This window comes from Hydrogenophaga sp. (assembly GCF_018780385.1).
In the GTDB taxonomy this organism is placed as follows: Bacteria; Pseudomonadota; Gammaproteobacteria; order Burkholderiales; family Burkholderiaceae_C; genus Hydrogenophaga.
Genome location: NZ_JADMJO010000051.1, coordinates 1 through 41,641, shown reverse-complemented (window position 1 = coordinate 41,641; position 41,641 = coordinate 1). Strand labels below are relative to the sequence as shown.

At 66.6% G+C, this 41,641-nt stretch carries 37 protein-coding genes, 1 tRNA gene and 2 pseudogenes; 22 read left to right on the top strand and 18 right to left on the bottom strand.

The window, feature by feature from the left end:
* Positions 1-327, top strand: a pseudogene (gene ispH / locus IV113_RS16930) (4-hydroxy-3-methylbut-2-enyl diphosphate reductase); the annotation flags it as partial.
* Between the two features lie 48 nt (positions 328-375).
* Positions 376-1,689, top strand: a complete 1,314-nt coding sequence (serS, locus tag IV113_RS16925) for a serine--tRNA ligase (RefSeq protein ID WP_291087246.1) — start codon at positions 376-378, stop codon at positions 1,687-1,689.
* Between the two features lie 66 nt (positions 1,690-1,755).
* Here the strand turns inward: serS and IV113_RS16920 are convergent.
* Positions 1,756-1,843: transfer RNA gene (locus IV113_RS16920), tRNA-Ser, on the bottom strand.
* Positions 1,844-1,959: 116 nt separating this feature from the next.
* Between IV113_RS16920 and IV113_RS16915 the strand changes: the two genes are divergently transcribed.
* Positions 1,960-3,390, top strand: a complete 1,431-nt coding sequence (locus tag IV113_RS16915) for a HAMP domain-containing sensor histidine kinase (RefSeq protein ID WP_291087245.1) — start codon at positions 1,960-1,962, stop codon at positions 3,388-3,390.
* 27 nt (positions 3,391-3,417) lie between these two features.
* Here IV113_RS16915 and IV113_RS16910 read toward each other — a convergent pair whose 3' ends face one another.
* The 7 genes from IV113_RS16910 to ppc form a co-directional block, all read right to left on the bottom strand.
* Positions 3,418-4,011: a response regulator transcription factor gene (locus IV113_RS16910; RefSeq protein WP_291087243.1), complete on the bottom strand. Its 594-nt coding sequence runs from the start codon at positions 4,009-4,011 to the stop codon at positions 3,418-3,420.
* 246 nt (positions 4,012-4,257) lie between these two features.
* Positions 4,258-5,550, bottom strand: a complete 1,293-nt coding sequence (locus tag IV113_RS16905) for a tryptophan--tRNA ligase (protein ID WP_291087241.1) — start codon at positions 5,548-5,550, stop codon at positions 4,258-4,260.
* A gap of 18 nt (positions 5,551-5,568) precedes the next feature.
* Entirely contained in the window at positions 5,569-6,237 is a 669-nt protein-coding gene (locus IV113_RS16900) for a site-2 protease family protein (RefSeq protein WP_291087239.1), read from the bottom strand.
* Positions 6,238-6,300: 63 nt separating this feature from the next.
* Entirely contained in the window at positions 6,301-6,936 is a 636-nt protein-coding gene (locus tag IV113_RS16895) for an L-threonylcarbamoyladenylate synthase (protein ID WP_291087237.1), read from the bottom strand.
* 19 nt (positions 6,937-6,955) lie between these two features.
* A complete protein-coding gene (locus tag IV113_RS16890; RefSeq protein ID WP_291087236.1) occupies positions 6,956-7,864 on the bottom strand; it encodes a DMT family transporter in 909 nt (302 codons plus the stop codon).
* Complete coding sequence (locus IV113_RS16885; RefSeq protein WP_291087235.1) at positions 7,864-8,721, bottom strand: 3',5'-nucleoside bisphosphate phosphatase; 858 nt, start codon at positions 8,719-8,721, stop codon at positions 7,864-7,866. The genes IV113_RS16890 and IV113_RS16885 overlap by 1 nt, the downstream gene beginning before the upstream one ends.
* Positions 8,722-8,745: 24 nt before the next feature.
* A complete protein-coding gene (gene ppc / locus IV113_RS16880; RefSeq protein WP_291087234.1) occupies positions 8,746-11,580 on the bottom strand; it encodes a phosphoenolpyruvate carboxylase in 2,835 nt (944 codons plus the stop codon).
* 154 nt (positions 11,581-11,734) lie between these two features.
* On the opposite strand from ppc, the gene hemC reads away from it, so the two are divergent.
* The 4 genes from hemC to IV113_RS16860 are packed head-to-tail and all read left to right on the top strand — an operon-like array spanning position 11,735 to position 16,086.
* On the top strand, positions 11,735-12,688 hold the full coding sequence (gene hemC / locus IV113_RS16875) for a hydroxymethylbilane synthase (RefSeq protein WP_291087233.1): 954 nt from the start codon (positions 11,735-11,737) through the stop codon (positions 12,686-12,688).
* Positions 12,689-12,692: 4 nt separating this feature from the next.
* A complete protein-coding gene (locus IV113_RS16870) occupies positions 12,693-13,556 on the top strand; it encodes a uroporphyrinogen-III synthase (RefSeq protein WP_291087231.1) in 864 nt (287 codons plus the stop codon).
* Positions 13,553-14,776, top strand: coding sequence for a uroporphyrinogen-III C-methyltransferase (locus tag IV113_RS16865; protein WP_291087229.1), 1,224 nt, complete (start codon positions 13,553-13,555; stop codon positions 14,774-14,776). Before IV113_RS16870 ends, IV113_RS16865 begins: the two co-directional genes overlap by 4 nt.
* Positions 14,776-16,086 (top strand): heme biosynthesis HemY N-terminal domain-containing protein, encoded by a 1,311-nt coding sequence (locus IV113_RS16860; RefSeq protein WP_363318635.1) that lies wholly within the window; start codon positions 14,776-14,778, stop codon positions 16,084-16,086. Before IV113_RS16865 ends, IV113_RS16860 begins: the two co-directional genes overlap by 1 nt.
* Positions 16,087-16,178: 92 nt before the next feature.
* Here IV113_RS16860 and IV113_RS16855 read toward each other — a convergent pair whose 3' ends face one another.
* Positions 16,179-19,388 (bottom strand): Rne/Rng family ribonuclease, encoded by a 3,210-nt coding sequence (locus IV113_RS16855; RefSeq protein ID WP_291087227.1) that lies wholly within the window; start codon positions 19,386-19,388, stop codon positions 16,179-16,181.
* Positions 19,389-19,993: 605 nt separating this feature from the next.
* Between IV113_RS16855 and IV113_RS16850 the strand changes: the two genes are divergently transcribed.
* From IV113_RS16850 to IV113_RS16840, 3 genes are all read left to right on the top strand, one after another.
* Entirely contained in the window at positions 19,994-20,998 is a 1,005-nt protein-coding gene (locus IV113_RS16850) for an RluA family pseudouridine synthase (protein ID WP_291087225.1), read from the top strand.
* A 68-nt stretch (positions 20,999-21,066) separates the two neighbouring features.
* Positions 21,067-21,372, top strand: coding sequence for an H-NS histone family protein (locus IV113_RS16845; protein ID WP_291087223.1), 306 nt, complete (start codon positions 21,067-21,069; stop codon positions 21,370-21,372).
* A gap of 58 nt (positions 21,373-21,430) precedes the next feature.
* Positions 21,431-21,937 carry a low molecular weight protein-tyrosine-phosphatase gene (locus IV113_RS16840; RefSeq protein ID WP_363318634.1) on the top strand — a complete coding sequence of 169 codons (507 nt, stop codon included), beginning with the start codon at positions 21,431-21,433 and terminating at the stop codon, positions 21,935-21,937.
* Here the strand turns inward: IV113_RS16840 and IV113_RS16835 are convergent.
* Together IV113_RS16835 and IV113_RS16830 are read right to left on the bottom strand one after the other, a co-directional pair.
* On the bottom strand, positions 21,915-23,609 hold the full coding sequence (locus IV113_RS16835; RefSeq protein WP_291087219.1) for an AMP-binding protein: 1,695 nt from the start codon (positions 23,607-23,609) through the stop codon (positions 21,915-21,917). The two genes, IV113_RS16840 and IV113_RS16835, sit on opposite strands and share 23 nt — an antisense overlap.
* Positions 23,610-23,700: 91 nt before the next feature.
* Positions 23,701-24,489, bottom strand: a complete 789-nt coding sequence (locus IV113_RS16830) for a fumarylacetoacetate hydrolase family protein (protein WP_291087217.1) — start codon at positions 24,487-24,489, stop codon at positions 23,701-23,703.
* Between the two features lie 61 nt (positions 24,490-24,550).
* Here IV113_RS16830 and IV113_RS16825 point away from each other — a divergent pair, with 61 nt between their 5' ends.
* Together IV113_RS16825 and IV113_RS16820 are read left to right on the top strand one after the other, a co-directional pair.
* Positions 24,551-25,240 (top strand): prolyl oligopeptidase family serine peptidase, encoded by a 690-nt coding sequence (locus IV113_RS16825; protein ID WP_291087215.1) that lies wholly within the window; start codon positions 24,551-24,553, stop codon positions 25,238-25,240.
* Complete coding sequence (locus IV113_RS16820) at positions 25,241-25,528, top strand: hypothetical protein (protein ID WP_291087213.1); 288 nt, start codon at positions 25,241-25,243, stop codon at positions 25,526-25,528. It abuts the gene before it with no gap.
* Here the strand turns inward: IV113_RS16820 and IV113_RS16815 are convergent.
* Complete coding sequence (locus IV113_RS16815) at positions 25,480-26,460, bottom strand: EamA family transporter (protein ID WP_291087211.1); 981 nt, start codon at positions 26,458-26,460, stop codon at positions 25,480-25,482. The genes IV113_RS16820 and IV113_RS16815 overlap by 49 nt on opposite strands.
* A gap of 70 nt (positions 26,461-26,530) precedes the next feature.
* Here IV113_RS16815 and IV113_RS16810 point away from each other — a divergent pair, with 70 nt between their 5' ends.
* The 3 genes from IV113_RS16810 (at position 26,531) to IV113_RS16800 (ending at position 29,279) form a co-directional block, all read left to right on the top strand.
* Entirely contained in the window at positions 26,531-27,010 is a 480-nt protein-coding gene (locus IV113_RS16810; protein WP_291087209.1) for an Lrp/AsnC family transcriptional regulator, read from the top strand.
* 177 nt (positions 27,011-27,187) lie between these two features.
* A complete protein-coding gene (locus IV113_RS16805; protein WP_291087207.1) occupies positions 27,188-27,676 on the top strand; it encodes a Cache 3/Cache 2 fusion domain-containing protein in 489 nt (162 codons plus the stop codon).
* A gap of 13 nt (positions 27,677-27,689) precedes the next feature.
* The gene (locus IV113_RS16800; RefSeq protein ID WP_291087205.1) at positions 27,690-29,279 is read left to right on the top strand and encodes a methyl-accepting chemotaxis protein; all 1,590 of its coding nucleotides are present in this window, start codon (positions 27,690-27,692) and stop codon (positions 29,277-29,279) included.
* 45 nt (positions 29,280-29,324) lie between these two features.
* On the opposite strand, the gene IV113_RS16795 is transcribed toward IV113_RS16800, so the two are convergent.
* Positions 29,325-30,773 carry an 8-oxoguanine deaminase gene (locus tag IV113_RS16795; RefSeq protein WP_291087203.1) on the bottom strand — a complete coding sequence of 483 codons (1,449 nt, stop codon included), beginning with the start codon at positions 30,771-30,773 and terminating at the stop codon, positions 29,325-29,327.
* 36 nt (positions 30,774-30,809) lie between these two features.
* On the opposite strand from IV113_RS16795, the gene IV113_RS16790 reads away from it, so the two are divergent.
* The 6 genes from IV113_RS16790 to IV113_RS16765 all read left to right on the top strand — a co-directional run bounded on the left by IV113_RS16790 (position 30,810) and on the right by IV113_RS16765 (position 36,977).
* Positions 30,810-31,622 (top strand): hydroxypyruvate isomerase family protein, encoded by an 813-nt coding sequence (locus tag IV113_RS16790; RefSeq protein ID WP_291087201.1) that lies wholly within the window; start codon positions 30,810-30,812, stop codon positions 31,620-31,622.
* The gene (locus tag IV113_RS16785; RefSeq protein ID WP_291087199.1) at positions 31,622-32,932 is read left to right on the top strand and encodes a glycerate kinase; all 1,311 of its coding nucleotides are present in this window, start codon (positions 31,622-31,624) and stop codon (positions 32,930-32,932) included. The genes IV113_RS16790 and IV113_RS16785 overlap by 1 nt, the downstream gene beginning before the upstream one ends.
* A gap of 167 nt (positions 32,933-33,099) precedes the next feature.
* A complete protein-coding gene (locus tag IV113_RS16780; RefSeq protein WP_291087197.1) occupies positions 33,100-33,777 on the top strand; it encodes a DUF3348 family protein in 678 nt (225 codons plus the stop codon).
* Positions 33,774-35,804: a DUF802 domain-containing protein gene (locus IV113_RS16775; RefSeq protein WP_291087195.1), complete on the top strand. Its 2,031-nt coding sequence runs from the start codon at positions 33,774-33,776 to the stop codon at positions 35,802-35,804. The genes IV113_RS16780 and IV113_RS16775 overlap by 4 nt, the downstream gene beginning before the upstream one ends.
* Positions 35,801-36,463, top strand: a complete 663-nt coding sequence (locus IV113_RS16770) for an OmpA family protein (RefSeq protein ID WP_291087193.1) — start codon at positions 35,801-35,803, stop codon at positions 36,461-36,463. Before IV113_RS16775 ends, IV113_RS16770 begins: the two co-directional genes overlap by 4 nt.
* Positions 36,456-36,977: a DUF2894 domain-containing protein gene (locus IV113_RS16765; protein WP_291087191.1), complete on the top strand. Its 522-nt coding sequence runs from the start codon at positions 36,456-36,458 to the stop codon at positions 36,975-36,977. The genes IV113_RS16770 and IV113_RS16765 overlap by 8 nt, the downstream gene beginning before the upstream one ends.
* 46 nt (positions 36,978-37,023) lie before the next feature.
* On the opposite strand, the gene dctP is transcribed toward IV113_RS16765, so the two are convergent.
* From dctP to IV113_RS16750, 3 genes are all read right to left on the bottom strand, one after another.
* Positions 37,024-38,106, bottom strand: coding sequence for a TRAP transporter substrate-binding protein DctP (dctP, locus tag IV113_RS16760; protein ID WP_291087189.1), 1,083 nt, complete (start codon positions 38,104-38,106; stop codon positions 37,024-37,026).
* Between the two features lie 137 nt (positions 38,107-38,243).
* Positions 38,244-39,005, bottom strand: a complete 762-nt coding sequence (locus IV113_RS16755; protein ID WP_291087250.1) for an ABC transporter permease — start codon at positions 39,003-39,005, stop codon at positions 38,244-38,246.
* Between the two features lie 97 nt (positions 39,006-39,102).
* Positions 39,103-40,068: an ABC transporter ATP-binding protein gene (locus IV113_RS16750; RefSeq protein WP_291087187.1), complete on the bottom strand. Its 966-nt coding sequence runs from the start codon at positions 40,066-40,068 to the stop codon at positions 39,103-39,105.
* A 70-nt stretch (positions 40,069-40,138) separates the two neighbouring features.
* On the opposite strand from IV113_RS16750, the gene IV113_RS16745 reads away from it, so the two are divergent.
* A complete protein-coding gene (locus IV113_RS16745; RefSeq protein ID WP_291087185.1) occupies positions 40,139-41,233 on the top strand; it encodes a PA0069 family radical SAM protein in 1,095 nt (364 codons plus the stop codon).
* On the opposite strand, the gene IV113_RS16740 is transcribed toward IV113_RS16745, so the two are convergent.
* Together IV113_RS16740 and IV113_RS26270 are read right to left on the bottom strand one after the other, a co-directional pair.
* Positions 41,193-41,366, bottom strand: coding sequence for an oxidoreductase-like domain-containing protein (locus IV113_RS16740; RefSeq protein WP_291087248.1), 174 nt, complete (start codon positions 41,364-41,366; stop codon positions 41,193-41,195). The two genes, IV113_RS16745 and IV113_RS16740, sit on opposite strands and share 41 nt — an antisense overlap.
* A gap of 126 nt (positions 41,367-41,492) precedes the next feature.
* A pseudogene (locus IV113_RS26270) lies at positions 41,493-41,641 on the bottom strand (DUF1653 domain-containing protein); the annotation flags it as partial.

Below are 41,641 nucleotides of genomic sequence, written 5' to 3'. Positions count from 1 at the left end.
GACATCGTGATCGTGGTGGGCAGCCCCACCAGCTCCAACAGCAACCGCCTGCGCGAAGTCGCGCTCAAGCTCGGCACGGTCAGCCACATGGTCGACAACGCCGATGAGCTGCGCGCCGAGTGGTTCGAAGGCAAGAGCCGCGTGGGTCTCACCGCCGGCGCATCTGCGCCCGAGATTCTGGTACGCCAGGTGATCGAGCGCATCAAGGCACTGGGCGCCCTCTCCGTGCGCACCATGGACGGCCTGACCGAGACCATCAAGTTCCCGCTGCCCAAAGGCCTGAAGATGGACGGCGAAGACGCCGCGCCGCTGCAGCACCTGCGCTGAGCCGCCGGGGCACCCAGGGTGCCTTCTGCCCAAACCTACAATCGCCGCATGCTAGACATCGTTCAACTGAGAAAAGACCTCCCCGGGGTCGTGGCGCGGCTTGAAACGCGCAAGAGCCCACAGCCGTTTCTGGATGTGGCCGCCTACCAGGCCCTGGAGACGGAGCGCAAGACGCTGCAGACCCGCACCGAAGAGCTGCAAAGCCAGCGCAACACGCTCTCCAAACAGATCGGCCAGCTCAAGGCCAAGGGCGAAAGCGCCGACGCCGTGATGGCGCAGGTGGGCGCACTCAAGACCGAACTGGATGCCTCCGCCACGCGACTTGAGGTGATTCAAACCGAACTGCATAACCTGCTGCAGGCCGTGCCCAACTTGCCCCATGAAAGTGTGCCGGTGGGCAGCGACGAGCACGGCAACGTGGAGCTGCGCCGCTGGGGAACGCCGCGAGTGTTCGACTTCCCGGTGCGCGACCACGTGGATGTGGGCGAAAGGCTCGGACTCGATTTTGAAACCGGCACCAAGCTCGCCGGCTCGCGCTTCACCTTCATGCGCGGCCCGCTCGCGCGCCTGCACCGCGCACTCAGCGCCTTCATGCTCGACGTGCAGACTCAGGAGCACGGCTACACCGAGTGCTACACGCCCTACATCGTGAATGCCGACACCCTGCGCGGCACCGGTCAGCTACCCAAGTTCGAAGCCGACCTGTTCGCGGTGAAAAAGGGCGGCCAGGAAGGCGAGGCCGCGCCCGACACGCAGGCGCTCTACCTGATTCCCACCAGCGAAGTAACGCTGACCAACACCGTGCGCGACACCGTGGTGGCCGAGACCGAACTGCCGATCAAGCTGACGGCGCACACACCGTGCTTCCGGTCGGAGGCCGGCAGCGCCGGGCGTGACACGCGCGGCATGATCCGTCAGCACCAGTTCGACAAGGTGGAGATGGTGCAGATCGTGCACCCCGACAAAAGCTACGAAGCCCTGGAGGCCATGACCGGCCACGCCGAAGCCGTGCTGCAGAAGCTGGGCCTGCCGTATCGCGTGCTCGCGCTGTGCACCGGCGACATGGGCTTTGGCGCCACCCGCACGCACGACCTGGAAGTGTGGGTGCCCGCGCAGGGCACCTACCGCGAGATCAGCTCGGTCTCCAACTGCGAGGCCTTCCAGGCGCGGCGCCTGCAGGCTCGCTTCAAGAATGCGCAGGGCAAGAACGAACTCGTGCACACCCTCAACGGCTCGGGCCTGGCGGTGGGCCGTGCGCTGGTGGCGGTGCTGGAGAATTTCCAGAACGCCGATGGCAGCGTGACCGTACCCGAGGTGCTGCGCCCGTACATGGGCGGGCTGGAGCGTTTGAATCCGTCGTGAAGCCGGCTTGAACAAGGCAGGTTTCGCCCACAAAAAAGCCACCGGGTCCGGTGGCTTTTTCACGTCTGGCGGAGAGGGTGGGATTCGAACCCACGGTACCTTGCGGTACGCCTGATTTCGAGTCAGGTACATTCGACCACTCTGCCACCTCTCCGGTGTCGGTCTTCATCGCGAACCGGCGAGTATAGCAGGCGCAAAACGACGGGATGTCTGCGCGCCAGTTGCCCGAGGTGGGTGAGACAATGCGCCACTGCCGCATTCCACCCACCCATGCTCGTCGACACCCAACCCGCGACTTACCAACACGTGCCGGCATCGCCGGAAGTGCGTGACCATTGGGTGAATTCGCAACTCATCGGCGTGTTGATGGACAACATGGGCCCATCGTTGCTGGCAGCCACGCTCTCGCTGCCGCTGCTCGTCTACATGATGGCGGGAGACGTCAACACCGTCGGCCTTCTGATCTGGACCGCGCTGATGCTGGCGATGCTGGTCTACCGCTACCGCCTGATCGGCATCTACCGTTTGCGCCACGACAGCTTGGAAGGACCGCAGCGCATCACCTTCATCAACCGCTACCACTGGAGTTGGGCCGCTGTGGCCCTGCTGTGGGGCGGGCCGGTGCTGCTGAGTTACCAACAGGCACCCATCGCCACCCAGTTCGTTTGCGCGCTGGTGGTGCTGGGTCAGGGGCTTCTCACGCTCACGTCCTTCAGCGCCTACCTGCCGGTCTACCGCACTTATGCCAACGCACTCATGCTCTCGGTGCTCTTGAGTCTGGTCGTCGTCATGGTGCTGTTGCCCCAGCCGGCCGGGGCAATGCAGACCGGACTGGTCCTCATGGCTCTCCTGGTGGCGTTCTGGGGTTTGCTGTTCATGACGGGAACACGCATGCACGAGGTGCACCGGGCCAGTTTTGAGTTGCAGTTCTCCAACCAGGAGCTGATCGACTCGCTCACACTGCAGACACGCGCCTCGTTGCGTGCGGTGGCCACCAAAAACCGCTTTCTGGCTTCGGCTGCCCACGACTTGCGGCAGCCGGTGCACGCACTCAGCCTTTATGCCGACTGGCTGGCCACCGAGCCCGAAATGGCACGCGACATCGCGCCGCGCATTCTTCAGTCCACCCGCGCCATCAACGAGTTGTTTGATTCGCTGTTCGACCTGACACGCATCGATGCAGGCAACTACAAGGTGCGGTTGCAGCACGTGGACGTGGAGAAACTGTTCGCTGATCTGTCGTTGCAGTTCGAGCCGGTGGCGGTGGGCAAGTCTCTGCGGCTGCGTTCCCACACGCGGCCCACCACGCTGTGGTCGGATCCCGTGGTGCTGCGTCGCATTCTGGGCAATCTGGTGTCCAACGCGCTGCGGCACACCCACCAAGGTGGCGTGTTGCTGGCGTTGCGTCAGCGCGAGGACATGCTGGTGTTCGAAGTCTGGGACACAGGCGTGGGCATTGCCCGCGAGCACCAGCAAGCGATCTTTCAGGAGTTCTTTCGTGTGTCCCAGCACCAAGGCACCGAGGACAGTCTGGGCCTGGGTTTGACGATCGTGTCCAAGCTCGCGTCGCTGATGGGCTACCAGCTGGCCCTGACGTCGGAGGCAAACCGGGGCAGTGTCTTCAGGGTGATGCTGCCGGCCTTTACCCAGCAGGAAGCCACCGGGATGCCTGAACCCACGGTGGTGCGCAGCGCGGCCTGATCACGGGCGCGCTGCGCCGCCGCTGGATCAGAGGTCCAGCAAACCAGCGGTGCGAGCGAGGTGGCTGGCCTGCGAGCGGCTCTTGACGTTGAGGCGGCGGAACAGGCGCCACAGGTGCACCTTGACGGTGTGCTCACTGATCTGCAGTTGTTCGGCAATGTCGCGGTTGCTCAGGCCACGGTCCAGCATGACCAGCAGCTGTTTCTGGCGTTTGGAGAGCTTGTCCGGAATGGTGGGGGCGTTTTCGTCTTCCACTTCTTCGGTCAGGAATTCGCGCAGCACCTTCGCGATCTGTGCGGCTCCGGCCGACTTTTCCACATAGGCGTCGGCGCCGGCTTCGCGGGCCAGGTCTTCGTAGTCGGATGAGGGTGATGCCGACAGCACAATCAGCGATGTATCGGGCAACATCTGGCGGACTTCGCGCACACCGGACACGCCGTTGGTGTCGGGCAGTTTGAGGTCGAGGCAAACCAGCTCTGGCTCACCATGTTCGGCGATGGCCTTGCTCACGGACGCCAGCCGCTCGAGTTCAATCACCTGGGTCGAGGCCCGAAGGCGGCGAAGCAGCATGACGACGGCTTCACGCATGAGCGGGTGGTCGTCAATAACAAAAATACTCATATCGGGCTGTGCTGGTAGTAATGGTTTCAACCGAAGAGCATATCGGCAACTTTAACCTTTGGCGATAGACGCCTCCGGCGAAATCAGTCCTGAGATGGGACTTGTTGCACGATATGCGTCGCGCGGCGTGGGCTTCCATCGAATACCCCACATGGTACGCGCATGGGAGGCGGGATGTTACCCAAAAGAAAACACCCTTCGCTGAGGCTTTCTGCGGGGGCATGGCTGTGTCGGGGTCACGCGGGTTCAGTCGGTCTGCTCGCCGAAGGACTGCAGGGCAGCCGACACGGACGCAGGGTCGCCACGGGACGCCAGCTGGCCCGACAGGGCTTCCAGCGCCACGTTGCCTTCGCGCTGCAGGCGCAGCATGGCTTGAGCCGCATCGCGGGGAGCGGCGAAACCGGTGCTTTGCAGCAGAAGCGCGCCCTGGGCGTCGAGCAGCTTGAAATAGAACAGGCCGTCCTGTTCCCGGTATTGCTTGAAACTGGGGGTGGCACTCTTGCTGCCCTTGCTGACCACGGGAGCCGCCGCCACCTGAAGCGGACGCAAGCCGACGGCATGGCGCAGTTTTGATGTGAATGGGGTGGCGATGGCGCGTGCTTTTTCAGCGCCTGCTTTCAAGGTCTTTTCAATCCGCACGGGCTCGTGGATCAATTCGTCGTAGACCAAGCGGAGCGGTGCAATTTCCTGGTCCAGGCGTTCGAACAGGACCTGCTTGGCCTCGCCCCAGGCAATGCCGTCTGCGTAGGCCTTCGCCAGTGCTGCGGTTTCATCGGCCGAGGCAAAGGCCTGGTACAGCTGGAACAGCGCCGAGCCATCGGTGGACTTGGGCTCGCCGGGTGAGCGCGAGTCGGTCACGATGCCCATGATGAGTTTCTTCAACTGCTCGCGCGGCGCAAATAGCGGGATGGTGTTGTCGTAGCTCTTGCTCATCTTGCGGCCGTCAAGCCCGGGCAGGGTGGCCACGTTTTCTTCGATGGCGGCCTCGGGCAGCGTGAAGTGCTCGCCGTAGAGGTGGTTGAAGCTGGCCGCGATGTCGCGCGCCATCTCGATGTGCTGGATCTGGTCACGCCCCACCGGCACCTGGTGCGCGTTGAACATGAGGATGTCGGCCGCCATCAGCACCGGGTACATGAAGAGACCGGCGGTGACGCCAGCGTCCGGGTCCACGTTGGCCGCGGTGTTCTTGTCGACCGAGGCCTTGTAGGCGTGCGCGCGATTGAGCACGCCCTTGCCGGTCACACAGGTCAGGAACCAGGTGAGCTCGGGAATCTCGGGGATGTCGGACTGGCGGTAGAAGGTGACCTTGTCGGGATCGAGCCCGCAGGCCAGCCAGGTGGCGGCAATTTCCAGCGTGGAGCGCTGCACGCGCGCGGGCTCGCCCACCTTGATGAGCGCGTGGTAGTCGGCCAGGAAGTAGAAGCTCTCGACCTCGGCCAGGCGGCTGGCGCGCACCGTGGGGCGGATGGCGCCCACGTAGTTGCCCAGATGGGGCGTGCCCGAGGTGGTGATGCCGGTGAGGACGCGTTGGGTTTTCATGGGCGGAGCAAGTCGCGTTTACAGGATCAGCATGCGAAGGGGTGTGAGCAGCACCTCGATGGCGTTGCTGGTGAGCAGCATCAGGGGGCGCAACCAGAGATTGCCCACCACACCGCTGATGACCAAGGCCATGACGATGAAGAAGCCCCAGGGCTCGACGCGTGAGACCAGTTCGGCCTGGCGCATGGGCAACAGACCCACCAGAATGCGCCCCCCGTCCAGCGGGGGGAGGGGGAAGAGGTTGAAAGCGAACATGACCAGGTTCACCAGCACGCCCGCGCGGCACATCTGCAGGAAGAACTGTTCCTGTACGCCCAGCGCGGCCAGCACATAGAGCAGCACGGTCCAGGCGATCGCCTGGAACAGGTTGGCTCCGGGCCCTGCCAGGGCAACCCACACCATGTCGCGCTTGGGGTTGCGCAGGCGCCCGAAGTTGACCGGCACCGGTTTGGCATAGCCAAACAGGAAGGCCCCTGCGGTGGCGAAGTACAGGATCAGCGGCATGGCGATGGTGCCGACCGGATCGATGTGCTTGACCGGGTTGAGCGTGATGCGTCCCATGAGTTCGGCGGTGCGGTCGCCGAAGTGCCGGGCCGCGTAACCATGCGCTGCCTCGTGCAGCGTGATGGCGAACAGCACCGGAATGGCGTAGAGGGCGACGGTTTGAACGATCTGGGCGAAATCCATGGAGGGTGCGCTGTGGGCAAATGGGTATTGTCCCAGACTGGGCGATGGCCCCGGCGTGGCGGCTCAGAGCCCGAGCGGACCGAGGGCGCCCTGGCCTGCGCGGATCACTTCGGGATCCCCGCCGCTGCCCATCGGCGTGAGGTCGATCACCGTGGTGGGTTCCAACGCACAGGCGCCGGCGTCGATCACTCCGGCCAGCTCGTGCTGCAGACGTTCGCGGATCTCCTGGGCATCGTTCAGTGGGGCGATCTGGCCGGGCAGGATGAGCGTGGTGGAGAGCAACGGCGCACCATGCAGGCCCAGCAGCTCCAGCAGCGTCTTGTGCTCAGGCACGCGCAGGCCGATGGTCTTGCGCGAGGGATGGCTCAGGCGCCGCGGCACCTCCTTGCTGGCCTCCAGGATGAAGGTGTAGGGGCCCGGTGTTGCGAGTTTGAGCAACCGGTACTGGCGGTTGTCGACCCGAGCGTAGCTGGCAAGTTCACTCAGGTCGCGGCAGATCAGCGTGAGGTGGTGCTTGTCGTCCACCTGGCGGATGCGGCGAAGGCGGTCGGCGGCGGTCTTGTCGTCGAGGTGGCAGACCAGCGCGTAGCTCGAATCGGTGGGCACGGCCAGCACGCCGCCCCGCTCCAGCAACTGCACTGCCTGCTTGAGCAGTCGTGGTTGGGGATTCTCGGGATGGACTTCGAAAAACTGGGACATGGCGCGATTGTGATCCCGCTCAAGCCTCGGGTTGGTCCACCGGCAGGCGTCGGTCGCGCGCGGTGAGCCAGCTGGCGGTGGCGCCGCACAGCACGATCATCGCGATGCCGATGAGCTCCAGCCGACCCGGCACATGGCCGAACACGACCCAGCCACAGAACATGGCGAAGCCGATCTGGCCATAGAGGTAGGGCGTGAGCGTGGACGCCTGCGTGCGTTTGAACGCCAGGATCAGCAGGAAATGGCCGACGGTGCCCATCAAGCCGATGAGGCACAGCAGCGCGAAGGTGCTCACATCAGGAATGGCCTTCCACACGAACGGCAGCGCCAGGCTGGCCACGAGTGCACCAACCCAACCGGTGTAGAAGTGCATGGTCATGGGGTCTTCGGTGCGCGCCATCTTGCTGGTCAGAATCTGAAACCAGGCGTAGGTGAACACCATCACCAGTGGCAGCAAGCTGGCCCAGCCGATCACCTCACCACCGGGTTGCACCACCAGCAGCGCGCCGGCGAAGCCGCCGCACACCAGCACCCAGCGCAGCGGCGACACGCGCTCGCGCAGGAACAGCGCGGCCAGCAGCGTGACCACCAGGGGCGTGATCATGACGATGGCGGTGAATTCGCCCACCGGCATGTACTGCAGTGCCACGAAAGAAATCGCGCTCACGGCCAGCAGCAAGGCACCGCGCAACACCTGGAAGCGGGGGTGCGCGGTTTGCAGCAGGCTGCGCCCGCGCAGCGGCAGCATGACCGCCGTGACCAGCACGGCGTGGAACGCGTAGCGGAACCACACGGCCATCAACACCGGCACGAAAGCGCCGACGTACTTCACGGTGGTGTCCAGCACGGCAAAGAACGCTGTGGCCAGGACCAGGAAGCCAATGCCCAGCGCGGCCTGCGCGGGCGGGTAGCGCGTCGGCTCCACCATCACTGCAGGATGCGCGACTGCAGCAGCTCCCACACCGGCGTGACGCTGCCGGGCAGGTCGGGCAGTTTGCCCAGGTCCATGTGGCTCTCTTCGGGGCTGTGGAAATCGCTGCCGCGCGATGCGGCGAGGCCGAATTCCTGACAGTAGCCCGCGTATTTCGCGTAGTCGGACTGGTTGTGCGCACCGGTCATCACCTCCACCGCCTGACCGCCGTGGTTCTTGAATTCGGTGAACAGCGCGAACTCTTCATTGGGCGTGAGCTTGTAGCGGCCCGGGTGGGCGATCACGGCCACGCCGCCGGACTGCGTGATCCAGCCCACCGCATCGGCCAGCTTGGCCCAGCGGTGTGGCACGAATCCGGGTTTGCCTTCGGTGATGTATTTGCGGAAGACGTCGTTGGTGTCCTTGCTCACGCCGATTTCCACCAGATAGCGCGCGAAGTGCGAGCGAGAGATGAGCTCGGGGTTGCCCACGTACTTCAAGGCGCCTTCATAGACACCTTTGATGCCCACACGGGCGAGGTCGTCGCTCATGTCGCGTGCGCGCTGTTCGCGCCCGCCGCGCGTGGCCCGCAGGCCGGCCAAGAGCGCGGGATGCGTGTGGTCCATGCCCAGGCCGACGATGTGCACCGTGATGCCCAGGAAGGTCACCGAGATCTCGACGCCTGTGAGGTAACTCATGCCCACCTCACGCGCAGCCGCCATGGCGCGATCCTGTCCACCGAGTTCGTCGTGGTCGGTCAGGGCCCACAGTTCCACGCCGTTGGCCTGGGCGCGCTGCGCCAGCGCCTCGGGCGTGAGGGTGCCGTCAGAGACGACGGAGTGGCAGTGCAGGTCGGCGTTGGTCAATGTGTTCACCGGGTCATTTTAGGTTTTACCCATTCACCCTGTGTTTCGCAGGCCGGCCGCAATGCCGTTGATCGAAATGTGGATGCCGCGGCGCACACGTTCGTTGCGATCTGCGTCGTTTTCCCCCGCGCGGTAGCGCCGCACAAGTTCCACCTGCAGGTGGTGCAGCGGGTCGATGTAGGGGAAGCGGTGGCGCATGGAGCGCTGCAGCGCGGCGTTGTTCACCAGGCGCTGCTTTTCACCGGTGATGAGCGCCAGTGCGTCGGCCGTGCGGTGCCACTCGGCCTCAATGGCCTTGAACACGTGGTTGCGCAGGCGCTTGTCGGGCACCAGCTCCGAGTAGAGGGAGGCGAGCGCCAGATCGCTCTTGGCCAGCACCATGTCCATGTTGGAGAGCAGGGTGCTGAAGAAGGGCCACTGCTTCACCATTTTCTGCAACAGCGCCTTTTGTGCGGCCACGCCTTTGGGACCGTCGCGGTGCAGAAAGGTGTGCACCGCCGAACCAAACCCGTACCAGCCCGGCAGGGTGAGTCGGCACTGGCCCCAGCTGAAGCCCCAGGGGATGGCTCGCAGGTCTTCGATCTTCTGAGTGGCTTTGCGCGAGGCCGGGCGCGAGCCGATGTTGAGCTCGGCGATCTCGCGGATCGGTGTGGAGGCGAAGAAGTACTCGGCAAAGCGCGGGGTGTCGTAGACCAGTGCGCGGTAGGCGGCCATGCTCTGGCGCGAAAGCTCGTCGGCCGCGGTCAGGAAGGCCGCTGGCGCGTTGCGCGTGGGTTTGAGCAGTGTGGCCTCCAGCGTGGCGGCCACCAGGGTTTCGAGGTTGCGCCGGCCGATCTCGGGGTTGGCGTACTTGGAGCCAATCACCTCGCCTTGCTCGGTCAGACGGATCTGGCCACGCACCGTGCCCGGCGGCTGCGCCAGGATGGCCTGAAAACTCGGGCCACCGCCCCTGCCCACTGTTCCTCCCCTGCCATGGAACATCCGCAGCTGGATCGTTTTTCCCCGACCTTGATTGAGGGCGTCGAACAACTCGACCAGTGCGATCTCGGCCCGATACAACTCCCAGTTGCTGGTGAAGATGCCGCCGTCCTTGTTGCTGTCGGAGTAGCCGAGCATGATGTCCTGCTCGCAGTAGCCATCGGCTGCGCCCCGTTCGACCATGGCGCGCACACCGGGCAGAGCCAGGTACTCGCGCATGATGGGGGCGGCGTTGCGCAGGTCTTCGATCGTTTCGAACAGCGGCACCACGATCAGGTCGCACAGGGCGTCTTCATTCAGCGTGCCGCGCATCAGCCCGGCCTCTTTCTGCAGCAGCAACACCTCGAGCAGGTCGCTCACGGTCTCGGTGTGGCTGATGATGGCGTGGCGGATGGCCTGCGCGCCGAAACGCTCGCGCCCACTGCTGGCGGTGTCGAAGATCGCCAGCTCGCCCAGCGTGTGGGCCGAGTACGTGACACCGGGCACGCGCAAGGGTCGCGCGTCGTTGAGCTGGCGCAGCAACACGGCTCGCTTGCCGGCTTCATCGAGCTGCGAATACTGCGGTTCGATGCGCGCCGCAGCCAGGAGTTCGGCCACCACCTCCTCGTGCTTGTCGGAGCTTTGCCGCAGGTCGACCGTGGCCAGGTGAAAACCGAACACTTGCACCGCGCGCATCAGCGGCTGCAGGCGCGCGCGCGCCAGTGCGGCGCCGTGGTGTGATTTGAGCGAGGCCTGGATCGTGCGCAAGTCGCCCAGCAGCTCGGCGGCGCTGGTGTAGGCGTCTTGAGGCGCGATGGCGTGGCGTGCCGCCTCGCCGCCGGTGAGGTGGTGGAGCGTGGCCGCCAGACGCGCGTACATGCCGGTGAGCGCGCGGCGGTAGGGCTCGTCCTGGCGGTGGGCGTTGGTGTCGGGCGAGCGCTCGGCCAGCGCCTGCATGGCCGGGCTCACGCTGGTGAGCATGGCCGACACCGAGAGCTCCGCGCCCAGGTGGTGCAACTGCGTGAGGTGGTGGCGCAGCACCATGTCGGCCTGGCTGTGCAGTGCCAGTTCGAGTGTCTGCGCGGTCACGTTGGGGTTGCCGTCGCGGTCGCCACCGATCCACTGGCCCATGCGCAGGAAGGGCGCAATCACGGCGTTCTCGCCACTGTCGCCCAGGCCTTCCTCGAGTTCGCGGTACAGGCGCGGGATCTGCGTGAGGAAGGTGGCTTCGTAGTAGCTCAGCGCGTTCTCGATCTCGTCGGCCACGGTGAGCTTGGTGAAGCGCAGCAGGCGTGTTTGCCAGAGCTGGGTGACGCGTGCGCGGATCTGCGCCTCGATGTCGTCGCGCTCGCGCGGCAGGCGCTCCTGTTCGTCGCGTTCGCCGAGCAACCGTGCGATGGCGCGCTCGGCGTCCAGGATGCTCTTGCGCTGTACCTCGGTGGGGTGGGCCGTGAGCACGGGTGAGATGTGGCTGAGCGCCAGCGTGTCGACGATCGCGCCCGGTGCGATGCCGGCCTTGTGCAGGCGCTGCAGCGTGCGCGCCAGGCTGCCTTCCTGCAGCTCACCAGCGCGCTCGTGCACGGCGCGGCGGCGGATGTGGTGGCGGTCCTCGGCCAGGTTGGCCAGGTGGCTGAAGTAGGTGAAGGCGCGGATCACGCTCACCGTCTGGTCACCGCTCAGGCCCTTGAGCAGCTTCTTGAGCGCTTTGTCGGCTGACTGATCGGCGTGGCGACGAAACGCCACCGAGAGCTGGCGGATCTGCTCGATCAGCGCAAAGGCCGCCAGGCCTTCCTGTTCGCGGATCACGTCGCCCAGGATGCGGCCGAGCAGGCGGATGTCGTCGATGAGGGGCTGGTCCTTGTCGGCGCGGCTGGAAGGGCGGGTGCGGGTTTGCGCGATCGTTCGGCTCATGGTGTTGGGAGATGAGAGGCCTGCCGACAGGGCCGGGTGATCTGGAGAAAACCCGGTCGAAGGGCCATGCTAGCATTCAAAAACACCCTGCCCGGTTACGAACCGGGTACCAAATTTCGCGCGTTGCGCCGCCCCCAGATCCTCCCTTCCGTCCATGCCCACTTCCACCCCTCTGGCCATCACCATCGCCACCCGCGAGAGCCGCCTGGCGTTGTGGCAGGCCGAACACGTCAAGGCCTTGCTGGAAGGCCTGGGCCACCGGGTGACGCTGCTGGGCATGACCACGCTGGGCGACCAGATCCTGGACCGCAGCCTGTCCAAGGTCGGCGGCAAAGGCCTGTTCGTCAAGGAACTGGAAGTGGCGCTGGAAGAGGGCCGCGCCGACATCGCGGTGCATTCGCTCAAGGACGTGCCGATGCAGCTGCCCGAAGGCTTTGCGCTGGCCTGCGTGATGGAGCGCGAAGACCCGCGCGATGCCTGGGTGTCGCCGCAATGTGCATCACTGGCCGAGCTGCCGGCAAACGCGGTGGTGGGCACCTCCAGCCTGCGCCGCCTGGTGTTGTTGCGCGAATCCCTGGACCGGCTGGGTCGCACCGACGTGCGCATTGAACCGCTGCGCGGCAACCTCGATACGCGCCTGCGCAAGCTCGACGAAGGCCAGTACCACGCCATCGTGCTGGCCGCGGCCGGCCTCAAGCGGCTGGGCCTGGGTCAGCGCATCCGCCACATCTTCGAGCCTGTCGAATCCTTGCCTGCGGCCGGCCAGGGGGCCCTGGGCATCGAGGTGCGATCGGATCGGCAAGACCTGATCGACGCGCTGGCGCCGCTGGCGCACACCGCCAGCTGGCAGCGCGTCGCGGCCGAGCGCACCGTCTCGCGTGCCATGGGTGGCAGCTGCTCCATGCCCTTGGCGGCCTACGCCGACTGGCAGGCAGACGGCACACTGAAGCTTGACGCCGCCTGGGGCGATCCGCGGGGCCAGCAGGCGGTGGTGCGGGTGAGCGGGCAGGCACGTGTGCACACGCTCGCCGAGGCCGAGGCGCTGGGTCAGCGCGTGGCCGCCGACCTGCGTGCGGCCGGCGCCACGCCGCCGCCGGTGGAGGTCTGAGACCTTGAGTGCGCCCACCGTCCAGCGGCCCGCACCCGGCCGGCTGGCGCGGCTGATCGTCACCCGTCCCGCGGGTGAAGCCGCCCACTGGGTGCAAGCGCTGCGCGCCCAAGGCTGGCCAGCGCAGGCACTGCCCTTGATCGACATTGGCGAGCCGTCGACCAGCGAGGCCAGGGCTGCCTTGCAGGTCTGGCGCGCGAAATGGTCACACGTTGATGCGCTGCTGTTCGTGAGCGGCGCGGCCGTGAGCCATTTTTTTGCCGAGGGTTCGGTTGCACGTCCGCTGGCGCCGTTCAACACACGCTTCTGGGCACCGGGGCCGGGCACGGCGCGCCTGCTAGCGCAGGCGCTCGGCGCCCTGGGCATTGCGCCCGAACGCATCGACTCGCCGCCAGCCGACGCCGCGCAATTCGATTCCGAGCACCTGTGGCCCGTGGTCGCCTCGCAGGTGGTGGCTGGAAGCCGGATCCTGATCGTGCGGGGCTCGTCCATGGAAGCACCTGCGGCTGAAGGCCCTGTGCCAGGACATGGGCGCGACTGGTTGATTCGCCAATGCGAGGCCCTGGGTGCGCGGGTGGAAGGCTGTGTGGCCTACGAACGGCGCCCGCCGGTGTTCGACGACGCCGATCGCGCGCTCATGGCGCAGGCCACCCTGGCTGACAGTGTGTGGCTGTTCAGCAGTTCCGAGGCGCTGGCTGCGCTGCGCGTGGCACAACCGTCGGCCAGCTGGAGCGCGGCCACCGCGCTGGTGACGCATCCGCGCATTGCCCAGGCTGCACGCGACACGGGCTTCGGGCGTGTGATTGAATCACGTCCCAGCCTGCCCGATGTGTTGCGCGCCCTAGAATCAGAGTGCACTGCACCATGAGCTCCAACCAACCCGTTCACCCCTCCACCGACACCGCGGCGCCCGCCGTGGCGCCGAGCCACGCACCGCCGCTGTCTTCATCTCCGGCGTTGCGTCGCCCCGGCACGGGGCTGACGTGGCTGGCCGTGCTGCTGGCCGCGCTGGCACTCGTGCTGGCCGGCTTGCTGTGGCAAAAGCTCAGCCTCACCCAGCAGGAGCTGGCCCGCCGCGTGCAAGAGAGCGGCGAGCAGGCCGTGGAAGCCCGCACGATGGCCGCGCAGGCCGAGGCGCTGGCGCAGGAGTTGCAGGCGCGCCTGGCCGTGGCGGAGGTGCGCTTGTCCGAGGTGAGCCTGCAGCGCAGCCAGCTCGAAGAACTCATGCTGGCGCTTTCACGCTCGCGCGACGACAACCTCGTGCAGGACCTGGAGTCGGCAGTGAAGCTGGCGCAGCAGCAGGCCCAGCTCACCGGCAGTGCCCAGCCGATCGTCTCCGCGCTCCAGGCCGCCGACCAGCGCATTGCCCGAGCCGCCCAGCCACGGCTGAACCCTGTGCAGCGCGCCATTGCACGCGACATCGAACGCATCCAGGCCGCTCCATTGGCCGACATTCCCGCCCTGGCCTTGCGGCTGGACGAGTTGGCTCGGCAGGTGGACGACTGGCCCGTGCTCAATCAGGTCGGCTTGCGGAAGGCGGCGCCAGCCGCCCGCAAGACGGTAGCGGAGCCGGTGCCAGCGTCTGCAAAGAACCCTGCTTCGCCGCCCGCTGCCAGCGCGGCACCAACTGCTCCTGAAGCCCGCAAGCCCGTTCTGGAGAGCGAGCCGGTTGCCGAGCCCGGCGGGTTCAGCCAGGGCTGGGCACGTGTGTCCGGCTGGTGGAGCGCCCTGTGGGAGCGCACCTGGGCCGAGGTCACGCGCAGTGGCCGCGAACTGGTCCGCGTGAGCCGCATCGACCGGCCTGAGGCCGCGCTGCTCGCGCCCGAGCAGGCGTTCTTCCTGCGCGAAAACATCAAGCTGAAGCTGCTCAACGCCCGCCTGGGGCTGCTGGCCCGGCACATGGCCGCCAGCCAGGCCGATGTGGTCGCGGTGGAGGCGTCCATCGCGCGCTACTTCGACACCAGCGCGCCCCGGGTGGCCAGCGCGCAAGCACTGCTGGGTCGCCTGCGCCGCGATCTGGTCGACAGCGAACTGCCGCGTCCGGATGCCACTCTGGCTGCGCTGGCCTCCGCTGCGGGAGGCCGCTGATGCGCCGCGGTCAGCGGGGCGCGATGCGCAACGTGTTCTGGTTGCTGGGGCTGGCCGCCGTGGCGGTGGCGCTGGCGCTGCTGGTGGGACACAACGCGAGCACGGTCACGCTGTTCTGGCCACCCTACCGGTTCGACGTCTCCTTCAACTTCGTCCTGTTCTGCCTGATCGCCGGCTTTGTGCTGCTGCACGCCGCGTTGCTGGCCATCGGTCTGGTTCGAGACCTGCCCCTTCGGGCTAAGCGATGGCGCAACCAGCAGGTCGAGCGCTCGGTGGTGGGCTCGGTCATGGACGCATTGGCGCACCAGCTGGCGGGGCGTTTCGTGCGGGCGCAGTCGGCTGCGCAGCACGCGCTCGATCAACTCAAGACCGTCTCGCCAGGCCAGTGGCCGCGGCGCGACCAATTGCAGGTGCTCGCGCACTTGCTGGTCGCCGAAAGCGCGCAGTCGTTGCAGAACCGCGAGCGGCGTGACGAAAACCTTCAGGCCGCGCTCGATCCCGCCCTGGCCAAGGGCGCGCCCGATGCGTCCGAGGGCGCGCTGTTGCGCGCGGTGCGCTGGGCGGTGGAAGACCGCGATGTGGAGGCTGCGCGCAGCCGTCTGGCCGAGTTGCCGCAAGGGGCCGGCCGGCGCATCCAGGCGCTGCGGCTCAAGCTGCGGGTGGCGCGCCTGGGAGGCGCCACCTCCGAAGCGCTGGAGACCGCGCGCCTGCTCGCCAAGCACAAGGCGTTTTCACCCGAAGCCTCGCGCAGCATCGTGCGCGGGTTGGTGCTCGACGCCTTGCGCGAAGCACACGACATGGCGCAGCTCGAGGCCGTGTGGAACGGTCTGGACGCCAGCGAGCGCGCCATGCCCGAACTGGCCCTGGCCGCCGCGCGGCGCGGTAACCAACTGGTGCTCCAGCGCAGCGACGCGGACGGTGATGAAGCCCACGCGGTGGCGGCTCGACTGCGCTCCTGGCTGGAGCCGTTGTGGCAGGGCTTCGATGCACTGACGCCTGCGCAGCAACGCCACCTGGTGACGGCTTTCGAGCCCGGCCTGCCGCAACTGGACAGCGCCTGGCTAGCTCGCCTGGAACTGCAACAGCGCCTGTCGCCGAACAACGCCTTTCTGCAGTACCTCGCCGGGCAGGCTTGCATGCAGCGTCAACTTTGGGGCAAGGCCAGTCAGCTGCTCACGCAGGCCAGTCACGGCTTGAATGACGCTGCACTGATGCGCCGCACCTGGCGCTCGCTGGCCTTGCTGGCCGAAGAGCGCGGCGACGAGACGGCGGCCCAGGCGGCCTGGAAGCAGGCCGCGTTGTTGGACTGAACGTTTGCTCACCAGTCAAAAGAAAAGCGCCCGAGGGCGCTTTTCTTTTGGGGTCCATACCTTCAGGCGCTGGCGCCTGAAGGTGGTGCCGATCAGCGTGTCTCGAAAGGCAGCTGCATGTCGCGCAGGTCCTTGCGGGTCTCGACCAGCACCAACGGGCCATCGTCCAGCACCACCGCGGGCTTGGGCTCGCGGGGCACGTGCACGGGCTTGGGCTCGGCCGCGATCGCGGCTTGCACCTGGGCCACCTTGTCAGCGTTGGAGTTGACCCACTCCAGACCGCTGGCCTGGGCGACCTGCTGCATCTCCTCCATGGGCAGCGAGAAGCCGGCCACCTTGGGCAGACCGCGGGCCGCGGGCGCTTCGGTCACCACAGGCTTCGGTGCCGGCACGCGAGGGACGGGTGCTGATGCTGGAGCGGCCACGGGGGCGGCCACCGGTGCCATCACAGGTGAGGCAATTGCAGGTGCCGGTGCGACTGGCTCAACCACCGGTGCTGCGATCGGCGCTGCAACGGGTGCAGGCGTGAACACGGGCGCTTCGTTCACCACAGGCGCTGGCGCAGCCTCCACCGGCAGGCTGAAGTAGCTGCGCGTGGGGGCTTCGTCCACCGGCTCGTGCGAAGGCACCAGCGTCGAGGCTGCGGCAAAGGCGACTTCGCTGGCGGGCATCTCGGTAACGGGTGCTGCCTGGTCTTCGCCGCCTTCAGGGGCTGCGTTGGGATCGCGTGGGCCGCGCTCGCGGCGGTCACGGCCATAACGGTCACGGCTGCGGCGCTCGCGCGGGGCGCGTGGTGCGCCATCGCCGCCGTCGACCATCTCGCCTTCGCGGGGCATCTCTGCGTTGTCGCCAGTTTCCTGCGTGACCGGTGCGGCATCACCTTGGACGATCGGGGCCTGGCCCTCGGCGCCTTCGGCGGGACGGCGGCGGTTCTCGCCACCGCGCCCACCACGACCGCGGCGCTGGTTGTCGCCGCTTTCGTTCGTTTCGCTCGAGGCGGTGACTGGTGTTCCGTTCACCAATTCAGCAGGCGCTGCGCCCTCAACCGGTGTGGCGTCGCGGCGGTTGTCGCGGCGACCCTCACCACGGCGACCCTCACCCCGGCCTTCTCCGCGTGGTTCACCGCGACCTTCACCGCGTGGTTCTCCCCGGCTCTCGCCGCGTGGTTCGCCACGCGCTTCGCTGCGGCCTTCGCCACGCGGCTCGCCGCGACCTTCGCCCCGGCGACCTTCACCGCGGCCTTCGGCACGTCCTTCCGGACGGCCTTCCGGGCGTCCCTCCACACGGCCTTCACCGCGCGGCTCGCCGCGGCCCTCGACCTGGCGGCCTTCGCGACCACCTTCGCGACTGCCACGGCCACCTTCGCGGCCACCGTCACGTTGTCCACGGCCTTCAGCACCGCCGCGTCCACCGCGGCTGCGGCCATCGCGGCCACCGTCACGACCACCTTCGCGCTGACCACGGCCATCGGCGCGCTCTTCGCGGGCACCGGGCTTGACGGCCGGGGCGGCCACCGCCGGCTTGGGTGCGGGGGTTGGTGCGTCACCACCAACGAACAGGCTCTTGAGCCAGCCGAAGAACCCCTTTTCGGCCGGAGCAGCCACGACGGGCGCGGCCACGGGGACCACAACAGCCTTGGCTGCCACGGGAGTGGCCACCGGTGCCACCACCTCGGGGCGCGGAGCCGCCACGGGTGCCGGACCGTCAGGCAGCACGCCCTTGATCACTGGTTCCTGTTTGTTGGTGCGTTCCTGGCTGCGGCGCGTGAAGCCAGTGGCTTCATCCGGCTCGTCGGCCAGCTTGTAGCTGGCGTCCAGGTTGTCCAGACGCGGGTCGTCGTGCTTCAAGCGCTCGAGCTTGTAGTTGGGCGTGTCCAGCGACTTGTTGGGCACCAGCAGCACATTGATGCGCTGCTTGAGTTCGATCTTGGTGATCTCGGTGCGCTTCTCGTTGAGCAGGAAGCTGGCGACTTCAACCGGCACCTGCACCAGCACGGCGGCCGTGCTGTCCTTGAGCGACTCTTCCTGGATGATGCGCAGGATCTGCAGCGCCGACGATTCGGTGTCGCGGATGTGGCCCGAGCCACCGCAGCGCGGGCAGGGGATGGACGAACCTTCGTTCAGCGCGGGCTTGAGGCGCTGGCGGCTCATCTCCAACAGGCCGAACTTGCTGATGGCGCCGAACTGCACGCGGGCGCGATCCTGGCGCAACGCGTCGCGCAGGCGGTTTTCCACGTCGCGGCGGTTCTTCGACTCGTCCATGTCGATGAAGTCGATCACGATCAGGCCACCCAGGTCGCGCAGGCGCGCCTGGCGGGCCACTTCGTCAGCGGCTTCGAGGTTGGTGCGGGTCGCGGTCTCTTCGATGTCACCGCCCTTGATGGAGCGGGCCGAGTTCACGTCCACGGCCACCAGCGCTTCGGTCTGGTCGATCACGATGGCGCCACCGCTGGGCAGCTGCACGGTGCGGCTGTAGGCGGTTTCGATCTGATGCTCGATCTGGAAGCGCGAGAACAGCGGTGCGTCGTCGCGGTAGCGCTTCACGCGGTGCCCGTGCTCGGGCATCACGTGGCTCATGAACTGGTGCGCCTGCTCAAAGATGTCGTCGGTGTCGATCAGGATCTCGCCGATGTCGCTGTTGAAGTAGTCGCGGATCGCGCGGATCACCAGGCTCGATTCCTGGTAGATCAGGTAGGCGCCTTTGCCGCCCTGCGCCGCGCCGTCGATCGCGTTCCACAGCTTGAGCAGGTAGTTCAGGTCCCACTGCAGCTCGGGCGCGTCGCGGCCGATGCCGGCGGTGCGCGCGATGATGCTCATGCCGTTGGGGTATTCGAGCTGGTCCAGCGCCTGCTTGAGTTCCTGACGGTCTTCGCCTTCGATGCGGCGGCTCACGCCACCGCCGCGCGGGTTGTTGGGCATCAGCACCACGTAGCGGCCGGCCAGGCTCACGAAGGTGGTGAGGGCCGCGCCCTTGTTGCCGCGTTCTTCCTTCTCGACCTGGACCAGCAGTTCCTGGCCTTCGCGGATCACGTCGTTGATGCGGGCCTGGTTGACCGGCACACCGGCGGCGAAATACTGGCGCGAGATTTCCTTGAACGGCAGGAAGCCGTGGCGTTCCTCACCGTAGTCGACGAAGCAGGCTTCCAGCGAGGGCTCGACGCGGGTGACGACGGCCTTGTAGATGTTGCCCTTGCGCTGTTCGCGCCCTTCGATTTCGATTTCGTAGTCGAGCAGTTTCTGCCCGTCCACAATGGCCAGCCGGCGCTCTTCGGCCTGCGTGGCGTTGATCAGCATGCGTTTCATGATGCGATTTCCTTCGTTCAAACACACAAGGACGCCCGGGTTCGAAAACCACAGGCGTCAACTCGCCGTGAACCAGCGGAAAAAGCGAACGGGGGAGGAATTGCCGGAGAGCCGTTGACCCGCAGTTCGGGGAAGGCGTTCAACACAGGCGGGCACCGAGGTGCCGCGTCGAACCGCCAGGTCAGGGCGTAGGCGCGTGGAGTTGGGTGAGCAGGGAAGGCTGGATGGCTGTCAATGACATGGATCTGGCCGGGTTATCTCTGTGTTCACTTTGTCCTCGACCAGCTTCACGTTGGAAAGCTGGTCGATTGGGGTATTCCGTAATCGGGTTCGCTGTTTTCATCAACCGGTTCGCCCGCGGCGTCTACCGCACCTTGACCGCACCGGGATTCCATGGGGAATGGCCGCGGGTGCGATGGGAGGTGCCGGGTGCTGCGGGTGGCAACCTCTCACGTCGGTCTCCCGCTTTGTCGGGCCGGGAGGTCTGCGCCTTCAGTGCTTGCCTTAAACTCAAGGCAAATCAATCACTTACAGCACGTGACGAGAGTGACGCATTATAGACAGTCAACCGCCACCGTGGTGTCCCTATTTCCCCTCGGATTCCCTTGCTTCAGCCCCCGAACTCCGCAGCCGCTGCCGTGCGGCACCTCACGGTGGACGAAGAGTCGGCCGGGCAGCGCCTCGACAACTTCCTGTTCCGCGAACTCAAGGGGGTGCCCAAGACGCACATCTACCGCATCATCCGCTCGGGTGAGGTGCGCCGGAACAAGGGCCGGATTGGGGCGGACGACCGCGTGCAGGCCGGTGACGTGTTGCGCATTCCGCCGATACGCCTCTCCGAGCGGGCGGAAGAAAAGCAACTCAATCCGGCACCCGCCCGGCAATTTCCGGTGATTTTCGAAGACGAGGCATTCCTGGCCATCGACAAGCCCGCTGGTGTGGCGGTTCACGGGGGCAGTGGCGTGAGTTTTGGCGTGATCGAACAAATGCGCCAGGCCCGCCCCGACGCCAGGTTGCTCGAATTGGTCCATCGCCTCGACCGTGAAACCAGCGGCCTGCTGTTGATTGCCAAAAAGAAAAGTGCACTCAAGGCCTTGCAGGACCAATTCCGCGAACGCGAAACCGGCAAGACCTATCTCGCGCTGGTCAAAGGGGCCTGGCCCGCGCGCCTGAAGGTGCTGGATCAGCCATTGCACAAATATCTGCTGGCCGATGGTGAACGGCGTGTGAAGGTGACGACCAAGGAAGACCCCGACGGCATGCACTCGGTGACTTTGGTGAAGGTGGTGGCGCGCGTGCCGGTGTCGTCGGCACTCGCATCTGCGCTGCCGGAGGGCCTGAGTTTGCTGGAAGTGACCATCAAGACCGGCCGTACCCACCAGATCCGGGTTCACCTCGCCAACGCCGGTCATCCGATTGCGGGAGACGACAAATACGGTGATTTCGAACTCAACCGCCAATTGGCGCGCGCGGGATTGAAGCGCATGTTTCTACATGCCTGGCGCCTTCGATTGAGCCATCCCGTCACAAATACGCCGGTTGAGTTGCATGCGGACTTGCCCGACGAACTGCGGCCATGGTCTGGTGGTTGGACGGGAAAAGGCGATTAGAATGTGGTTCGGTATCGGCAGTTTTAATGACACATTCCGATCGATTCCATCTTTATAAGGATTTATCAATGGCCAGCTATTCCGAACTCATGGCGCAAGCCCAAACCTTGATGGCCCAGGCCGAACAGGCGCGGAAAGACGAACTCGCTTCCGTGATCGCCGATATCAAGGCCAAGATGAAACAATTCGGCATTTCGGTGGCCGATCTGGGCGGCACGACCGGTGCGAAGAAGCCCGCCAAATCCAAATCGGCGTCGGCACCGAAGTACCGCGGCCCGAACGGCGAGCTCTGGGCGGGTGGTCCGGGCCGCAAACCCGAGTGGGTGCGCGCCGTGCTGGCTTCTGGCAAGAGCGTCGACGACTACCGGATCTGAGTTGTTCCCGGCCTTTGCAAAGCCCGCCTCTGGCGGGCTTTGTTTTTTCCGAGGCGTCATGTCGGGCGCTCTCGGGGCTCGCTATCCTTGCGGCATGACCAGGATCCTTCTCGTTTGCATGGGCAACATCTGTCGCTCTCCGATGGCCGCCAGCGTGATGCACGCCGAAGTGCAACGCAGGCGGTTGGCCGACCGGGTGTCGCTCGACTCTGCCGGCACTTACGGCGCGCACCGGGGGGAAAAGGCCGATCGCCGCGCCATCCTGCTGGCGCAAGCGCGCGGCTACAGCCAGATCGCCAAGGAGCGTTCGCGCAAGGTGACGGACGAGGACTTCGAGCAGTTCGATCTGATCCTTGCCATGGACCGCGACAACCTGGCCAACCTGCAGCATGTGTGCCCGCCGCAGCACCAGCACAAGCTGCACTTGTTTCTGGAGTACGCGGGCGTGCCGGGCACGTTGGAGGTGCCCGACCCTTATTACGGCAACGCGGAAGGTTTTGAGGTCGTGCTGCGCCTGTGCGAGCAGGGCGCCGACGGAGTGCTCAGCCGCCTTTTTGCCAGATGATTTTCTTGCCCGACGCTTCCCAGCTCTCGTAGTGCCTGGCGTACAGGTCCTCGATGCGGTTGCGCTTGACCTTGAAGGTGGGCGTGATGACGTCGTTGTCCACCGTCCAGGCGGTGGTGACCACCACGATGCACTGCAGTTGCTCATGCGGATCGAGCGTGGCATTGATGGTCTTGAGGTGGGCGGCCAGTGAGGCCTCCAGCTCGCTGCGCGCGCCGGGATCGGCCACTTTGGTCACTGCATCGGCGTTGAGCATCACGATGCCCAGCGGCTGACCGAGGTTGGCGCCGGTGACCACGCAGGCCTCCACCGCTTCGTGCATCACCAGCTTGTCCTCGATCGGCGCGGGCGCCACGTACTTGCCCTTGCCGGTCTTGAACAGATCCTTCACGCGCCCGGTGATGCGAAGCAAGCCCTGCTTGTCGATCGTGCCCTTGTCGCCAGTCTTGAGCCAACCGTCGTTGGTGAAGCTCTCCTTGCTCTTCTCGGGCTCCTTGTAATAACCCAGCATCATGGCGGAGTTGCGCATCTGCACCTCGCCGGTTTCGGGGTCCAGGCGGTGCAGCACGCCTTCATAGGCCGGGCCCACCGTGCCCTGCTGGTTCTTGCCGGGTTCGGTGATGTGTGAGAGCGCGAGGTTCTCCGTCATGCCGTAGCCTTCGTTGATGTTCAGGCCCAGCTTGCTGTACCACTGCAGCAGTGCAATGGGCATGGGCGCTGCGCCGCCAGCGGCGAACGTGCACTGGTCCAGGCCCAGGGCTTTCATCACCTTCTTGCGAACGATGCCGCCGAGGATAGGGATGCCGAGCAGGCGGTTGAGCTTGGCCGGTGGCATCTTGTGGTGGATGCCCTGCTGGAACTTGACCCAGAGGCGGGGCACCGAGAAAAAGATGGTGGGCCGCGCGCGCTGCAGGTCGGCCGCGAAGGTGTCGAGCGATTCGGCGAAGAATACGTGCATGCCCGTGCGCAGCCAGCCGTGTTCGACCAGCATGCGCTCGACCACATGGGCCAATGGCAGGTACGACAACATGCGGTCGGTGCCGGACATGGGAATGCGCTTGAGGCCGGCGTCGAGTGCCCAGGCGAAGTTGGCGAAGGTGTGCATGACGCCCTTGGGCATGCCGGTGGTGCCCGAGGTGTAGATGAGGGTGGCGAGTTCTTCGCCGTCCCGCAAGGGCTCGCCCGCCATGGGCTGGCTGCGCTTGCAGATCGCGTCCCAGCCCTCGCAGTTCTTCACCACGTCTGCTGGCGAGAGTGCGTAACTCATGCAGGGCAGCTCGGTGGGCACGCCGGGCTTCATGCCTTCCCAGCCGTCCAGCTTGCCCACGAACAGGGCCTTGGCCTCGCTGTGCGCCAGGATCTGTCGGATGGTCTCGGGCGCGAGCGTGGGGTACAGCGGCACCGACACGTAGCCCGCCATCCAGATGGCCAGGTCACTCATCATCCACCAGGCGCAATTCTTCGAGAGGATGGCCACCTTGGAGCCTGGCTCCCAGCCGTGCGACTGCAGGTGGGTCGCCATGCGGCGCACCTGGTCAGCCACTTGTGCCCAGGTGAAATCCTGCACCACACCGTTTCCCATGGGTTGCGTGAGGGCCACGCGGGTGGGGGCGGTTTTTTCCCAGTGGTACAGGCGTTGAAGGGCCAGCAGCTCGGGCGCTATTCTGCTCATGTGTTTTGTCTCCGTTGTGTGTGCTGCGCACGAATCTACCAAGGCTATTGCCGTGTGTTTAGAGGGTTTCACCTGCAAGGGAACGCAGGTCTCAACCGGTGAAGCGCACCGAGAGGCTGGGCAGTGGTGAGGTGAAGCGGGCCGACCAGTGCTCGCCGGGCGCAACAGACCAGGCATCGGTCCAGGTGCCGGTGGTGATCACGTCGCCGGCTTGCAGATCGGGTGCGCCCGGGCAAGCGCGCAAGGTCTGCGCGAAGTGCTGCAGCGCGCGCAGTGGGCCATCCAGCACGTTCGAGCCCTGGCCTTCCTCGACAGCCTGGTCGTCCTTGAGCAAGCTCACCTGCGCATGGGCCAGCAAGGTGTCGAGTCCTGCCGCGCTGCCGGCCAGCTCCCGCGCCGGCGTGCGACGACCCACCAGCAGGCGCGCGTGCAGCGCGCCGTCGGCCACGGTGTCGGCGGGCAGAAACTTCCAGTCCGGCAGGTGCGACTGCACCACCTCAAAGCCAGGTGCCACCCAGTCGATGGCCTCGAAGAGATCGTCCAGCGTGGCGTTGGCCGCGGGCGTGGCCTTCAGTCCGAACACGACCTCGGGCTCCAGCCGTGGCTGGCAGGTGTGGGCGAGCGACACGCTGCCGTCACCGTCGCACAGTGTGAGGGTGCTGTCCCACACGCTGCCCCAGATCGGCGCGAACACGTTGTAGCGCGGCCAGATCGAGCGGTTGGTGAAGCCCACCTTGTAGCCGCGCGGTTGTTCGCCGCGCGCGATGCGCAACTGCCGCACGGCGAGCGCTTGCGCGTACGCGGCGTCCAGTGTGAGTCCGGATGGGTTGGGCCAGAGGCGGCCCTGGTCCAGGTGGTCGAGCAGTGCGTGAGGTGTCATGGTCTTGGTCTTGGTGTGCGAGAACAAGCCTTCATCATAGGCAGCCGGTATGCTGCGGGTCATGACCTCACACACGCTTGAAACCCTCGAACTCGTCACGGGGGGCAACCCCGCAGCCGCTCCCGTGGCCAGCATCGTCGTGCTGCACGGCCTGGGCGCTGACGGCAACGACTTCGTGCCGATTGCACAGGAACTCGATCTGGATGCCATCGGCCCGGTGCGCTTCGTGTTTCCCAGCGCGCCGGTGCGCCCGGTGACGCTCAACGGTGGCTACGAGATGCGCGCCTGGTACGACATCCACCCGCCCATCGGTCAGTCGCGTCGCGAAGACGAGGCCGGTCTTCGCGAGTCCTGCGCGCTGGTGCAGGGTCTGCTGGACCGCGAGGCCGCGCGCGGCGTGCCGCCCGCGCGCACCGTGCTCATGGGGTTTTCGCAAGGCTGCGCCATGACGCTCATGGCCGGGCTGCGCGCGCCGCAGCGCCTGGCCGGTCTGGTGGGTCTGTCGGGCTACCTGCCGCTGGCAGCCAGTACAGTTGCCGAGCGGTCCGAGGCCAACCGTGACGTGCCCATCTTTCTGGCGCACGGCACGCACGACCCGATGGTGGTGGTCGAGCGCGGTGCGCAGACGCGCGATGCGCTGCAGGCGCTGGGCTACGCAGTGGACTGGCACACCTACCCGATGGAGCACTCGGTGTGTGCGCAGGAGGTGGCCGATCTCAACGCCTGGCTGGTGCGCCTGCTGGCGAGCTGAATGCCAGGCCCCGTGGGCTTCTTCACACGCCGCTGGCGCGGTGAGGTGCCGATGCGCGTGCTGTTCTGGCGCGACATGGTGACGGTGGGCACGGTCATCAACCTGCTGGCCACGGCGGTAGCGCTCGCTGTTGCGTTGGCGGACGAAGCCATCGAGCTGGCCGCAACGGTGCACTTCGCGCCGCTGCCTTACAACCTGTTCCTGGTGGCTTCGGTGTGGCGCCTGCCCGGCATGGGGCCCTATCGCTGGGCTTCGCTGGCGTGGCTGGTGGTCGTCACGCTGGTGTGAGCCGCGGTGCGGGTGCGCAACCAGGTGCTCAAGTCGCGGCCGTACAGAATGAGGGCGAGCGCCAGCAGGATCAGCGGCATGGCCACGAACACCCAGCCCGTGAGCTGCTCCCCGCCGAGCAGCACGCCCACGCACAGTGCGACCACCGGGTTCACGAACGAGTAGCTGCCCGCCAGCGCGGCGGTGGTGTTTTTCAGCAACCACAGGTAGGCGTTGAGCGTGACCAGCGTGCCCATCACCACCAGGTAGACCCAGGCCAGCGCGGACGCCGCACTGACCTGCGCCCATTCGAAATGGCGCGCACCCGGCTCAAACACGGCGGCCACCACCACACCGAGCAAGCCGCCGATCAGCCACTGCGCGCCCGAAGCCATGGCCGGTGCGGGCAACACCAGCTTGCGCGAGGCGTACGAGCCCAGGCTCCAGCACAACGGCGCGCCGAAGGCCAGCAGCGCACCCAGCGGCGTGGCGGAAAAATCGCCTTCGAGCGCCAGCACCAGCGCGCCCATGGCGCCGAGCGCCAGCCCGATCCAGCTGGTGAGGGGTACGCGTTCGCCGCCCCACCGCGTCCACAGCGCGAGCCACATCGGCATGGTGGTGACCACCGTGGCCATCAGGCCCGAGCCGATGCCCAGGCGCTGCGCCAGCACCATCAGCGCCATGGCCGCAAAGGCCATCAGCGAACCGATGAGGGCGCTGCTGCGCCACTGCGCGGCCGTGGGCCAGGGCAGGCCCTGCCAGCGCGCGATCGCCAGCATCACCGAGCCAGCGACCACGAAACGCACCCCGTTCATCAGCACCGGTGGCAGGCTCTGCATGGCCACGTCGAGCGCGAAATAGGTCGTGCCCCAGACGATGTACACAATCAGCAAGGCACCGTACAGGCGTATCGTCTGGCGCTCCAGGCCCAGTTGGCTGATGAATGTCGGCATTTTCGTGTTCCCGTAAGATAATTTCCGGAAAATCTCTCCGGCGCCGTATTTTGAACAGGATTTAGGCCGTATGCAAGCAAATATTCAGCTCGACGACATGGACGCCAGAATTTTGACGGCGCTGAGCTCCGACAGCCGACGTTCTTACGCCGATGTGGCGTCCGAGGTGGGCCTGTCCACCGCCGCCGTGCACGAGCGGGTGAAGAAGATGGTGGAGCGCGGCGTGATCGAGCGTTTTTCGCTGCGGGTCGATCCCGACCGCGTGGGCCTGCGCTTCACCGCGTTCGTGGCCATCCGCAACGACGGCGGCATCCACTGCCGCGAGGTGGCGCCCCTGCTGCGTGACATGCCCGAGGTGCTGGAGCTGCACAGCGTGGCCGGCGAGTACGACTTCCTGGCCAAGATCCGCACCACGCACGCCCGTGCGCTGGAAGACGTGCTCTACAAGATCAAGGCCATCCCCGGCGTGGCCCGCACCACCAGCACCGTGGTGCTCAACACCGAGTTTGAAGACCGGCCGCTGCAGTTGCCCGCCTCTCCCGAGACCTGAGGGCAGCCCCCTCCACAGCGGGAATTGAGCGGAGAAGCCCCGGCTTTTCCGGGGATGCGGCGCGCGCGTGACCACCAGAATGATCCAGGGCCAGGTTCAAGTCCGACAACTTGTTACCGATAAGGAATTACATCCCCCCGGATGCCCCACCCTCAACCTGTTCTTTCTGGAGTTGTCATGAAACTGAATCGCGCCCTCATGCTGGCCACGCTGGCCGTCTCTGCCTCCTTCGCCCACGCCAACGATCCCAAAGCCACCATCGCCGACCTCGACGGTCGCCTGACCAAGATCGGGGCACCCCGCGTCGAAGGCACCGACACCGTGGCCGGAAAAACAGTGCCCGCCCTGTTCTTCGGCGAGCGCAAGATCAACAACAACTTCGATGTGGTCGACGGCATTCGCAAGAGCCACCAGGCCACCGCCACCGTGTTCGTGAAAGAGGGCGACGAGTTCGTGCGCGTCAGCACCAATGTGCTTACGCCCGAAGGCAAACGCGGCGTGGGCACCCAGCTCGCCCGCAACGCCGCCTACGAATCCGTGAGCAAAGGTCAGCAGTTCTGCGGCCCCATCGACGTGCTGGGCACCGCTTTCGACGCTTGCTACAACCCGATCAAGGACGCCGGCGGCAAGATCATCGGCGCGAGCTACATCGGTCACAAGAAGTGATGGCGGTGGCGCGATGAAAAAACTTCTCAATCCCTTTGGCTGGCTCCCCCGACTCTCGGTGGGCCAGCAGCTCTTCGGCGCGTTTGCGTCCATTCTGGTGTTGACGGCGGTTCTCGGCGCCACCGCTCTGGTGGGTCTGAAGAGCGTGGATACCGAAGCCATCGCGCTGTCCCAGAAATGGCTCAAAGGCGTGGGCGCCCTGTCGGATGCGCGTGCACTGGCGGTCGAGTACCGCGAGTTCGAGGTCAAGCACAGCCGCACCGAAGACGGCAGCTACCACGCCGAATACGAAGACAAGATGAAAGAGGCCGGCAAGTCCTTGCAGGCCTTGTTCACCGGTTACCAGGGACGCGTGTCGGGCGACGAGGAAACGGCGTTGACCGCCAAACTCTCGACCGCCTGGGCCGCCTACCTGCAGGCCAACGAAAAGGTCATCAAGCTCGGCCGCGACAAAAAGCAGGTGGATGCTGCCGACATCGCCGATGGCCTCTCCAGCATGGCGTTCGACGAGGTGGTCGCCGCCCTCAACGGCTTGATCCAGTTCAACTACGACGGTGGTGAAGCCTCTGCGAAACACGTCACCGCCGTGTACGACCAGGCGCGTTTTGCCGTCATGGGTCTGCTGGGCCTGTCACTGGTGGTCGGCATTGGCCTTGCGCTGATGATCACCCGCAACATGCTGCGCCAGCTCGGCGGCGAGCCGCGCACTGCGGTGAGCATTGCGCGGGCCGTGGCCGAAGGCGACTTGACCACGCCGATCCACCTCAAGAAGGGCGACACCGACAGCCTGCTGGCCTGGTTGCTCGCCATGCAGCAGGGCCTGTCCAAGGCCGTGACGGATGTGCGCCGCAGCTCCGACTACGTGTCGCACGCCAGCGGCGAGATCGCCTCGGGGAACCAGGACCTCTCGGCCCGCACCGAGCAGCAGGCCAGCGAACTGCAGCAGACGGCGGCCACCATGGAGCAGCTGGGCACAACCGTGCGCCACAACGCCGACAACGCGCGCCAGGCCAGCCAGTTGGCCCAGAGCGCGTCCAGCGTGGCGGTGCAGGGCGGTGAGGTGGTGGGCCGCGTGGTGCAAACCATGAAGGGCATCAACGAGAGCAGCCGCAAGATCAGCGACATCATTGGCGTGATCGACGGCATCGCTTTCCAGACCAACATCCTCGCACTCAACGCCGCGGTGGAAGCCGCGCGCGCTGGTGAACAGGGCAGAGGCTTTGCGGTGGTGGCCGGCGAGGTGCGCAACCTGGCGCAGCGCAGCGCCGAGGCGGCCAAGGAAATCAAGGGCCTGATCGGCGCCAGCGTGGACCGTGTGGAACAGGGCTCGGCCCTGGTCGACCAGGCCGGCACCACCATGCAGGAAGTCGTGGCCTCGATCCGCCGCGTGAGCGACATCGTCGGCGAGATCAGCGCGGCGAGTGCCGAGCAGAGCTCGGGCGTGGCGCAGGTCGGTCAGGCCATCACCCGCATGGACCAGGGCACGCAGCAGAACGCGGCGCTGGTCGAAGAAAGTGCCGCTGCGGCCGACAGCCTCAAGCAGCAGGCGCAGCAACTCGTGGCGTCGGTGGCGGTCTTCAAAACCGGTGTGGTTCGCGCCTGAGCCCGATCCAGCCCCCGGTGGCTTGAGCTGCCTCCACCGCCCGCATCACGCAGCCGCCTGCGCCAGTTCTCTGGCCAGGCGGTTGTGCTTTTCCAGCAGCGGACCGAGGTCCACCGTGGTGAGCTGGCCTTGCCGCACCACCACCCGCCCGTTCACCACCGTGCAAGCCGCCTGCGGGCTGGCGCACAGCAGCAGGCTGGCCACCGGGTCGTGCACCGCGCCGCCGGCAAAGCCCAGCGTGCGCAGATCAAAGAGCGCGAAGTCCGCGCACAGGCCAGGTGCGAGATGCCCCACGTCGCTGCGCCCCAGCACTTGCGCACCGCCACGTGTAGCCAGGTGCAACGCGTCGCGCGCGGTCATCTCGGCCGGGCCGAGGTCACACCCGAAGAAGGTCTTTCCCGCACGCACTTCGGGCGGCTGCATCGCGCGGCCCACACGGGCCAGCAGCAGCGCCTGGCGTGCTTCGCCCACCATGTGCGCGCCGTCGTTGCTGGCGCTGCCGTCCACCCCCAGGCCCACCGGCACACCGGCGTCCAGCATGCGGCGCACCGGGGCGATGCCCGAGGCCAGGCGCATGTTGCTGCACGGGCAATGCGAAACGCCGGTGCGGCTCGCGGCAAACAGCGAGATGCCGTCGTCGTCGAGCTTGACGCAGTGGGCATGCCACACGTCGTCACCCAGCCAGCCCAGCTCCTGCGCGTACTGCGCGGGCGTGCGGTTGAACTTCTCCAGGCTGTAGGCGATGTCGTGGTCGTTCTCGGCCAGGTGGGTGTGCAGGCGCACGCCTTGGCCCTTGAAGGACCGCGCCAGCGCCGCGCTTTCCTTCATGAGCGCGGTGCTCACCGAAAACGGCGAGCAGGGTGCCAGCGCCACCTGCAGCATGGAACCGACGCGAGCGTCGTGCCAGGTCTCGATGAGTCGCTGGCTGTCTTTGAGGATCGCGTCTTCGCGCTCCACCACCGAATCGGGAGGCAAGCCGCCCGTACTCCGGCCCACGCTCATGCTGCCGCGCGTGGCCATGAAGCGCATGCCGATGCGCTGCGCGGCTTCGATGCTGTCTTCGAGCCGCACGCCGTTGGGGTAAAGGTAGAGGTGGTCGCTGGTGGTCGTGCAGCCGCTCATGAGCAGCTCGGCCATGGCCACCTGGGTGGAGACTTGCACCATCTCGGGCGTGAGCCCCGTCCAGATCGGATAGAGCCCCTGCAGCCAGCCGAACAGCTCGGCGTTCTGCACCGCCGGCAGGGCGCGCGTGAGGCTTTGGTACATGTGGTGGTGCGTGTTCACCAAGCCGGGTGTGACGAGGTGGCCGCGCGCGTCGATCACCTCGTCGACTTGTTCGCGCAACTCGGGAGCCAGCTCGCTGGACGGTCCGATCCACTCAATCAGGTGGTCGCGGATCAACAGCGATGCGTCCTTGAGTTCGCGTCCCTGCGCCGGGTCGCTGTGGTCGAAGGTGGCGATGCAGGTGGCGCGGTCGATCAGCAGGGTGGCCATGGAAGAGCGGGTGTTGATGTGGCGACAATGGAGGGCATGTTCACATTCTCAGCCAACCTCCGCACCCTTTTCACCGAGCTGCCGTTCGCCGATCGGTTCGCCGCCGCGCGCGACTGCGGCTTCGAGGCGGTCGAGTGCCAGTTTCCCTACACCCACACCCCCGACCATCTGGCCGCCCTGCTGCGCGCCAACCGCTTGCGCATGGTGCTGCACAACCTGCCGGGCGGCGACCCTGCGTCGGGCGACCGCGGCATGGCCTGCCACCCGGACCGGGTGGGCGAATTCCGCGCCGGTGTGGCGCGCGGCCTCACGCATGCACTGGCCCTCGGTGTGCCGCAACTCAACTGCCTGGCAGGTCTGCAACCCCTCGGTGTGAGCGAAGCGCAAGCCCGCGCCACGCTGGTGGGCAACCTGCGTTTTGCCGCCGCCGCGTTGCGCGTGCACGGCCTGCGTTTGCTCATGGAGCCTCTCAACACGCGCGATGTCCCCGGCTTTTTTGTGAGCAGAACGGCAGAGGCGCTGGTCATCATGGACGAGGTCGGTGCTGACAACCTGTACCTGCAGCACGACCTGTACCACGCCCAGCGCATGCAGGGCGAGTTGGCCGGCATGTTGCGCGCGCATCTGCCGCGCATCGGCCATATCCAGATCGCCGACAACCCCGGGCGCGGCGAGCCTGGCAGCGGCGAGATCAACCACCGATTCCTGTTTGACGAGCTCGATCGCCTGGGCTACAGCGGCCATGTGGGCTGCGAGTATTTCCCTCTTGAAAAACGCGACGGCGGCACCCGCGCAGGCCTCACCTGGCTGGCCGCCCACGGACGCCACCCCACTGGAAGACCCCTGTGATGCAACCCACCCTGAACGATCCCCGTGCCCTGCTGCGCCACCTGTACGACGTGGCGGTGCAGCGCGCACTGCCCCTGCACAACACGGCCGCGTTCCTGCCGCCGCCGCCCAAGGGTCGCACCGTGGTGATCGGAGCCGGCAAGGCCGGCGGCGCCATGGCACAAGCGGTGGAAGCCCTGTGGCCGGCGGAGGCGCCGATCTCGGGCCTGGTGGTCACGCGTTACGACCACACGCCACCGCGCCCGGCGGATGTGAAGGAACGCATCGAGGTGGTGGAAGCCTCACACCCGGTGCCCGACGCCGCGGGTCTGGTCGCCGCGCAACGCATCCTGCAGCTCACCCAGGGCCTCACCGCCGACGACCTGGTGCTCTGCCTCATCTCGGGCGGCGGCTCCTCGCTGCTCACGCTGCCGGCCGACGGCCTCACGCTCGAAGACAAGCAGCGCATCAACCGCGAGCTGCTGAACAGCGGCGCCAACATCCTGGAGATGAACACCGTGCGCAAGCACCTCTCGCGCATCAAGGGCGGGCGGCTGGCGGCGGGCTGCGCGCCCGCGCGCGTGGTCACCATCACCATCAGCGATGTGCCGGGTGACGACGTGAGCGTGATCGCCAGCGGCCCCACGGTGGCCGATGCCACCAGCTGCGCCGACGCGCTCGACATCCTGCAGCGCTACGGCATCCAGGTGCCGCCGGCCGTTCGCGCGCAGCTGGAGCGCGGTGAGCTCGAAACACCCAAACCCGGCGATGCGCGCTTGCAGGGCCACGAGGTGCACCTGATCGCCACGCCGCAGCAAAGCCTGGAGGCCGCGGCGGCCGCGGCGCGAGCGATCGGACTCAACACCTATGTGCTCAGCGATGAAATCGAAGGCGAATCGCGCGAGGTGGGCAAGGTGCACGCCGCGCTGGCGCGGTCGGCGGCGCTGGGCCGCAGCGATTTCAAGACGCCCTGCGTGATCCTCAGCGGCGGCGAAACCACCGTCACGGTGCGTCCGCGCGTCGAAGGCCAGGCCAGGGGCAAGGGCGGGCGGGCCGGCGAATTCTGTCTGGGCATGGCGCAGGCGCTCAACGGCATCGCCGGCGTGTGGGCATTGGCCGCCGACACCGACGGCATCGACGGCATGGAAGACAACGCGGGCGCGCTCGTCACCCCCGACACCCTGGCCCGCGCCGCGGCACGGGGGCTCAAGGTCACCGACCACCTGGCGCGCAACGACGCCTACGGCTATTTCAAACCGCTGGGCGACCTCGTGATCACCGGTCCCACGCACACCAACGTGAACGATTTCCGGGCCGTGCTGGTGCTCTGAAGCCGGCTTGGGCCGGCAGACGGTTACAAGTCGGTGCGGCGGATCGTTTCTAATGTCGCCTTGGCCGCCGGAAGTCCGGTCTGGCCACCGCTGACGGGCGTGCACGCCCCACCATGTCGGCAACCCACCGTGTACCGATGCCGATTGCGCCCGCAGGGCGCCAAGGAATGCTTTTTTTGCGCAGCAACTTCAACCGCTCAGCCCTGGTGCGCCAGCTCGCCGGCTGGCTGCCCACGCCCGCAGAGGTGCCCCGGCAGGATCTGGCCGAGCGGTTGGGTCAGTGGCTCAACGTGGCCGATGCCATCGCGCTGCACTCGGCCCACCAGTCATTGCCCTCGGTGGCCCGGGCCCGGCGCCCGGCGGTGCCGGTCGCCGCCCGCGCCGTGCAGGCCGAGCTTCAGCGGGTGCGCGCCACCCTGCGCCAGGCCATCACCACCCCGTCGGGCGAGCCGGGTGACGAATCCGGTGAAGACGCCGACGCCGGCTTCGCCCCACAGCACCAGCGCTGTCTGGAGCAGCAGCGCCGCATGGAAATGAGCATCGACGCCTTGCGCGGCCACGTGCGCAAGACCTTGGCCCAAACCTCCCCGCGCCTGGCGCAGCTCGCCGCGCTGGACGCCGTGCTCGACACCATGCTGGGCGGGCGCGAACAGAGGCTGCTGTCCACCTTGCCGAGCTTTCTCAAGGCGCGGTTCAACCAACTGCGCCAGACCCACACCAGCGGCTGGCAACCCCTCTTCGAAAACGATTTGCAGCAGGCCCTGCTGGCCGAGCTCGACCTGCGGCTGCAGCCCGTGGCGGGCATGGTCGAAGCCCTCAGCCAGGAAGTGAAACAACACCCATGAGCAACAACCCATTGAACCGCCTCTTTTTCGTCGGCGCCTTTGCCCTCGGCCTGATCGCCGTGGTCTGGGTCGGCTGGGGCTTTGTCGGCACCAGCGCCATCGCGCTGGCCATGACCGTGGCCATCGGTGGCGTCTACCTGCTGGGCGCGCAGGAGATCCGGCGCTTTCGCGCCACCACCGCCGCGCTGGCGCAGGCGCTGGCCAACGTGCCACAGCCGCTGGCGCAGTTGAGCGACTGGCTGGCCCGTGTGCCACCGGCGCTGCAGAATGCCGTGCGCTCGCGCATCGAGGGCGAACGCGCCGCCTTGCCGGGCCTGGCCCTCACGCCCTATTTGATCGGCCTGCTGGTGATGCTGGGCATGCTCGGCACCTTCCTCGGTCTGGTCGTCACCTTCCGCGGTGCTGTGTTCACACTCGAAGGCACGGCCGACCTGCAGGCGATCCGCACGGCGCTGGCTGAGCCCATCAAGGGCCTGGGTCTGGCCTTCGGCACCTCGGTGGTGGGCGTGGCCACCTCGGCCATGCTGGGCCTCATGTCGGTCATCAGCCGGCGCGAACGCATGGCCGTGGTGAGCCAGCTCGATGCCCACACCGCCACCGTGTTCCGCCCGTTTTCGCTCGCGCACCAGCGCGTTGAGGCGTTCAAGGCGCTGCAGCAGCAGGCCGGCGCCTTGCCCGCCGTGGTCGACCAGTTGCAGGCTCTCATGGCGCAGATGGAACGCCGGGGTCAGCAGCTCGACGAGCAGTTGCTGGAGCGCCAAGTGATGTTCCACCGCGAAGCGAGCGTGGCCTACCAGGACCTCGGCCAGTCGGTGGCGCGATCGCTCAACGAAAGCCTGTCGGCCAGCGCGCGTATCGCTGGTGAAACGCTCCAACCGGTGGTGGAAAATGCCATGGCCGCCATGGCGAATGAGTCCACGCGCCTGCACGAGCGCGTGAGCGATGCGGTGCAGACGCAACTGGGCGGCCTCTCGGCGCAGCTCGGTGTCTCCGCCCGCACCGCGCTGGAGGGCTGGACCCAGGCGCTGCAGCAGCACGCGCACACCAGCGAGCAGCAGACACACGGTCTGGAGCTCGCGCTCGTGGCCTTCACCACCACCTTCGAGCAGCGCTCAGCCGCCTTGCTCACGAGCGTGCACGACACGGTGTCGCGCTCGCATGCCCAGCAGGCAGCGGCAGAACAACACCAGCAGACCGCCTGGAAAGAGGCGCTGCAGGCCATGGCCACCACGCTGCAGACCGAATGGCAACAGCTGGGCGCACAGACCCTGGCCGAGCAGCAGGCCGTGGGCCAGACGCTGCAGCAGACAGCGACCCTATGGCGCGCCGAGCTGGCGGCGCTGCGCAGCGAGGAAGCCGCTCGGGGCGAGGCCGCTGTGCAGCGCCTGGGCGAACTGCAGGCTTCGCTCAACGGCCAGGTGGCGACCCACCTTGCCACGCTGGGCACGGCGATCGAGGCACCCATCGCGCGCCTGCTGGAAACCGCCACCGAGGCACCCAAGGCCGCGGCCGAGGTGATCGCGCAGCTGCGCCGCGAAACCTCACAGCTCGGCGAGCGCGACAACCTCGCGCTGCAGGAGCGCACCACGCTCATGAACAACATCGGCAGCCTGCTGCAGACCGTGCAGCAAGCCACGGGCGAGCAGCGCGCGGCCATTGAATCGCTGGTGACCTCGGCCAGCGCCGTGCTGGACCAGGTGGGCCGACAGTTCGCCGAGACGGTGGGCGCGCAAGCCCACCGCGCGGAAGACGTGGCCGCGCAGGTGAGCGGCAGCGCCATCGAGCTGGCCAGCCTGGGCGAGGCCTTCGGCCACGGCGTGCAGCTCTTCGCCGCCACCAACGAAAAACTCATTGGCAGCCTGCAACGCATCGAGGAGGCCGTGGGCCAGTCCATGGTGCGCAGCGACGAACAGCTCGCCTACTACGTGGCGCAGGCGCGTGAGGTGATCGACCTCAGCATCAGCTCGCAACAGGGCATCGTGGACGACCTGCACCGGCTGCGCACGGCCGAGAGGGCTGTGGGATGACCGGGCTGGACGACACTTTGGAAGAGGGCGCGGGCGAGCAGACCGCGCCGGTCTGGGCCGTGTTCGGCGACCTCATGGCCGGCCTGGTGGGTGCCTTCGTGCTCATCCTCATCGGCGTGCTCGTGGTGCAGATGGACCTGGTGGCCAACCTGCAGGCCGAGGTGCAGAAGCGCCAGCAGGAAGAAGCCCGCCGCATGGCGCTGGAGAAAGCGCTGGCGATCCCGCTGCAGACTGGTCGCGTGACGCTGGACAACGGGCGCATCGGCATCAGCGGCAGTGTGCTGTTTCCGCTCAACTCCGACGAACTGCGATCTGAGGGCCGCCTGCTGCTCAAGAGCCTGGTGCCGCCGCTGCAGGTGTACCTGGGCGAGCGCGACGAGATGCTGATGGTCAGCGGCTTCACCGATGACCGACCGGTGCAGGCCAGCAACCAGCGCTACGCCGACAACCTCGAACTCTCGGCCCAGCGCGCACTCACCGTGACCCGTGTGCTGATCCAGGAGGGCATGCCACCGCAGCGCGTGTTCAGCGCCGCTTTCGGTGCTGAGCAACCCGTAGCGTCCAACGCTGATGAGAAAGGTCGCTCGCTCAACCGGCGCGTGGAGATGGCCCCCGTGCCCAAGGCGGCCAGCGCAGCAAAGGTACCCCCGCGTGAGTGACGCCGTGCGTGCCCACTACGCGCAGGCATTGCAGCGGCGCATGCAGGCCGCGCCTGCGGCGGTGCAGCGCGTGCTGCAAGACCGGGTGCAACGCGTGCAACGCGACATGGCCGAACCCGCCGGGGCTCCCGAGACCGGCGAAGCACAACCGCCACGCGTCCGCCAGAAGAAGATCCTCACGCCGCTGGGTCAGCTCAACCAGTACATGGCCACCGCCACACAGGCCGGCCCCGAGCTGAAAAGCGCGCAGCGTTTCCGCGAAACCTGGTCACGCATCTGCGCCGAAGAAGACGTGACCCAGGCCGTGGAGCGCGGCCCCGAGAACGCGGGTCCGCTCAACTCACACATGCTCGTGCTGCGCACGCTGGGGCTCATGCGCGACCTCTCGCCCGACTACCTGCGGCGCTTCATGTCACACGCCGACACGCTGCTGTGGCTGGAGCAGGCGCACGCTCGGCTCAATGAACCAGCGGGCAAAACAAAGCCCGTCAAGACGGGCCGTGTGAAGCGCTGAGTGCCAGCGGCCCGGCGGAAGAGTCCGCGAGGCCACTGCCGGTTGATCAGAGCTTGGCGGTGGTGATGAAGCTGTCGTAGCGCCATTCGGAGAAGCGGCTCCACAGGACCTGGTCGCGCTGGAAGGCGCGCATGTCCTGGTGGATCTTCTTGAACTCGGGCGACTTGGCTTCGTGCGCGGCGAACACTTCCATCGCGGCCTTGAAGCCTGCGTCCATCACGTCCTTGGTGAAGGGCTTGAGCTTGGTGCCGCTGCCCACCAGGCGCTTGAGGGCCTGCGGGTTCAGGGCATCGTACTTGGCGGTCATGTCGCGCGCGGCAACCGCACCGGCGGCACGCACGATGGCCTTGTTCTCGGGCGACAGCGCGTCGAAGGCCTTCTTGTTGATGAAGAACTCCAGCTCGGCGCCACCCTCCCACCAGCCAGGGTAGTAGTAGTACGGAGCCACCTTGTTGAAGCCCAGGCGCTCGTCGTCCGCCGGACCGACGAACTCGGTGGCGTCCAGCGTGCCTTTTTCCAGCGCCTGGTACACCTCACCAGCGGGCATGTTCTGCGCCACCACGCCCAGCTTGGCCATGGTCTCGCCGAACAGGCCGCCACCCAGGCGCATCTTCAGGCCCTTGAGGTCGGCCACGCTCTTGATCTCCTTGCGGTACCAGCCACCCATCTGGGTGCCGGTGTTGCCGGAGCTCATGGAGACGACGTTGAACTTGCCGTAGAACTCGTCCATCAGCTTGCGGCCGTTGCCGTGTTCCATCCAGGCGTCCATGTGGCGCGCGGTCAGGCCGAAGGGCACAGCGCAGCCGAACGCGAAGATGGGGTCCTTGCCGGTGAAGTAGTACGGCGCGGTCTGCGCCATTTCGATGGTGTTGTCCTGGATGGCGTCCACCACACCGAAGGCGGGAACGATGTCGCCGGCGGCGTGCACCGACACCTCGAACTTGCCGCCCGAGAGGGCCTTGACGGTTTCAGAGAACTTTTCGGCGGAGCCGAAGATGGTGGGCAGCGACTTGGGGAAGCTGCTGGCCAGACGCCAGCGCACGGCGGCCTGCGCGTGCACGGCGGGGGCGATACCGGTGGTCAATACGCCGGCGATGCCAGCGTTCTTGATCATTGAACGACGATCCATTGAAAGTGTCTCCAGAGAGAGGTTGTCGGTGGGCGCTCGGCAGTGCGATGCGCCCGCAAGGGGCGCCAAGTGTGCCATCTTCCGAAAGACCCTCTGGCGCTCTCTGTACCGGGCGCGACATGGCGCCCGCTGGCGTGTCAGCGCCGGATCTTCCAGCCGGTCTTGAACACCCACCACACCACTACCAGACACACCGCCATGAACGCCAGCGTCATGCCCGTGCTCACGGCGATGTGCACATCGGCCACGCCGTAGAACGCCCAGCGCAGGCCGCTGATGAGGTAGACCACGGGGTTGAACAGCGAGACCGTTTGCCACACCGGCGGCAGCATGTTGATGCTGTAGAACGCGCCGCCCAGGAAGGTGAGCGGCGTGATGATGAGCAGCGGGATCACCTGCAGTTTCTGGAAACTGTCGGCCCACAGGCCGATGATGAAACCGAACAGGCAGAAGGTGATGGCGGTGAGGATGAGGAAGCCCACCATCCACACCGGGTGCGCCACCTCGTACGGCACGAACACGCGCGCGGTCAGCAGGATCAGCAGGCCCAGCGTGAGGCTCTTGGTGGCAGCAGCGCCCACATACCCCAGCAGCACTTCAACCCAGTTCACCGGCGCACTCAGCAGCTCGTAGATGGTGCCGGCCCACTTGGGCATGTAGATGCCGAAGGCCGCGTTGGAAATGCTTTCGCTCAACAGCGAGAGCATGAGCAGGCCGGGGATGATGTAGGCGCCGTAGCTCACGCCGTCGATGTCGCCCATGCGCGAGCCGATGGCCGAGCCGAAGACGATGAAGTACAACGAGGTGCTGAGCACCGGCGCGATGATGCTTTGCGCCCAGGTGCGCAGCGCGCGGTTCATTTCGAACTGGTAGATGGCCCTGACGGCGTGAATGTTCAAACCCATGGCAATGCCCCCACGCTTGTCACTTCGTGTACTGCGCTGCCCCCCGAGGGGGCGCGAGCTTGCTTGGGGCGGCCCTGCGCTGCGCTCATGTTCATGCTGTCACCTCTTTCTTTTCGTGCACCAGGCTGACAAAGATGTCTTCGAGCGAACTTTCGCTGGAGCGCAGGTCTTTGAAATGGATACCGTTTTCACCAAGGACGCGCAGCAGCTCGGCAATGCCCGTGTCTTCCTTCTGTGCGTCAAAGGTGTAGGTGAGCGCGTGGCCGGCTTCGGTGATTTCGAGCGCCCACGGGGCCAGCGCCTCGGGGATGGTGTCGATGGTCTGCTGCAGCGTGAGCGTGAGCTGCTTCTTGCCCAGCTTGCGCATGAGCACGTGTTTGTCTTCCACGAGGATCAGCTCGCCCTTGGCGATCACGCCGATGCGGTCGGCCATGTCTTCGGCTTCTTCGATGTAGTGCGTGGTGAGGATGATGGTCGTGCCCGCTTCGCGCAGCTCGCGCACCATGCGCCACATGTCGTGCCGCAGTTCCACGTCCACGCCCGCGCTGGGCTCGTCGAGGAACAAAATCTTCGGTTCGTGCGACAGCGCCTTGGCGATCAGCACGCGGCGCTTCATGCCGCCCGAGAGCGTCATGATCTTGTTGTCCTTCTTGTCCCAGAGCGAGAGGTCCTTGAGGATCTTCTCGATGTAGGCCGGGTTGGGTGCCTTGCCGAAGAGGCCGCGGCTGAAGCTCACCGTGGCCCACACGGTTTCAAACGAGTCGGTGTGCAGCTCCTGCGGCACGAGGCCGATGGCCTCACGCGCCTTGCGGTAGTCGCGCACGGTGTCATGGCCGTCGGCCACCACCGTGCCTTCGGTGGCGTTGACCATGCCGCAGATGACGCTGATCAGCGTGGTCTTGCCGGCGCCGTTGGGGCCGAGCAGGGCCAGGATTTCGCCGCGGCGTATGTCGAGGTCGACCCGCTTGAGGGCCTGGAAGCCGCCGGCGTAGGTCTTGCTGACGCCGCGCACGGACACGATGACCGCGCGATCAGCGGTCGCAGGGGTTGAATGCATGGGAGCTCCACGGTAGGTGGATGAAAAAGAGGTCGGATTCTAGGCTGTATCTGTGTACAGTGTTTGAACCATGTCCACAACCCACATTCCGCTGCAGGCCATCAAGGGCCGCGGCCTGGCCCAGCACCAGCCGCACCGCTTCGAGCGCGACGCCCGAGAAGCGTTTGACGACGGCTGGGGTGCGCTCGATGACGCCGTGCAGGCCCGGGACGAGGCGCCGCCACCGGCCACCGAGGTGAGTTTTGAAGACGCCAGGAGCGCCATCACCCACAACGATTCGCCCGACATCGGTTTTCGCCTGGGCCTGAACCCGTACCGGGGTTGCGAGCACGGCTGCGTGTACTGCTACGCACGGCCCAGCCACAGCTTTCTCAACCTCTCGCCGGGCATTGATTTCGAGACCAGGCTGATCGCCAAGCGCAACATCGCCGAGGTGCTCCAGCGCGAACTGGCGAGCCCGCGCCACGTGCCCGAGCTGCTCGCCATCGGCACCGTGACCGACGCTTACCAGCCCATCGAACGCGAGCTGCGCCTCATGCGCGGCGTGCTGCAGGTGCTGAGCGACACACGGCACCCGCTGGCCATCGTCACCAAGGGCAGCGGCGTGGAGCGCGACATCGATCTGCTCGCACCCATGGCCGCGCAAGGCCTGGCGGCGGTGTACCTGACCATCACCTCGCTCGATCCGAAACTCACCCGCCTGCTGGAGCCGCGTGCTGCCGCACCCCACCGCCGGCTGCGCACCATCCGCACGCTGGCCGAGGCCGGCATCCCGGTGGGCGTGAGCGTGGCGCCGCAGATCCCGTTCATCAACGACGACATGGAGCAGGTGCTCGAAGCAGCGTTTGAGGCCGGCGCCCGGCGTGCCTTCTACACCGTGCTGCGCCTGCCGTTTGAACTGAGTCCCATGTTTCGCCAGTGGCTGGAGCTGCACTACCCGGACCGCGCCGCGCGCGTGATGGCCCGCGTGCAGGAGATGCGGGGCGGGCGCGACTACAACGCGGACTTTTCCCAACGCATGAAAGGCAGCGGCGTGTGGGCCGACCTGCTGCGCCAGCGCTTCGAGAAAACCTGCGATCGCCTGGGCTACCAGCGCGAGCGCGAGCCGCTGAAGACCACGCTGTTCAGGCCGGCGAGCCTGCAGGGGCAGCAGTCGTTGTTCTGAGCAGGGCCAGCGCGTCCGTGCGCCAGTGGTGCAGGGCCTCGTAAAACCCTTCCCACACGCAGCCGTTGCAGCCGCGCCCGCAGCAGGTGGCGGGCTCGGGCGGTGGTGGGCGCAAGGCCGCGTCGAGGTTCATGCCGTAGCGCTGCGCCAGGCCGCGCAAGTGGGCAATGAGTGCTTGCGCGGTGGCCAGGTCAGCCAGTGGCACCAGGGCCGGGTCGTGGCGCACGAAGCGGGCTTGCGTGCGGCCCTCGAACTCGCCCGTTTCGCCAAACATGGCGGCCGGCCGCACCCACTGGCCCCAGCCGCCGTACAGCGCGCGGTAGAGCGTCATGCCCTGCAGGGTCTCGCTGCAGCGCACGGTGTCCAGCACCTCGTACCAGCCGCCCTTGTAGTGGCGGTACAGGCCGG

Coding starts and splice junctions, on each gene's coding strand:
- serS (WP_291087246.1), top strand. CDS start 376: ATGCTAGACATCGTTCAACTGAGAAAAGACCTCCCCGGGGTCGTGGCG.
- IV113_RS16915 (WP_291087245.1), top strand. CDS start 1,960: ATGCTCGTCGACACCCAACCCGCGACTTACCAACACGTGCCGGCATCG.
- IV113_RS16910 (WP_291087243.1), bottom strand. CDS start 4,011: ATGAGTATTTTTGTTATTGACGACCACCCGCTCATGCGTGAAGCCGTC.
- IV113_RS16905 (WP_291087241.1), bottom strand. CDS start 5,550: ATGAAAACCCAACGCGTCCTCACCGGCATCACCACCTCGGGCACGCCC.
- IV113_RS16900 (WP_291087239.1), bottom strand. CDS start 6,237: ATGGATTTCGCCCAGATCGTTCAAACCGTCGCCCTCTACGCCATTCCG.
- IV113_RS16895 (WP_291087237.1), bottom strand. CDS start 6,936: ATGTCCCAGTTTTTCGAAGTCCATCCCGAGAATCCCCAACCACGACTG.
- IV113_RS16890 (WP_291087236.1), bottom strand. CDS start 7,864: ATGGTGGAGCCGACGCGCTACCCGCCCGCGCAGGCCGCGCTGGGCATT.
- ppc (WP_291087234.1), bottom strand. CDS start 11,580: ATGAGCCGAACGATCGCGCAAACCCGCACCCGCCCTTCCAGCCGCGCC.
- hemC (WP_291087233.1), top strand. CDS start 11,735: ATGCCCACTTCCACCCCTCTGGCCATCACCATCGCCACCCGCGAGAGC.
- IV113_RS16865 (WP_291087229.1), top strand. CDS start 13,553: ATGAGCTCCAACCAACCCGTTCACCCCTCCACCGACACCGCGGCGCCC.
- IV113_RS16860 (WP_363318635.1), top strand. CDS start 14,776: ATGCGCCGCGGTCAGCGGGGCGCGATGCGCAACGTGTTCTGGTTGCTG.
- IV113_RS16855 (WP_291087227.1), bottom strand. CDS start 19,388: ATGAAACGCATGCTGATCAACGCCACGCAGGCCGAAGAGCGCCGGCTG.
- IV113_RS16845 (WP_291087223.1), top strand. CDS start 21,067: ATGGCCAGCTATTCCGAACTCATGGCGCAAGCCCAAACCTTGATGGCC.
- IV113_RS16840 (WP_363318634.1), top strand. CDS start 21,431: ATGTCGGGCGCTCTCGGGGCTCGCTATCCTTGCGGCATGACCAGGATC.
- IV113_RS16835 (WP_291087219.1), bottom strand. CDS start 23,609: ATGAGCAGAATAGCGCCCGAGCTGCTGGCCCTTCAACGCCTGTACCAC.
- IV113_RS16830 (WP_291087217.1), bottom strand. CDS start 24,489: ATGACACCTCACGCACTGCTCGACCACCTGGACCAGGGCCGCCTCTGG.
- IV113_RS16825 (WP_291087215.1), top strand. CDS start 24,551: ATGACCTCACACACGCTTGAAACCCTCGAACTCGTCACGGGGGGCAAC.
- IV113_RS16820 (WP_291087213.1), top strand. CDS start 25,241: ATGCCAGGCCCCGTGGGCTTCTTCACACGCCGCTGGCGCGGTGAGGTG.
- IV113_RS16815 (WP_291087211.1), bottom strand. CDS start 26,460: ATGCCGACATTCATCAGCCAACTGGGCCTGGAGCGCCAGACGATACGC.
- IV113_RS16810 (WP_291087209.1), top strand. CDS start 26,531: ATGCAAGCAAATATTCAGCTCGACGACATGGACGCCAGAATTTTGACG.
- IV113_RS16805 (WP_291087207.1), top strand. CDS start 27,188: ATGAAACTGAATCGCGCCCTCATGCTGGCCACGCTGGCCGTCTCTGCC.
- IV113_RS16800 (WP_291087205.1), top strand. CDS start 27,690: ATGAAAAAACTTCTCAATCCCTTTGGCTGGCTCCCCCGACTCTCGGTG.
- IV113_RS16795 (WP_291087203.1), bottom strand. CDS start 30,773: ATGGCCACCCTGCTGATCGACCGCGCCACCTGCATCGCCACCTTCGAC.
- IV113_RS16790 (WP_291087201.1), top strand. CDS start 30,810: ATGTTCACATTCTCAGCCAACCTCCGCACCCTTTTCACCGAGCTGCCG.
- IV113_RS16785 (WP_291087199.1), top strand. CDS start 31,622: ATGCAACCCACCCTGAACGATCCCCGTGCCCTGCTGCGCCACCTGTAC.
- IV113_RS16780 (WP_291087197.1), top strand. CDS start 33,100: ATGCTTTTTTTGCGCAGCAACTTCAACCGCTCAGCCCTGGTGCGCCAG.
- IV113_RS16775 (WP_291087195.1), top strand. CDS start 33,774: ATGAGCAACAACCCATTGAACCGCCTCTTTTTCGTCGGCGCCTTTGCC.
- IV113_RS16770 (WP_291087193.1), top strand. CDS start 35,801: ATGACCGGGCTGGACGACACTTTGGAAGAGGGCGCGGGCGAGCAGACC.
- dctP (WP_291087189.1), bottom strand. CDS start 38,106: ATGGATCGTCGTTCAATGATCAAGAACGCTGGCATCGCCGGCGTATTG.
- IV113_RS16750 (WP_291087187.1), bottom strand. CDS start 40,068: ATGCATTCAACCCCTGCGACCGCTGATCGCGCGGTCATCGTGTCCGTG.
- IV113_RS16745 (WP_291087185.1), top strand. CDS start 40,139: ATGTCCACAACCCACATTCCGCTGCAGGCCATCAAGGGCCGCGGCCTG.
- IV113_RS16740 (WP_291087248.1), bottom strand. CDS start 41,366: ATGAACCTCGACGCGGCCTTGCGCCCACCACCGCCCGAGCCCGCCACC.